Here is a 56,728-nt window from a genome sequence, read left to right as displayed (position 1 = left end):
CAGCCGGGCCGCGTCCACGTCCACCGAGATGTCGCTGATCAGCTCCTGCACCAGCTGGTAGTGCGCGATGGACCGGCCGAACTGCTCGCGCTCCCCCGCGTACCCGACGGCCGCCTCCAGCGCGGCCCGGGCGATGCCCACGCAGCCGGCGGCCACCGACATCCGCCCCTTGGCCAGCGCGGACATGGCGATCGAGAAGCCCTTGCCCTCGGGGCCGAGCAGCGCGGACGCCGGGATCCGCACGTCCTGGAGGACCAGCTCGGCGGTGGCCTGGCCGCGCAGGCCGAGCTTGCCGTGGATGGCCCGGCGGGTCAGGCCCGGGGTGTCGGCGGGCACCAGGAAGGCGGATATGCCCCGGTGGCCCGGGGTGTCGTCGGTGCGGGCGAAGAGCAGCACCACGTCCGCCCAGGTGCCGTTGGTGATGAACATCTTGGAGCCGTTGACGACGTAGTCGCCGCCGTCGCGGACGGCCCGGGTGGCGAGGTTTGCCGCGTCGGAGCCGGTGCCGGGCTCGGTCAGCCCGAAGCAGCCGAGCGCGTCGCCGGAGGTCAGGCGCGGCAGCCAGGTCCGCTTCTGCTCCTCGTCGCCCCAGTGCGCCACGGTCTTGGCGACCAGCCCGAGCGAGACGGAGACGATCCCGCGCACCGCCGAGTCGCCGCGCCCGAGCTCCTCGGTGACCAGGCAGTACGTCAGGTGGTCACCGCCGGAGCCGCCGTACTCCTCGGGGACGGTGAGCCCGAGGAACCCCAGCGCGCCGAGCTTCTTCACGATCGAGCGGTCGACGTTCTCGGCGCGGTCCCAGGCGGTGGCGTACGGGATCACCTCGCGGGCCACGAACTCCCCGGCGAGCCGCCGCACGGCCTCCTGCTCCTCGCTCAGCTCCAGGTTCATCTCGCTCGCACCCCAGGTGGTCCGGTCGGGCGGCCGGGCCCCGGCCACTTAATTACCACTGCTAGTTTTTCTTGCGCAGGCCCTACTATGTGCCGCATGGCCCGACCGCGCAAGCCCCTCCTGAGCACCGACCGCATCGTCGAGGCGGCGAGCGCGCTCGTGGACGCCGAGGGGCTCGCCGCCGTCTCGACCCGCCGCCTGGCCGCCGAGCTCGGGGTCAGCGGCCCCTCCCTCTACAACCACTTCCGCACCAAGGACGAGATCCTGGAGGCGGTCGCCGACGCCACCTCCGCCCAGGTCGACCTGTCGATGTTCGAGCCGGGCGACCCGCGCGGCTGGCGCACCGCGCTGCACGACTGGGCCCTCGCCTACCGGGCCGTCCTCACCCGCCACCCCCACATCGTCCCGGTCCTCGCCCAGGGCCCGGGGCGCCGCCCGGCGGGCCTGCGGCTGGCGGACGCGGTGTTCGGCGCCATGACCGAGGCGGGTTGGCCGCCCGCGCAGGCCACCCGGATCGGCGCGCTGATGCGGTACTTCGTCATGGGCTCGGCCCTCGGCTCCTTCGCCCGGGGCTTCGTGGACGACGAGGCGGCGTACGACCCCGCCGACTACCCCCACCTCGGCCAGGCCCACCTGCTGGCCGAGCGCCGGCAGGAGATCGACGAGGGCGCCTTCCAGACCGGTCTGCGCGCCCTGCTCGACGGGCTGGCCGCGCAGTACGAGGCGCTGCCCGCGCGGGCGCGCACCGGCGCCGCCCACGGTTCGGCCGCCGCCGAAGGGTGACGGCGGCATCCTGGAGGCATGACCACCACACCGGGATCCGGCAGCTCGGGATCGGGCACCTCGGGATCGGGCACCTCGGGATCGGGCACCTCGGGATCGGGGCTCGCCGCCTTCGCCGCGCTGCTCGCCGACGAGACCCGGGCGACGTTCTGCCTGGCGCTGCTCGACGGGCGGGCGTGGACGGCGGGCGAACTGGCGCGGCACGCCAAGGTCGCGCCCTCCACCGCCAGTGAGCACCTGGGCCGCCTGGTCGCGGGCGGCCTGCTGACCGAGGCGCGCCAGGGCCGCCACCGTTACGTACGGCTCGCCGACCCGGGCGTCGCCCATCTCGTGGAGGAGCTGGCGGCACGCACCGCACCGGCCGCGCCGCGCACCCTGCGGGCCGCGTCGGCGGGCAGCGCGATGGCGCGCGGGCGCACCTGCTACGACCATCTCGCGGGCCGCCTCGGCATCGCGATCACCGACGCGATGACCGTGCGCGGCCTGCTTATCCAGGACGCCGGGTTCGCGCTGACCCGCGAAGGGGTGCGCTGGTACGGGGAGGTGGGGATCGCGCTGGAGCGCTCGGGCCGTCGCCCGCTGGTGCGCTCCTGCCTCGACTGGACCGAGCGCCGCCCCCATCTGGCCGGGGCGGCGGGCGCCGCGCTCTGCGCGCACGCGCTGGAGGCGGGCTGGTGCGTACGGATCGGCTCCGAGCGGGCGGTACGGGTGACGCCGTCGGGCGAGCGGGCACTGGGCGAGCTGCTCGGCATCGCCGGGGCGAGCCTGCGCTGAGCGGGTGCGCGCGGCGGCGGGCCGGCGAGCCGACCGACCGGCGGGCTGCGGGTCGGCGGGCCGACGGCTCGGCGGGCTGCGGGCTCAGTGACAAGCCGCGGGCTCAGTGGCAAACCGGTGGCCCGGCAATAATGCGGTGAGCACCGAACGGTTTCGGCCGTACCGTCGGGCCCATGACGAACTCCTCACGCTCCCCGCGCGGTTCGGAAGGTCTGGCGCTCGCCGCCGCGGCGGTCTCCGTGGTCCTGTGGGCCTCGGCCTTCGTGTCCATCCGCAGCGCGGGCGCCGCCTACGCACCCGGAGCGCTGGCACTGGGCCGGCTGGCCGCCGGAACCGTCGTGCTCGGCGTGCTGTTCGCGGTCCGGCGCGAGGGGCTTCCCCCGCGCGGGGCCTGGCCGGGCATAGCCGCCTCGGGCCTGCTGTGGTTCGGGGTCTACATGGTGGTGCTCAACTGGGGCGAGCGGGAGGTCGACGCGGGCACGGCCGCGATGATCGTGAACATCGGCCCGATCCTCATCGCCCTGCTCGGCGCCCGCTTCCTGGGCGAGCGGCTGCCGCCGCGGCTGGCGGCCGGCATGGGCGTCTCGTTCGCGGGCGCGGTGGCGGTCGGCCTGTCGATGTCCGGGGACGGCGGCGCCTCGGTGCTCGGGGTGGTCCTCTGTCTGCTGGCGGCGATGACCTACGCGGGCGGCGTGGTGGCGCAGAAGCCCGCGCTCGGCCGGGCCAGCGCGCTCCAAGTGACCTTCTTCGGCTGCCTGGTGGGGACGGTGGCCTGTCTGCCGTTCGCCGGTCGGCTGGTCTCCGACGCCGCCGACGCACCGGTCGGCGCGACCCTGAACATGGTCTACCTGGGCGTGTTCCCGACCGCGCTCGCCTTCACCACCTGGGCGTACGCGCTGGCCCGCACGACGGCCGGGAAGATGGGCGCGACCACCTATGTGGTGCCCGCGCTGGTGGTGCTGATGTCCTGGGCGGTGCTGGACGAGGTGCCGGACTGGCTGACGCTGGCCGGGGGCGCCCTGTGCCTGGCGGGCGTGGCCGTCTCCCGCTCGCGGCCCCGGCGGAGCGCGGAGGTTCCTGCCCCTCCGGCCGCCGCCCCCGTCCCCGCGCCGCAGCCGGAGGCGGAGGCCCGGCACTGAGCACCGCGGGGCGGGGCCGCCCGGCCGCCCCCGGCCGGGACGCGGGGTAACCGGCGCGCCCGCCTCCGCGCCGGCCCCTAGAACACCACCAGCGCCCGCCCGCCCTTGCCCGCCTCCATGTCGGCGAAGGCGGCCGGGATGCCGTCGAGCCCGGTCCGCCCGGACACCATCGCCGCCAGGTCCAGGCGGCCCGCGCGGACGTGCTCGGCCAGGACCGGCAGATCGCGCGCCGGGTCGCTGTTGCCGTACACGCAGCCCGAGAACGTACGGCCCCAGTGGAAGATCTCCAGGGCGTTGAAGGAGACCTCCTGGTCCTTGCCGCCGATGCCGACGACCGTGGTGCGGCCACCGCGCCGGGTGGACTCCCAGGCCGTGCGGATGGTGACCGCGCGCCCCACGCACTCCACCGCCACGTCGGTGCCGTGGCCGCCGGTCAGCTTCCGGATGTCCTTGGCCGTGGTGTCGGAGGCCACCACGAAGTCGGTGGCGCCCGCCCGGCGCGCCAGCTCCTCCTTCGCCGGGGAGACGTCGACCGCCACGATCTGCCCGGCGCCCGCGATCCGGGCGGCCTGGAGGGTGGCCAGGCCCACGCCGCCCGCCCCGAACACGGCGACCGTCTCGCCCTCGCGGACCTTCGCCGAGTGGTGGACGGCGCCGTACCCCGTCAGCACCGCGCAGCCCAGCAGCGCCGCCTCGACCAGCGGGACGCCCTCGGGCAGGGGCAGCAGACAGTTCTCGGCGACGACCGTCTCCTCGGCGAAGGCCGCCACGTTGAGCCCCGGGTGCAGCTCCCGGCCGTCGGCCGTGTGCGCGTACACCGCGCCCGCGCCGGTCAGCGCGTTGAGGCAGAGCCAGACCTCGCCCAGCGAGCAGGGGTGGCAACTGCCGCAGGAGGGCGCCCAGTTGAGGACCACGCCGTCGCCGGGCGCGACCGAGGTGACGCCCTCGCCGACCGCGACGACGGTGCCCGCGCCCTCGTGGCCGAGGACGGCCGGTACGGGGACGCGCATGGTGCCGTTGGCCAGCGAGAGGTCGGAGTGGCAGACCCCGGCGGCGGCGAGGCGGACCCGCACCTGGCCGGGGCCGGGCTCGGGGAGTGCTATCTCGGTGACCTCCAGCGGGGAGCCGACGGAGGGTAGGACTGCGGCGCGGACCACGATGCTGCTCCCGGAGTGAGAAAGGGTGGTGCTCGGTGACGGGTCGTCAGAACTGCAGTGACTTGGTCTGGAGGTACTCGCTCAGGCCGTGCGGGCCGAGCTCGCGGCCCACCCCCGACTGCTTGTAGCCGCCGAAGGGGGCGAGCGGGTTGAACCGGCCGCCGTTGATGTCCACCTGCCCGGTCTCCATCCGCCGCGCGAAGGCCACCGCCTCGGCGTCGTCGCCCGCCCAGACCGCGCCCGCCAGCCCGTACACCGTGCCGTTGGCGATCCGCAGCGCGTCCTCCTCGTCGCGGTACGGGATGAGCGCGACGACCGGGCCGAAGATCTCCTCCTGGGCGATCGTCATCTCCGGGGTGACATCGGCGAAGACGGTCGGCGCCACGTAGTAGCCGCGCTCCAGCGGGGCCCCGGCGCCGCCCGCCACCAGCCGGGCGCCCTCCTCGACGCCCTTCTCGATGTAGCCGCGCACCCGGTCCCGCTGCCGGGCGCTGACCAGCGGCCCGACCCGCTCGCCCACCGGGTACTTGGCGACGGCGGCGCGGGCGAGACCGACGGCCTCCTCGTACCGGTCGGCGTGGACCAGCATCCGGGTCCAGGCGCTGCACGTCTGGCCGGAGTTGCCCATCACGTTGGCGATGCCGACGGCGACGGCCCTCGCCAGGTCCGCGCTCGGCAGGATGACGTTGGCGGACTTGCCGCCGAGCTCCAGGGCGACCCGCTTGACGGCGCCGCCCGCCAGGGCGCCGATGCGGCGGCCGACGGCGGTGGAGCCGGTGAAGGAGAGCAGATCGACGCCCTCGTGCTCGGCGAGCGCCTGGCCCGCGACCGGCCCGAGCCCGGTGACCAGGTTGAACACCCCGGCGGGCACCCCGGCCTCGTGGACCGCCCGCGCGAACAGCCGGGCGGTGAGCGGGGTGTCCTCGGCGGGCTTGAGGACGACCGTGCAGCCCGCCGCGAGCGCGGGTGCCACCTTGGCGACGATCTGGTGGAGCGGATAGTTCCAGGGGGTGATCGCGCCGACCACGCCGACCGGCTCGTGGAAGACGGTGGAGTTGCCGATCCGCTCCTCGAAGGCGTGCGCGGCGGCGAGTTCGGCGTAGGAGCCGGCGACCGCGATCGGCAGGCCCACGTGCACCTGCTGGGCGAACTGCGCGGGCGCGCCGAGTTCGGCGGTGACCGTGGCCGCGATCTCGTCCTTGCGCTCGGCCAGCCGGTCCCGCAGGGCCGCGATCAGTGCGGCGCGCGCGGCGGGCGGGGTCGCGGCCCAGCCCGGCAGGGCCGCGCGGGCCGCGCGCACCGCCGCGTCCACGTCCTCGGCGGTCCCGGCCGGTACGTGGGCGATGACCTGCTCGTCCGCCGGGTTCACCACGGCGGTCGTGTCGCCGCCCGCGGCCGGGGTCCAGCGACCGCCTATGTACATCCCGTCGTGGGCGTTCATCGCGCTCCTCCTGAGCCTGGGTGTCGGGGACCCAAACTAGCGCCGGTAGTTTTCCAGCACCAGGGGCCGCCCGGCCGACCCGGGCGCCAGGAGGAGGCTATGCGGTCCGGCCCGGCCCCCGTACGGCGGTGAGGTGGGCGAAGACGACGACGTTGCTCTCGTACCCCTTCTTCCGGTCGAACCTGCCGCCGCAGGTGATCAGCCGCAGCTCGGGGCGGGCCCGCGCCCCGTACACCTCCTCGTCGGGAAAGTGCGCCTTGTCGAACTTGCGGACCGCGTCCACCGTGTACACCGCGACGCGGCCGTCCGCCCGGCGGGCCTCGACCAGCCGGCCGGGCCGCAGCATGGCGATGTTGGCGAAGACCGCGGCGCCGGTGCGGGTGTCGCGGTGGCCGACCGCGACGGCGGTGCCCGCCTCGCCCGGCGAGGGCCCGTTCGCGTACCAGCCGACCAGCTTCGGGTTGTCGACCGGCGGGGTCGCGAGGTGGTGCGCCGGATCGAGCCCGAGACCGACGACCGGCGCCGTCAGGCTCAGGTACGGGATGGCCAGGCCGGTCGCCGGGGAGCGCGGCAGCGGGCGGGCCGCGGGCGGGGGCGCGCCCGCCCGGCCCCGCCCGCCCGGCGCGGCCTTGCCGCCGGGGCCCGCCGGACGGGCGGGGTCCGCGGCCTGTTTGTCCCCGTCGGCCCCGGTGGTGGCCGCGGGCGCCGCCGTGCCCGGGGCCCCCGCCGCGCCCATGGCGACCGGTGCGACCGACCCGTCGTCCTGGGCCCACCAGACGCCGCCGACGACCAGGGTCGCGGCCAGCGCGGCCGTGCGCGTCAGCCGGTAGGCGCGCGTCCGGTGGAAGGGCCTGGGGGACGCGCTACGCGGCGCCATGGGGGCGGCGGCGCAGCCGCCGGACGAAGAGCACCCCGGAGACGCCGACGAGGCCGAGGGCCGCGATGCCCGCGGCCGGGGAGACGCCGTCGGTGAGGGAGTCGGTCCCGGCCAGACCGCCGCCGCCCGCGTTCGGCCCGCCGTTGGGGCCGCCGCTGCCGCCGGTGGCACCGCCGGTCGCACCGGCCGAGCCGCCGCCGGTGGTGGTGCCCGGCGGACTGGTGATGGGCAGGCAGTCGACCTTGAAGACCTTCATCTTGCCCGCGCCGTTGCCGCCGGTGATCTTCCAGGTGAGCTTGTACTGCCCGTTGGGAAGGGTGAGCGGCAGGGTGTGGCCCGTGCCGGCGGGCAGGGCGATGGCGCCGTTGAGGGTGGCGCCGCCCGCCCGCAGCGGCTGGGTCTGGATGGACCAGGTGACGTTCTGGTTGGCGTCGAAGTTGAAGCCGTCGAGGTAGAACCCGCAGACCTTGGGCTCGTCGCGCTGGTCGGTGAACGGGGTGCCCAGGTTGTGGATCTTCACATCGCCGTTGTCGCCGGGTGCGGCGTGGGCGGCCGGGGCGCCGGCGAGGACGGCTCCCGCGAGCCCGAGGGCGAGGGCGGTGGCGGCCGGACGGCGGACGGCGGGGCGCGGGGGTGAGGAGGCAGACATGCGCGTTCCTTTGAGTCAGATTGTCATATAAATCGACCTTTCATCTGACTCTCTTTCACATCGCCGCCGCGAAACGGCGGAGCAGCGCCGGGCGGGCCCCGGCAAGTCGCCCGCCCGGCGCAACCCCGCCGCCGCTCAGACCGTGCCGAAGAGGATGCCCGCGCCGAGCACCACCAGCGAGGTCAGCGCCGCCCACTTCACCGTGAACCGGGTGTGGTCGCCGAACTCGACCTTGGCCATGCCCACCAGCACGTACACCGCGGGAACCAGCGGGCTCGACATGTGCAGGGCCTGCCCGGCCAGCGAGGCGCGGGCGATCTCCACCGGGGAGACGCCGTGGGCGGCGCCGGCCTCGGCGAGGACCGGCAGGACGCCGAAGTAGAAGCCGTCGTTGGACATGAAGTACGTGAGCGGCAGGCTCAGCACACCGGTGACCAGCGCCATGTGCGGGCCCATGCCCTCCGGGACGGCGCCCACCAGCCAGTCCGCCATGTGCTTGACCATGCCGGTGCCGTTGAGGACGCCGGTGAAGACGGCGGCGGCGAAGACCATGCCCGCCACGTTGACGACGTTCTCGGAGTGCGCGGCGATCCGGGCCTTCTGGTCCGGCATGTGCGGGTAGTTGACGGTGAGCGCCAGGGCCGCGCCGAGCAGGAACAGCACCGGGATCGGCAGCCACTCCATGATCATGGCGGTCAGCAGCGCCACGGTGAGGCCCGCGTTGAACCAGTACAGCCGGGGCCGCAGGGTCGCCCGCCGCGGGTCGAGGCCCGGGAACTCGCCCGTCCCGGGCAGGTCCGTGCCGCCGCCCGCGCCGGTGCGGGGCGGCTCGGCGCCGCCCGCCGCCACCAGCACCGTCTCGCTCTCCGGCTCCAGGACCTCGTCGAGGGTGAGGTGGCCGAGGCGCTCGCGCTCGCGGCGGCCCAGGGCGTACGCGAGGACGAACACCGCGACCAGGCCCACCGCGAGGGCCGGGATCATCGGCACGAAGATGTCGGTGGCGTCCAGCTTCAGGGCGGTGGCGGCGCGGGCGGTCGGGCCGCCCCAGGGCAGGGTGTTCATCACGCCGTTGGCGGTGGCGGCCACTCCGGTCATCACCACGAGGCTCATGCCGAGCCGCTTGTAGAGCGGGTACATCGCGGAGACCGTGATCATGAAGGTGGTCGAGCCGTCGCCGTCGAGCGAGACGATCGCGGCGAGCACCGCCGTACCGACGACCACCCGCACCGGATCCGCCTTGCAGAACCGCAGGATGCCCCGCACGACCGGGTCGAAGAGGCCGACGTCGATCATCACCCCGAAGTAGATGATCGCGAACATCAGCATCGCGGCGGTCGGCGCGAGCTTGCCGACGCCGTCGACCACGTAGTCGCCGAGATGGGCGCCCTTGCCCACGAAGACGCAGAACAGGGCGGGGATCAGAACCAGCGCCGCGATGGGCGACAGCTTCTTCAGCATGATCAGGACCAGAAAGGTCGCGATCATGGTGAAGCCGAGGACGGTCAGCATGGAGGACACCTAACGTTCACCCTTGAACTCCAGCGGGGGGCTGGCGGTGCGGATGACGTTAGGTCGGCCGTTCCGGCGTTAACAAGATGTTGACGTGTGAGCAATACGAGCAAAACCCCAGGTCAACGAAGTGCGATCAGCTCGACCGGAAAGCCGTTGAGCACCGCGGTGCCGGAGAGCGGGTCGAGCCGGGAGCCGTCGAGCAGCTGGTTGACGTTGACCCCGGGCCGCCCGGCGGCGACCCCGAGCCGGGTGCCCGGCCGGTCGTGGCCCCAGCCGTGCGGCAGGCTCACCACACCGGTGCGGACCGCCTCGGTGATCTCCACGGGCGCCGCCACCTCGCCGCCGTCGGCCTTGACCCGTACGGGGTCGCCGTCGCGCAGCCCGAGCCGCGCCGCGTCCTCGGGGTGGACGTGCAGGGTGCAGCGGTTGGAACCGCCGGTCAGGGACGGGATGTTGTGCAGCCAGCTGTTGTTGGAGCGCAGATGGCGCCGGCCGACCAGGACCAGCCCGTCGGGCCGCGCGCCGAGGGCCGCGCGCAGCCGGGGCAGGTCCTCGGCGATCGGCGCGGGCAGCAGCTCGACCAGTCCGCTGCGGGTCTTCAGCACCTGCGCCAGCCGGGGCCGCAGCGGGCCGAGGTCGATGCCGTGCGGACGGGCCAGCAGCCGCTCCAGGGTCAGGCCCTCGGGGTCGGCCCCGAAGCCGTCGCCGTACGGGCCGAGCCGCAGCATCAGGTCGAGCCGCCGCTCGGGGCCGCTCTCCCCGGTCAGCAGGGCGGCGAGCGCCCCGGGGTCGCGTCCGTGCACGGGTGAGTGCGGGTCGGCCACCGCCTTGCCCAGGGTGCGCTCGACGACCGCCGCGTCCACGGCGTCCGCCGGGGCGCCGTGCAGCCCGGTCGCGGCGAGCACCAGCCGGGCGTGGATCTCGCACTCGTCGAGCCCGCCCCCGGCGAGCGGGACGGCGGGCCGGGTGTAGCGGACCTGGTTGCGCACGGCGAGCGCGTTGAACGCGAAGTCGAAGTGGGCGCTCTGCGACGGCGGCGGCGGGGGCAGCACGACATCGGCGTGGCGCGAGGTCTCGTTGAGGTACGGGTCGACGCTGACCATGAAGTCGAGCCCGGTCAGCGCCCGGTCGAGCCGGTCGCCGTCGGGGGCGGAGAGCACCGGGTTGGCGGCGCAGACGACCAGCGCCCGGATCCGGCCCTCGCCGGGGGTCTCGATCTCCTCGGCCAGTGCGGCCAGCGGCAGTTCGGACTTGGTCTCGGGGTGGCCGCCGACCCGGCTGCGCCAGCGGCCCAGCGCGAAGCCCTTGCCGGGGCCCGGCGGGCGGGGGGCGCGGTCGGTGGCGGAGAGCGGGAAGAGCACGCCGCCGGGCCGGTCCAGATTTCCGGTGAGGACGTTGAGCACGTCGACCAGCCAGCTGGCGAGGGTGCCGTGGGCCACCGTGCAGCTGCCGATGCGGCCGTACACGGCGGCGGCCGGGGCGGCGGCGAGCTCCCGGGCGAGGGTGCGGATCTCGTCCGGGTCCAGGTCGCAGGCCGCCCCGACCGCCTCGGGGGTGAACTCCCGCACCTCTTCGCGCACTTCCTCCAGCCCCGCCACCCGGTCCGTGAGCGCGCCGGGCGCGACGAGCCCCTCCTCGAAGAGGACCTGGGCGAGCGCGGCGAGCAGCAGGGCGTCCGTGCCGGGCCGGGGGGCGAGGTGGCGGTCGGCCAGGCGGGCGGTACGGGTGCGGCGCGGATCCACCACGGTCAGGGTGCCGCCCCGGGCCCGCAGCGCCTTGAGGCGGCCGGGGAAGTCCGGCGCGGTGCACAGGCTGCCGTTGGACTCCAGGGGGTTGGCGCCGAGCAGCAGCAGATGGCCGGTGCGGTCCAGGTCGGGCACCGGGATGGCGAACGGATCCCCGAAGAGCAGCCCGCTGGAGACGTGCTTGGGCATCTGGTCGAGGGTGCTGGCGGTGAACAGGGCGCGCGTGCGCAGCCCGCCGACCAGCAGCGGCGGATAGAGCGCCCCGGCCATGGTGTGGACGTTGGGGTTGCCGAGCACGACCCCGACGGCGTCCGGCCCGTGCTCCTCGACGACCGGCCGCAGCCGGGCCGCGACGAGGTCGAACGCCTCGTCCCAGCTCGCCGGTTCCAGCCGTCCGCCGCGCCGGACCAGGGGCCCGGTCAGCCGGTCGGGGTCGGCGTCGACCTCACCGAAGGAGGCGCCCTTTGGGCAGATGAACCCCTGGCTGAACACGTCGTCCCGGTCGCCCCGGGCGCCGGTGACCCGGGAGCCCTCGACGGTGAGCGTCAGCCCGCAGGTGGCTTCGCACAGGGGGCAGATGCGCAGTGCGGACATAGGGGGTCCTCCCCGGGGCGACGGGCGGCTGGGGGCCTCCCCGCACGGACGGACCGGATGGCGCCGAGGGCTCGGGGAGGCGCCGACGACGCGAGCATACCGACCGGTAGGCATGGTGGCGAGGGGGCTGCGCGGCCGGGTGCGCGCGGGCGGCGCCGCGCACCACTCGCCGCCGCCCGCCCCGATCGCGCGACGGGGTCAGCCCAGGGTGCGCGCGAGGTAGGAGTGGAGCAGCTCCCGGGTCTCCGCGACGATCCCGGGGTCCCCCGCCGGGTCCGTACGGAAGGCGAGCCGCAGCAGCGCGTCCGCCGCCTCCACCGCGACCAGGATCGTCAGCCGCAGCTCGGCGTCCGGGGCGCGGCCGAACTGGGCCGGGAGCAGCTGGGCCAGGCGCTCGGCGAGCAGGTGGTTGGCGTCGGCGGCGGGGTCGGCGACCGGCTGGGGCCCGCCGAAGTCCACCAGGTTGAAGCCGGGCACGGTCTTCTTCAGGACCAGGTACTCGTCGAGCACCGCGTCGATCGCGCCGCGCCAGTCCGCCGCCTCGATCGAGACCAGCCGGGCGGAGACGATCTCGGCGAACCGGTCCAGGTTGCGGGCGGCGAGGGCCTCCGCCAGGGCCCGCTTGTTGCTGAAGAAGCGGTACACCGAGCCGATGGGCACCCCGGCCCGCTGGGCCACGGCCCGGGTGGAGAGCTCCTCGTAGCCGGTCTCGTCCAGGAGTTCGGCGCAGGCGTCCAGGATCCGGGTCAGGCGCTCTGCGCTGCGCTGCTGGACCGGGGCACGGCGGAGGTTCGGATGGGACACGGGCCCATCATGCCGCGCCCGGCCGGTTTTGCCGTTGACGTGGTCGAATCGGAATCCTACGGTGTCCCATAGGATTGAAGGATTCCTTCGGCGGCGGGAGCGGCAGATGACCACCAGCAGCGAGCGGGCGAGGAAGACGGCGGAGGCGCTGGCGTACTCCCCCGGCTTCGGCAACGAGCACAGCTCGGAGGCGGTTCCCGGCGCCCTGCCGCACGGCCGGAACTCGCCGCAGCGCGCCCCCCTCGGGCTCTACGCGGAGCAGCTGAGCGGCTCCGCCTTCACCGAACCGAGGGCGCACAACCGCCGCTCCTGGCTGTACCGGATCACGCCGTCGGCCGCGCACCCGGCGTTCACCCGCACCGACAACGGGCGGCTGCGCACCGCCCCCTTCACCGAGACCGTCCCCGACCCGAACCGGCTGCGCTGGAACCCGCTGCCGGAGCCCGCGCCGGGCACCGACTGGCTGGCCGGCCTGTGGACCCTGGGCGGCAACGGCGACGCCGCCCAGCGCGCCGGCATGGCCGTCCACCTCTACCACGCCAACGCCTCCATGGACCGGGTGTTCAGCGACGCCGACGGCGAGCTCCTGATCGTCCCCGAGCGCGGCGGGCTGCTGCTGCGCACCGAGTTCGGCCTGCTCGCGGCCCGCCCCGGCGAGATCGCCCTGATCCCGCGCGGGGTCCGCTTCCGCGTGGAGCTCCTCGACGCCACCGCCCGGGGCTACGTCTGCGAGAACTACGGCAGCCCGTTCCAGCTCCCCGACCTCGGCCCGATCGGTGCCAACGGCCTGGCCAACGCCCGCGACTTCCTGGCGCCGGTGGCCGCGTACGAGGAGACCGGCGGCCCCGTCGAGGTGGTCAACAAGTTCTGCGGCAACCTGTGGACCGCCGAGTACGACCACTCGCCGCTGGACGTGGTGGCCTGGCACGGCAACCACGTGCCCTACGTCTACGACCTGCACCGCTTCAACGTCATCGGCACGATCTCCTACGACCACCCGGACCCGTCGATCTTCACGGTCCTCACCTCCCCCTCGGACACCCCGGGGCTGGCGGGCGTGGACTTCGTGGTGTTCGCGCCGCGCTGGCTGGTGGGCGAGGACACCTTCCGCCCGCCGTACTTCCACCGCAACGTGATGAGCGAGTACATGGGCCTGATCGAGGGCGCCTACGACGCGAAGGCCGAAGGCTTCGTGCCCGGCGGCGGCTCGCTGCACAACATGATGTCGGCGCACGGCCCCGACCGCGAGACGTTCGACCGGGCGAGCGCGGCCGAGCTGAAGCCGCAGAAGATCGACGACGGCCTCGCCTTCATGTTCGAGACGCGCTGGCCGGTGACGGCCACCCAGCAGGCCGCGTCGGCGGACCACCTGCAGCGCGGCTACGACGAGGTGTGGCGCGGCCTGCAGCGGCACTTCCGCGCCTGACGGCGGGCGGCGGGGACCCGGAGGGGCCGCACGGCCCCGGAGGTGGGACGCTGGGACCACCCCGTCCCCGGATCCCGAACACCGCCTTCCGCCCCTCCCCAGAGCCTGATACGGAATCTCCGTGACCTCCTCCTTCGCTCCCGACTCGCTGGTCCTGAACCGCAAGCTGCCGCTCTGGTACCAGGTCTCGCAGTCCCTGCGCGCCTCGATACTGGGCCGCACGCCGGACGCCTCGCTCCGGCTGCCCACCGAGGAGCAGCTGGCCGCGCACTACGGGGTGAGCGTGCTGACCATGCGGCAGGCGCTCAAGGAGCTGGAGGAGGAGGGGCTGATCACCCGGCACCGGCGGCGCGGCACGTTCATCGAGCCGACCGCGCGGCGCGGCACCCCGGTCCGGCTGCTCGGCTCGATCGACGCGATCGTGGCGCAGCAGTCCGGCGAGCCCACGACGGTGCTGGGCCACGGCCCGGAGCCGGTGCCGGGGGAGCTCGCGGAGCACTTCCCCGACTGCGACTCGGTCGTCACCTACCGCCGGCTGCGCCGCGACGGCGGCAGCGGCGAACCCACCAACTGGGCGGAGAACGCGGTACGGCCCGAACTCGCCGCCGCCATCGACGTGTCCGACCTCGAACGGTGGCCGATGACCAAGGTCCTGCGGGACGCGGTCGGCGTGCGGATCAGCCGCATCACCGACACCGTGGAGGCCCGGCTGGCCGACCCGCTGACGGCCGAACTCCTCGAAGTCCCGCTGCTCTCCCCGATCCTGCACTACACGGGCGTCACGTACGACGCGGACGGCCGCGTGGCCGACGTGGCCCGCATCCGCTACCGGGGCGACCGCTTCTCGTTCTCGGTGACGGTGGAGGCGCGGTAGGCGGTAGGGGGCCCGGCGCCCGGGGAGGGGGACAGCGATCGAGGACGGCCACCACCCCGCCCCGCCGCCCCGTGGGCGAATGACCAACCCGCCCGTGGAGCGCCTAGCATGGCCCCCCGTGAGTGCCGAAGCGTCGCTCGATGACCTCATGCCGTGGTCCGTGGCCCCCCTGCGCCCCGGCCGCCCCTGGGTGATGGCCCCGGACGCCCGTACGCTCAGAGCCCGCTGGGACGTGCTCGTCCGGGCGTCCGGCGCCGAGCGCGACCGCCTCTTCCGCCCCAGCCGCGCCCGTACCCCGCGCACCTCGGTCACCGCGCTCCCGCTCGACGGGGAGCCGGGCCGCACCACGCCGCTGGCCCAGGAGTCGGGCCCCTGCCCCGCTCCCGTACGCATCGCCCACGGCCCCTACGACCAGCAGTGGCTGATACCGGACCACCGCCTGCTCGACGCGGCCCGCCCGGAGTTGTGGCGGGTGGCGGACGAGCGGCAGCTGTTCGCGCTGGAGCAGGGGTACGTGCCGGACGCCCGCGGCCCCGCCGTGACGGTCTGCGCCCTGCTCCCCGACGGCCGCTCCCCCGCCGGACGCCCGGGCCGGGTCCGCCCGCTTTACCGGCGCCCCGGCGGCGGGGAACCGAACGTCGCCCCCGGCCTGCTCCCCTTCCTCGCGAAGGCGTACGGGCGGCCCGAGGTCGCCCCCGAGGACCTGCTGGCCTGGGTGGCGGCCACCGCCCGCGCCACCCCGGCGGGCTGCGCGGTCCCGCTGACCGCCGACGCCCGCCTCTGGGACACCGGGGTGGCGCTGGGGCACCGCGTCGTCGCGCTCACGCTGCGCGGGGCGCGCGGCGGCGAGAAGCCCCGGCTGCCGGGCGGGCGGCGGCCCTACGTCCGGGCCGCGATCCCGGCCCGCCCGGACACGCTGCGCTACGACCCGGAGGAGGAGGCGCTGCATCTGGGCGAGGGCCGGATCTCGCCCGTGCCGCCCGGCGCCTGGGAGTTCGCGGTCGGCGGGGTGCGGGTGCTGGAGCCGTGGTTCGAGCGCCGCACCGAGCGCGGCGAGGCCGGGACGCTGGAGGCGCTGGGACCGGCCGCCTGGCCGCAGGAGTGGACGTCGGAGCTGCTGGAGCTGATCACGGCCCTCGCCCTGCTGGACGAACTCCGGCCCCGGCTGGCCGAGTTGGCCGAGGAGGCGGCCCGTGCGCCGCTGGACCGGGAGCGGCTGGCCGGGGCGGGGGTGCTGCCGGTCCCGTCGGCCGCCCGCCGCCCCGCGTCCGTACTGGACCATCACGAGGAGGGGCCGGGAGGCCAGTTCGCCCTGCTCTAGCCGCGGCTGCGGACGTCGCTCCGGGCGTTGCTCTTGTCGTTCGATCCCGTCATCGGATCCGCAGCCGATCGGGATGGTGTGCGGGGCGCGCCACCGGCGTGCGCCGAAGAGTGCGCGCCGTCGGTGTCCGGGCACACCGAAGCGCCGCTGTCGGCCCTGGGGATGACGGAGGGGCCGGCAGCAGCGCTGCGCGGGTACGACGTGCGGGCCCGAGTGAGTTTCAGGAAGTCACCGGTCGTGCCGTGCGGTCACTTGTCGTGAACTGTGGTGGACTTCAGCCGCGGCTGCCGAAGAGCGAGCGGCGCAGGCGCCGCAGCGGGGCGAAGAGCGAGACGCGGGCGCTCTTGCTCCTCCGGCGGTGCGCGGCGTCACGCGAGGTCAGCTCACGCATCAGCAAGGTCGCCTCGGCCGTCTCCCGCAGCGGGACGGCGGGGCCGCCGAGCACCGAGAGATGGCGGTCGAGCCGCGAACTGGTCGCACTGCTCCCGCAGGTGATGGCAGGCACTCTCGCCCTGCTGTGCATTGTTATCTGTTCCATGTCACTCCCCACCCAAACGAGGGCACCCGGCCCTGGGCAGGGTAACCCTATCGCCCTCGCATCACACTCGTGTATCCCGGTGGTGGGATTCACCTCTCCCGGGGAGGGGTTGACACCGCACCCCCGATTACTCTCCGAATATGCATGATTCCAGGCCGAGTTGGACAAGTCGTTGGACAAGTCGGAGGAGGCACGCGCATGAGTGAGGTACCCGGCGGCGAGCAGCGCGTGGTGGCCGGACGCTACCGGCTGCTGTCCCCGCTCGGCCGCGGCGGGATGGGCGAGGTGTGGCGGGCGCGCGACGAGGTGCTGGGGCGCGAGGTCGCCGTCAAGGAGGTGCGGGCACCGGCCGGTCTGGACGCCTCGGACGAACAGAGGCTCTACGCCCGCCTGGAGCGCGAGGCGTGGGCCGCGGCCCGCGTCTCGCACCGCAACGTGGTCACCGTCTACGACGTGGCGGTGCAGGACGGCCGCCCGTGGATCGTGATGGAGCTGGTCCGCGGCCTCACCCTGGCGGACGTCCTGGACGCGGACGGCCCGCTGCCCCCGCAGCGCGCGGGCCACATCGGCGCCGAGGTCGTCGCGGCGCTGCGCGCGGCCCACGACGCGGGCGTGCTGCACCGTGACGTGAAGCCCGCCAACGTCCTGCTGGCCAACGACGGCCGGGTGGTGCTGACCGACTTCGGCATCGCGTCGGTGGCGGGCACCTCCACCCTCACGATGACCGGCGAGGTGGTCGGCTCGCCCGAATTCCTGGCCCCCGAGAGAGCGTTGGGCCGCACCCCCGGCCCCGCCTCGGACCTGTGGTCGCTGGGCGTACTGCTGTACGCGGCGGTCGAGGGCCACTCGCCGTTCCGCCAGGACACCCCGCTGTCGACGCTGCGGGCCGTGGTCGACGAGGAGATGCCGCCGCCGCGCCGGGCGGGGGCGCTCGCCCCGGTGATCGAGGGGCTGCTGCGCAAGGACCCGGCCGAGCGGCTGTCGGCCGAGCGGGCCGAGCACCAGCTGCGCGTGGTGGGCGCGGGCGGCTCGGTGCCGCTCGCACCGCCGTACGCGGGTCCGCGCGACAGGGCGACGACCACGGTCCTCGCGCCCGAACCCGGCCGGACGGCCCCGTCGGCGCCGGGCCCGTACGGATCGGGCGGCACGACCGCGGTGCGGCCGGAGGAGCCCGGGGAACGGCGGAGCCGGGCGGGGGCCGTGCTCCTGGCGGGAGTGGTGGTGCTGCTGCTCGCCCTCGGCGGACTCGCCTGGGCCCTGGCGCACAGCGGGAACGGGGGCGGCGACGACCGCGGCTCCACGACCGCGCCCACCACGGCCCCGTCGGCCCCGCGGGCGACGACCCACGCCGCGACGCACCCCACCGCGAGCCGGAGCACCCCGTCACCGGCGACCAGCAGCGCCTCCGCGCCCGCCAGTGGCGGCCCGAGCTCCTCCGCGCCGCCGCCGCAGTCGGTCCAGGTCGTGCTCCAGGCCGTACGGGACAGTTACGAGGGCGCCTGCCCGCCGCCGGACGGGGCCGCTCCGGCCGTCGTCGCGGTCCTCACCGTGGAGCGGACCCCGGCGCAGGTGCGGTACCGCTGGCTGACGGCCACCGGGCAGTCCTCGGACCCGGGCTGGAAGACGCTGGACTTCGGGGCGGACGGGCCGAGGTCTCAGCAGGTCCGGCACGTCGAATCCGGGTACGGGCCGGGCCGGACGGTCCGCAACGCGGTGCGGCTGGAGGTGAGCTCACCGGCGACGGCCACCTCCGACCCCGTCGCGTACACGGTCACGTGCACGGAGAAGACCCCGACCGGCGGGGCCTCCTCCCCTTCTGCTTCCTCGGTGCCGGCGGGCGGCGGCTCCGCCACGCCCGCCGGCGGTTGAGGGTGGTGTCCGGGCGGCTCAGGCCGCGTTGGTGAAGGTGGGCAGGTAGGCGCCGGACTGACCGGCGGCGGTCGGGTGGTAGGACTCGCCGATGTTGGTCCAGACGAGGCTGTTCAGCCACGAGTTGCTGGAGCAGATCTCGTGGTTGGTGAAGGCGGGGACGACAGAGGCGAAGGTGTATCCGTGGTCGGCGGCACGCTTGGCGGTCACGCTGTTGAGCTCGTCCGCCGCGCCGTTGATCGCCGCGCGCGAGGTGTCGCTCAGACCGAGGAAGCAGCTGCCGCCGATCTTGTAGAAGTGCGGGTAGCCGATGACGACGACGCGGGCGTTGGGCGCCTTGGCTCTGATGGCGTCGTAGACCGAGTCGAGCTTGCCGGGCAGAACGGTGTCGGCGTAGGTGCGCGCCTGGTTGATGCGGTTGAGGCAGGTGGACTGCGAATTCAGCACACAGGTGGTCATGACGTCGGAGAAGCCGGCGTCATTGCCGCCGATGGTGACGGAGACGAGGTCGGTCGAGGAGTTGAGCGGGCCGAGCTGACTGGCCTTCACATCGTCGGTGGTCGCACCCGAACAGGCGGTGAAGGCGAACGAGGCGGGCGCGTGGGACGCCGCCCACAGGGACGGGTACGCCTTGGGTGAGCGCTTGCAGGAGCCGCTGGAGCTGTCGTACGTGCCGGTTCCCACTCCGGAGGAGTAGGAGTCGCCGAGCGCCACGTAGTCGGTGCCGGCGGCCTGGGGAGCGGCGCTGGCCACGCTCGCCCCGGTGAGGGCGAAGCCGGCGGCCAGGAAAATCGACGACACACAGGCCGTCATACGGGAGAGCTTCATGTGGGGGCCTCCTAGTGCGGGGATATCCGCCACAGATGTCGTACCAGCGAGTAGGGATCACCGGAAGTGGACATGCCAAGAACTTTCAGAAATCCGTTCCGGGCGGGCAGCGTCTGACGCCGAGGTCCCGTCAATTGACCTTGGCCGCACGGAAGTTCACCTGCACGCCCCTTGCCTTGACGGCCCTTCACAGGTGCGCCACATTGAACCGCCGCCCCCGGGAGGCCGGACGGGCGGCACGCATCGGCACACAGAGGTTCGGATGACCCCCACGCCACCGGCCCCCCGGGGCACCGGGCCCGACGGGGCACCGGCGCGCGCCGATCTGGCGGCCCCCCTCGGCGGCGCCTCGCTCGCGGCGTCCGCGTCCGGCGCCGCGCTCGCCCTCCTTCCGCTGGACTCCCCGCTGCGCGCCCCGCTCGCGCTGTACTTCCTTTTCGCCGCCCCCGCCCAGGCGCTGCATTCCGCCTTGCGCCGGCTGCAACCGCTGCCGCGCGCGGTCGCGTCATTGTCAGGGGCGGTACTCATCAACCTCTTGATCGCCGAAATCATGGCGAGCAGCAACACCCGGTCCATACCTGGCGAGATCATGGCAGTCGCCGTGATCAGCTTTCTCCTTTTCCTTGCGGGAACGGGAGTAAATCACTCCATAAACGATCGGTCAGGAGCGGTCAAAATCCCAAAAACGTGAGGCCGTGTTCCAGGTCTTGCCATATGGTGCCCATCGTCAATACCGTCTTACATCCACCCGCACCGGCCCATCACGCAAGCGATTCCGGGGGAGGGCTCAGGCGTCGCGACGGCCGCCGGGGCGGGGCGCGCTAGGGGGGTGTCGTGCTCGGTCTTCGTGCGTCGTCGACCGTCCATGGGCCGCGCGGCCAGCACAGTCGGCTCACCCGATCAGCAAGGCGTGCCAGATCGTCATGACCGGGGTGAGGACCCCCCTTTCGTCACCGGAAACTCATCCGGACCGCCCGGGGGGCGGGCGGTCCACCGGACGAGAGGGACAAAGACTCATGAGTTCTTTCGTTCACCCGGCGAGCCGGGAAGAAGATCCACCCACGGCGTCACTCCAGCACGACGCCGACCACGATTCCGAAAGCATCGCAGCCGACTCCGGAGCCGCTCGAATAACGGCCAATTCCGCGCGCTATCGCGCGGTCTCGCCGAATCTCGCGATCGCCCCACCGGTCAGCGTCGTGATCCCCGCCATGAACGAGGCGGAAAACCTTCCGTATGTCTTCAAGACCCTTCCGCAATGGATCCACGAAGTGGTCCTGGTCGACGGGAACTCCACGGACGACACCGTGCGGGTCGCCCGTGCGCTGCGCCCGGACGTCAAGGTCGTCAAGCAGGTCGGCAAGGGCAAGGGCGACGCGCTCATCAGCGGCTTCGCCGCCTGCACCGGCGACATCATCGTCATGGTCGACGCGGACGGCTCGGCCGACGGCGAGGAGATCGTCAGCTATGTCTCCGCCCTGGTCGGCGGCGCCGACTTCGCCAAGGGCTCCCGCTTCGCCAACGGCGGCGGCACGGACGACATGACCCCCGTGCGCAAGCTCGGCAACTGGGCGCTGTGCACCATCGTCAACCGCAAGTTCGGCGCCCGCTACACCGACCTGTGCTACGGCTACAACGCCTTCTGGAAGTACTGCCTCGACGACATCGTCCTGGACTGCAGCGGTTTCGAGATAGAGACCCTGATCAACATCCGGATCGTCAAGGCGGGCCTGCGCGTCCAGGAGGTCCCCAGCCATGAGTACCACCGCATCCACGGGGTCTCCAACCTCAGCGCCGTGCGCGACGGGATCCGGGTGCTCAGAGTGATCCTCCACGAGAAGGCCGTGCCGCTCCGCCACCGGCGCGCCCCGCTCACCGGCCTCGACGACCGCCGGGGAGAGAGCTCTTGACGCACCGCACGGCCACCGGGGACGCGGCTCGGTTCTCCGTGGTGATCTGCGTGTACACCGAGGACCGCTGGGAGGACATCCTCGCGGCGGTCTCCTCGGTGCGCCACCAGTCCCGGCCGCCCCGGGAAACCCTGCTGATCGTGGACCACAACCGCGCGCTGCTGGAACGCCTGGAGAGGGAGTACGGCGAGGACCGGGACGAGGTGTACGGGGAGTACGGCGGGCGGGGGTGCGGCCCGGGCCACGGGGCAGCGGCGGCTTCCGGAGCGGTGCGGGTGCTCGCCAACGCGGGTCCCCGCGGCCTGTCGGCCGGCCGCAACACCGGGATCGCCGCGGCCCGGGGCGAGTTCGTGGCCTTCCTCGACGACGACGCCGTGGCCGAACGCGACTGGCTGCGCCACCTCGCCGAGGGGTACGCCGACCCGCGGGTGATGGCGGTCGGCGGGCGCACCGTGCCCGCCTGGGCCTCCGGGCGCCGCCCGGCCTGGTTCCCCGAGGAGTTCGACTGGGTCGTCGGGTGTACGTACCGGGGGCTGCCGCCCGGCCGGGTGCCGGTACGCAATGTGCTCGGCGGCAACGCCTCCTTCCGCCGTACCGCCTTCGACGCGGCGGGCGGCTTCGCTACCGGCATCGGCCGCGACGGCGACAAACGGCCGCTGGGCTGCGAGGAGACCGAACTCTGCATCCGGCTCTCCCGCGCCCTGCCCGGGACGGTGCTCCTCATCGACGACCGGGCGGTGATCCACCACCGGGTCCCTCCCGCCCGCGAACGCTTCGGCTACTTCCGCACCCGCACCTACGCCGAGGGCCTCTCCAAGGCGCTGGTCTCCCGCAGCATGGGCGCGGGCAAGGGCCTCGAATCGGAGCGCCGCTACACGACCAGGGTGCTTCCGGCCGGTGTGCTGCGCGGTCTGCGCGACGCGCTGCTCGGCCGCCCGGGCGGCGCGGGCCGCGCCGCCGCGATCATCACGGGCGTGGCCACGGCAACGGCGGGCTACGCCCTGGCCACCCTGCGCACCCGCCACGGCGCCCCCCACTTCGAGGTCACCCCGATCACGCCACCGGAGCCACAGACTCCGCCCGCACCGCCGCCCCCGAACGACTCGACACCCCCGAACGCGCCACGGCCTCCGGCCGCAGAGGAACACGCCGGCCAGCCGGCCGCCCCGTCCCACTCACCACAGGACGAACACCGACCGGCAGTCGCCGCCGAGCCCGCGCGGGTTGCGGGCACTGCGGGCGCTCCCGGGGCCGCGCGGGCTGCGGAGGCTCTCGGGGATGCGGGAGCCACGGGGGTCGGGCAGACCGCGGAGGCTCCCGGGGTTGCAGGGGCTCCCGGAGCTGCGGCGCCAGCCGCTCCCGCCGGGTCGGGCGGTTCGCGCGAGTGGGGCGAACCGAGCAGGTCGCGCGAGCCGGGCGACGAGGAGGCCGTCGTATGAATGCTCCCGTGCCGATCCTGATGTACCACGCGGTCGGCCACCGACCGGCCCGTGCCGTCCACGGTCTCTCCGTCTCTCCCGGCGCCTTCGCCGAGCAGATGCGGGTGCTCGACGACCGCGGCTTCACCCCGCTGACCACGGCCCAACTGGCCGACGCGTGGCGCTCGGCGGGCGTCCTGCCGCGTCGGCCCGTCCTGATCACCTTCGACGACGGATACGAGGGCGTGCACCGCCACGCCCTGCCCGTCCTCGCCCAACACGGCTTCGCCGCCACCCTCTTCGTCTCCACCGGCTGGCTGCGCGGGGCCCATGAGCGCGGCGGCGCGCTCGACACCATGCTCGACTGGAACCAGGTGCGGGAGCTCGCCGGTGCCGGTCTGGAGATCGGCGGCCACAGCCACACCCATCCGCAGCTCGACCAGATCGACGACGAACGCCTCCGGTTCGAGACCCTGCGCTGCAAGGAGATCGTCGCGGAGGAGCTGGGCACGGCCCCCGTCTCGTTCGCCTACCCCTACGGATACTCCAGCCGCCGCGTGCGGCGTGCCGTACGGTCAGCCGGATTCGCCCAGGCGCTCGCCGTCGGCAACGCCCTCGCCCGACGCCGCCAGGGCCCGTACGCCCTGGAGCGCGTGACCGTCCGGCGCACCACGGGCATCGAGGAGTTCGCCCGCCTCGTCGAGGGCCGGTCCCTCGCCCGCGCGTTCGCCCTCGACCGCGTCCTCACCAAGGGGTACGCCGTAGTCCGCCGGGCCCGCCGGGCCGGTCGCGCGCTGACCGGAGGGTGACCGATGCCGGCGAGCGGAACGACGGCCGGGCGCCGCCGCGCGCGCAACACCAGGCCAGCCTCGCCGTAATCGCCACGATCGCTTCGGAGAAGCTGTACGGGGTGCTGCGGACGGGGGATCCGGCCGACGCCGAACCTTCCACGCAGCAGCCCCTCGCGGACTAGGGCCGCGCCCTCCTTCGCGCCCGGAGACCGGAGACCGACGGCGGGTCACCCGCAGAATGGTGCGGCGGCGGGCGGTCCGCGGGCCGGTGCGGCGACCCGTCAGCGGTCGAGCCAGCGCACCTCGTACGCGGTCATCGAGAGCGACCGGCCGTCGACCCGCGCCCGGATGTCACGGTCCAGGGTGTTGACGACCAGGACCACCCGGTCGCTCGCCAGCACCCGGACCTCGGGTATGTCCTCGGCGGCCGTCTCCACCCTCGCGTACGCCGTGCCCGGCGGGAACTCCTTGCCGAACCGCGACACCAGCGCGAACATCGGCAGCGCCGCTCCCCCGTCGGCGCTCTGTGTCGCCGTCCACAGACAGCCGGGACAGTCGGCCGTGGTCCGCTGCGGGCTCCAGTAGAAGCCGGTGGTGGCCCCGCCCCGGGCCATGGCGATCATCGCGGCTGCCTGGGCGGCGACCCGCCGCCCCTCGCTCCAGTGGGAGCCGTCGGGCTCCACGTAGTACTCGGTCCACCACAACGGCAGCCCCTCCGCGTGCTGTCGCAGCCAGCGGCCGACGTCGGTGAACTTGTCGAGCGCGGTGAAGGCGTCGGGCAGCGCCCGGTCGTCCCGGGTGAACCCGGCGCCGTCGACCGCCACGAAGTCGGCGCCCTTCTTGTGCCGGTTCCAGTACGTGAAGGCGTCCAGCACCCGCTGGTCCACCGACCCCCACGGACCCTTCAGCTCGGACGCGAACTGCTCCTCCCCCGGTGCGTAACTGTCCATCGCCAGATAGGGGCCGCCCACCCTGTTTTCCTCGTTCACCTTCTTCAGCTGGTCGTAGACGAGGTTGTAGAGCCGGGTGTACCCCTCGTAGTTCCAGCGCTGGCTGCTCTCGTCGAAGAAGCCCTTGAACTCGTTCCAGACGATGAAGTGCCGCACGTCCGGATACCGCTCGGCGACCTTCGCGGCGAGCTTGGCGAAGTCCGCGTAGTGGGTCGGCAGGGGTGCGGACTCGAACGACTTCAGGCTCCAGTCCGTGTGGTCCTCGCCCGCCCGGCCGCCCTTCATCCAGTCCGGCGCGCAGCAGAGCGTGATCACGGGGGTGGAGCCGGTGGAGCGGATGAAGGCGATGCGCCGGTCCAGGTCCGAGAAGTCGTAATCCCCGGGCGAGGGCTCCGGGTTGCCCGCGCCCCAGCCCATGATCGCCTGGTCCTGCGGCATCGGCTGTGGGGCGATGAGCCCGCGCACCCGGGCGACGGCGTCGGGGGAGCCGCTGTCCGCGCTGTACTGGGTGTGGGTGAAGCCCCAGCCCAGCTCCGGCTTCCCGTTCGCCTTGCCGGTGGGGCCGCCCCTGGCCCCTGATCCGCCGTCGGCCGGGTGCGTCGACGAGCCGCTCATGGCGAGGACCAGCGCGAGCACGGCCGCGACCAGGCCGAGCAGTGCGGCCGGAGCCCAAACATGACGACGGATCATAAATCAGCCTATCGACGAGGTGCTGCCTTTCGGACGGTTTCCACCGGACGAAGAGGGAACGCCCCACACCCCGCGCCGGGTTCCCGGCCCGGTGCAACGGGACAAAACACCGTGCACGGCGGGGCGTGTTGCCGGATCATGGAAGGCATGTCCGCGAACCCTGAAGCGACGCTGCCGATCCGGCTGAATGTAGATGACAGCGACTCCCCGTCCGACGTCGTCGACGCGCTGTTCCTCGGCCGGTTCGCCACGGGCGAGCAGCCGTTCTCGCACAGCTCCTCCATCGACCGGGTGAAGAAGGGCGTCAGCCTGCTGCCGCCCGGCGCGACCGTGCTGCGTTCGGCGCGGGACGACGACCGCAGCGCCACGCTCGCCGAGGGCGAGGGCTGGACGCTGCTCGTCTCGCGCTGGAACCGGGGCGCGGACGTCACGGTCACCGCCACCAGCGAGGCCCTCGCCGAGCGCGTCCTGAAGCAGGCCACCGAGGGCGCGGAGGACGAGCCGGCCCCGATGCCGGAGAACGTGACGATGGGCTTCTGGTACATGTCGCCGCGCCGCGGCCCGCACCGCACCACCCGCCAGATCGCCGCCGGCACCTGGGACGAGGTGCGGCCCAACTACACGGCGCCGGTGGCCGAGGCGATGGACCGCCTGATGAAGGTGACGCCGGACGACATCGCGGGCCGCCTGCTGCTGCTCCACGGCCCGCCGGGCACCGGCAAGACGTCCGCGCTGCGCACCCTGGCCCGCTCCTGGCGCGACTGGTGCCAGGTGGACTGCGTGCTGGACCCGGAGCGCCTCTTCAACGACGTCGGCTATCTGATGGACATCGCGATCGGCGAGGACGACGGCTCGGCCAAGGGCCGCTGGCGGCTGCTGTTGCTGGAGGACTGCGACGAGCTGATCCGGGGCGAGGCCAAGCACACGGCGGGCCAGGCCCTTTCCCGGCTGCTGAACCTGACGGACGGACTGCTCGGCCAGGGGCGCAACGTGCTGGTCGGCGTCACGACCAACGAGGACCTGGAGCGGCTCCACCCCGCGGTGGTCCGCCCCGGCCGCTGTCTGGCCCGTATCGAGGTGGGCCCCATGACCCGCCGCGAGGCGGTGACGTGGCTGGGCACGGAGGAAGGCATCGGCCGCGAGGGCGCCACCCTGGCCGAACTCTTCGCCCTGCGCCGGGGCACCGCGGCCCCCGGCGTCCCGGACCAGCGGGACAGCACGGACTCCGGGCTGTACTTGTGAGGAGGCGGGGTGGGCCGTGGCGCGGCCCGCCCCGGCTCATTCCCCGTACACCGCCCGCACCGCCTGGGCCGCCGCGGCCAGGGCCGCCTCACGGTCCAGCCCCAGTCGGCGGACGTCCTCCGCGTAGGTGCGTGCGGCGGCGGCTGCCCGCCGGTCCGCCGCGTCGCCCGCCGCCGCGACGAACGTGCCGTTGCGTCCGCGCGTCTCGATCACCCCGTCCGCTTCCAGGGCGCGGTACGCCTTGGCCACGGTGTTGGCGGCCAGGCCGAGCTCCTCGGCGAGGCCGCGCACCGTGGGCAGCTTGTACCCCACGGGCAGCACCCCCGCCCGCGCCCGCTCGGCGATCTGTGCCCGCAGCTGCTCGTACGGCGCGCTCGCGGCTTCCTGGTCAATGACGATCTTCAGGGTCACAGCCCGATTCTCCCCCTCCGCCGCACCCGGCGAAAATGGGAGGCACCCGCCCGCGCCCCGCACGTAACGTGCGACTCCTTGACCGGTGGTTCCCCCAGGAAAACTGCGCAACGGAGATACGTCATGCCCGCGACCTCGTCCGCATCCGGCTCCCTCCTCTCGATCAATCTGGTCAAGTCGGGACGTACGAAGATCAGTTACCCGGCGTCCCTGGTGGCCGACGACGGTGTCCGCCTCAGCGTGCGCGCCGCCTGGGCCTCGGACGGCGTCCGTGACTTCGGCTTCGTCCGGTTCGAGCCGGGCGACGTCTTCACCGAGCACTACTGGCGGGACCGCTGGTACTCGGTGAAGGAGGTCCGGACGGCCGACGCGACGCTGAAGGGCTGGTACTGCGACATCACCCGGCCCGCCGTGGTGGACGGCACGGAGGTGGTCGTCGAGGACCTCGACCTCGATCTGTGGGTCTCCGCCGACGGTGCCACCGTGCTGCGACTGGACGAGGACGAGTTCGAGGAGAGCGGCCTGGCCGAGCGCGACCCGGACGCGGCGGCCCGCGCCGTACAGGCCCTGGACGAGCTGGAACTGCTGGCCAAGAGGGGCAAGTTGACGGAGCTGATCGACTAGCCGGCCGGGCCGGGCGCCCGGTCGACCGCCACCACCACGTACCGCTCGTCGTCCACTTCGCGCCCCCACAGCGTGGCGTCACCGGACAGCCGCTCGTACCGTACGGCCGCCGCGCCGAGTGGTATGAGCACGTCGGTGAGGCGCTCGGCGGGTATGCCGGTGCTGCCCCAGACCCCCTCGACCAGGACCAGTCGTCCGCCGGGCCGCAGCATGGACCACCAGTGCCGCAGCGCCCCGGCGGGATCGGCCAGCGCCCACACCACGTGCCGGGCCAGCACCACGTCGAACTCCCGCCCCTCCACCGGCGGCCGGGCCGCGTCGCCGGTCAGCACGCGTGCGCCCGTGCCCGCCAGCTTGGCGCGGGCCAGCTCGGTCATCCTGGGCGAGAGGTCCACGGCCGTCACCCGGTGCCCGCGCCCGGCCGCGAGCAGCGAGAGGCTTCCCGTACCGCACCCCAGATCGACCAGGTCCCCCGGAACTTCCGGCAGCCACTGGCCCATCCGCCGGTCCCACGCCGCCCGCACGGCCGGATCGCGCAGCCCGTGGTCGGCCTCGTCGTCGAACGTGGCGGCGGCCACGTCCCAGTCGCCGGGGTCCGCGACGGGCGAGCGGCGTTCCGCGACGGACCCGGTGAGGTCCGCGAAGGACCCGGTGAGGTCCACGGCAGGCTGCTGGAGGTCCGTTCGGACGCGGTCGATGTTCATGCACCGATCGTGACACCCGCCACTGACAACGGCCCCCGCCGAGCTCATCCGGCCGTCGGATCCACCGGTGCGGCCAGGACCTTGCGGTAGTGGAACCGGTCGTACGGCCCGTCCACGCGCCGCTCCACGAACTCGTACCCGAGTCGGGGGTACATCTGCCGGTTCTCCCACATCATGGCGTTGGTGTAGAGGCGCACTTCGGGCAGGCCGAGCCGTCGGGCGTGCTCCTCGACGTAGTGGAGCAGCCGCCCGCCGAGGCCCGAGCCCCTGACGTCGGGGTGCACCGCGATCGAGTCCAGGAAGAGGTGGTCCGCCTCCGGGACCAGCACCAGCACCCCGGCGACCGGCTCGCCCAGGACGAACACCAGCCCCTCGGCCACGTTCGCCGCGTGGTCGGCCTCCATGGGTGCGGGGACCACCCCGATGCGCTCCACGTAGTGGCCGTACGCCGCATCGGTGACCTCCTTCACCCGGGCCACGTCACCGGCCGTGGCGGGCCTGACCTCGGCGCTCCCCCGGCCGTCCGGGCGGATCCCCGGCCGGTCTCCCCGGCGGTCGTCCGAGCTGCCGTGGGGGTGGGCTGTCGAGCCGTCGTTCGTATGGATCATGCCCCCACCGTACGGCCGGAGGCGCCCGTTCTTAACCGTCGCTGAGTCACCCCTTAACGGCGCCATAAGGATCGTCATCACCCCCTCCCAGCAGCCGATTTCGCGGTTTTCGGCGGCTAGCGTGCTCCACGCCCACCCCGTGCAGCACCGAAGGAGAACCGCCACGATGACCGCTCGTCGCAAGGCCGCCACCGCCGCTTCCCTGACCCTCGTGCCGCTGGTGCTGGCCGGGCTGGCGGCCGGTCCGGCGCTCGCCCACGGTTCGATGACGGACCCGGTCAGCCGGGTCTCCGCCTGCTATGCCGAGGGTCCGGAGCACCCGCGTTCCGCCGCGTGCAAGGCGGCCGTCGCCACCGGCGGTACGCAGGCCCTCTACGACTGGAACGCCGTCAACATCGCCAACGCGGCGGGCAAGTCGAAGCAGATCATCCCCGACGGCAAGCTGTGCAGCGCGGGCAACGACAAGTACAAGGGGCTCGACCTCGCGCGCGCGGACTGGCCGTCGACGAAGCTGACCGCCGGGCGGCACACCTTCCACTACAAGGGCACCGCTCCCCACCGGGGCACGTTCGAGCTGTACATCACCAAGGACGGCTACGACCCCACCAAGCCGCTGAAGTGGTCCGACCTGGAGGCCAAGCCGTTCGCCAGGGTGACGGACCCGGGGATGCGCGGCGGCGACTACGTCTTCGACGCCACCCTGCCCGCCAAGTCCGGCCGCCACCTGGTCTATTCGATCTGGCAGCGCTCGGACAGCCCGGAGGCGTTCTACACCTGCTCGGACGTGGTGTTCGGCAAGGACACGGGCGGGGACGGCGGGAACGGCGGGACCGCTCCGGCACCGACCGCGTCCGCCCCCACCGAGCGGCAGATCGAGGACGGCGCCGCCAAGTCCACCGTGGAGCACCACGGCCACGGTGACGACGACGCGAACACCGGCGCCGGGGCACCGGCCGGGCCCGCCTCCGAGAAGCACGGGGCGAGCGGCGCGCAGGGCACGGCCAAGGAGGCGCACGGCAACGCGCCGCAGGCCGACGGCGTGGCCGCGGCCACGGTCGCGGACACCTCCGACGCCTCGACCACCGGTGGGAACCTCGCCGAGACGGGCGGCGACAGCTCCACCCCGTACTTCGCGATCGGCGGCGCCGGAGCCCTGACGGCGGGTGCCGCGGTGCTCTTCCTGACGGTCCGCCGCAGGACCGCCCCGGCCGGACGCCGCGGCGACTGACGGACGCGGTTCCCGGCACCCCGCCCGGCGCGCGCGGGACGCGGCCCCCTTCGTACCTGCTACGTAGGTACGACTGCGTAGGCGTGAAGGGGGCCGCTCTCGTCGGAGAGGACGCCTGGACTCAGCCGATGACGGAGGCGCAGGTGGTGGGCGTGGCGTGCGCGGGGTCCAGCGCGTTGACCACCTCGTGGTAGGCGATGCGGTCGGTCAGACCGATGGCCACGTGCTCGGAGAGGTCGAGGAGGCACTTGTCCTGGATGAGGACGTTGTGGACGTCGGGACCACTGAGGAACTGCGAGCGGTAGGGGGTGACCACCTCGTCGTACTGGCTGGAGATGACGGTGTAGTGGACCCCGGGGACGGTGTCGCCGTCCGCGTTGAGCTTGGTCAGGAACGGTGAGCCGGCCACCTGGTCGGTGAGGCCGGGGGTGGCGCGCTTGAGCAGGTCGGCGGCGCCGGGGAAGTAGGGGAGCAGCGCCGTGAGGCCGTCAAGGGTGGTGCCGTGGTTGTCGGGCGCGATGCCGACCAGGGCGTTCACCTTGGCGGCGCCGCCCAGGAACTTCAGGTACCAGCGGGGCATCATTCCGCCCTGCGAGTGGCCCACCAGATCGGCCTTGGGGGCGCCGGTCGCGGCGAGCACTTCGTCTACGAAACGGTCGAGCTGTTCGGCCGATTTGTCGATGGGGCCGAGGCCGTTGAAGAGCGGCACTCCGGGGAGCTGGCCGTAGTCGAGGGAGAAGACGCAGTAGCCCCGGTTGACCAGGTAGGGGGCGAGAGCCAGCCAGTTGTCGACGGAGTTCCCGAACGTCCCGTGGACCAGGACGACGGGGCGGGGGTGGGCGGCGGAGGGTCTGCACGTGTAGTCGTTCCAGCCGCTGCTGGGCGCGGACTGCGTCTGCGCGGCGGCGGGACCGGCCGTGACCACGGCGGCGAGCAGCGCCGCCGCCAGCGGTCCGAGCACGCGTTTCCAGGAAGAACGGGGGTTCCGGGGCAGCATCGGGCCATCTCCTTGCGGCTCAAGGGGAGTTGCGAGGGCGCCCTGTGATCCGGACCACAAGTGCGGTACTCACGCCAAATTACGCACGAGTAGCTCCGGAGTGAAGTTACGCGTCAGTAAAAACTGGCGTGTCGCCGTTCGGCGTCGCTTTCCCGGCCGCGAGCAGATGGGGCAGCGCCGCGGCGATCTCGGCGGCGAGGGCGTCGTCGACCGGTGCGTGGAGGAAAGGGAAGGGGCGAGGAGGGGAGGGGAGGGGAAAGGGAGGAGTCAGGCCGCGTCGGCCAGTGTGCCCGGGACGACGGCCGTCGGGCCGAAGCGGGCGCGGGCGCGGTCGGCCGCGGCCTCGATGCGGCGGGACCGGCCGTCCGCCGGGTCGAACGTGAGCTGGCGGGAGGCGAGTTCGGCGGGTGTCAGCCCCTCGGCCCGCAGGGAGACGCCCCGCACCCGGGCCCGTTGGAGGCCGAGCGACTCATGGATCGCGTAGGCCAGCGCGGTGAGCGCCGGGGAGTGCGCCGTGGACTCGCGCAGGGCGCGGCTCCGCGTGGTGGTGGACCGGTCGGCGTACCGGACGGTGAGCGTCAGCGAGCCGCACACCTGGCCGGTACCGCGCAGCCGGGCGCCCAGCTCCTCGGTGAGGGAGAGCAGCGCGCGGCGCAGGCGATCGGGGTCCAGCTCGTCGCGGGGGAAGGAGCGTTCGCCGCCGAGGGAGCGGGCGGCGGCGTTCGGCACCACGGCCGTGCGGTCGGTTCCCCGCGCCCGTTCGTGGAGTTCGCGGCCGGCCCGGGCGCCCACGATCCGCTGCAGGGTGGCGAGAGGCGCGGCGGCGAGCCGGTCGACCGAGTCGAGTCCGTACGAGCAGAGGGTGCGGGCGGTCGCCGGGCCGACCCCGTCCAGCGCGACGACGGGCTTCCCCGTCAGGAACTCCGTCACCTCGTCCGGGGACAGCACCAGGGTCGTGCCCGGCCGGGCGGTCCGGGCGGCCATCCTGGCCAGCATGGGGTTGGGCCCGGCCCCGATGGTGCAGTCCACCCCCCGGTGGGCGAGGGTCCGGACACGGATGACGGAGGCGAGCCGGGCCGCGTTCCACCCGAAGTACCGTTCGGCGCCGCGCACATCGACGAGTGCGGCGTCCGGGGGCAGCGCCTGGACGGCCGGGGTGAGGCCGCCGAGCACCGAGAGCAGCGCGGGGAGGGCCGCCTCCGGCCCGGCGTCCGCGACGGAGGGAACAGGAGGAGCGGAGGCACCGGCGGAAGCGGAGGGAGCCGTCGGCGCGGGAGGCAGATGGAACCGTACGTAGAGGATCATCCGGCGCTCCCGGGGCTCTGGTGCCACAACTTCCGCCCGGTGGCGGCGCGTTCACCGGCGGGCTGGAGGTCGGCCCAGGGGTTCATCCGGTACCCCGTGGGCAGCTCGATGCGGCGCCCGTCGCCGGCGGAGGCGGGACGGTCCCCATCGGCGGCCGGGACAGCGCGGCCGGTTCCGTCGGCGGCGGGGGCAGTGCGGCCGGTCCCACCGTCGGCCGAGGCGGCGCGGCGGGCGGCGGTTCCGTCGCTGGCCGGGCCCAGCCCCTCACTCCCGGTCGGCCCCTTGCTCCCCGCCAACCCCTCGTTCCCCTTCAATCCTTCGTTCCCCGTCAGCCCGTCATTCCCCTTCGGCCCATCACTCCCCTTCGATCCGTCGTCCCCGCCCGCCCCCTCGCCACTCCTCGACCCGTCGGCCTCCCCCGCCCCGCCGGTCGCCGGGGCCGACAGGTGGGCGGAGACCGCGTCCAGGCCGCCCTCGCGGCGGAGTTCGACCAGCTCGGCCAGGTTCCAGGCCGCGGCGCCCACCACGCTCAGGCTGCGCGGGCCGCGCCGCTGCACCACCCCTCGTACCAGAAGGAGCCAGGAATGGAAGACGGTGTGCGCGCAGGCGGCGTGGCTGTCGCCGAAGAAGGCCAGGTCGACCAGGCCCGTTCCGTCGTCCAGCGTGGTGAAGATGACCCGCTGGCCGGAGCGGACGGGCGGGGTCTGGGTGGCCGCCTTGGCGCCCGCGACCAGGACGGTCTCGCCGTGCCCGGCGTCCCGGAGCCGCTTGGCCGAGACCACGCCCAGCTCCTTCAGGAAGGTCTCGTGATCCACCATCAGATGGCGGGAGGTGTCCATGCCGAGGACGCCGAGCTCGGCGCTGAGCCGTTCGGCGTCGTCGAGGTCGGGCAGTCCGGCGCGGGCCGTCCGCCGCCCGTCGCCGAGCGGGAGCTGGCCGCCGCCGGACCCGGCCGCGCGCTGGGCGCGGTGGAGTTCGGCCAGGTGCAGCAGCAGGTCGCGCCGGTTGCCGCCGAACGCGTCGAGCGCGCCGACCTGGGCGAGCCGTTCGGCGACGGGGCGGCTGGGCCGGGCCCGGCGCCAGAAGTCGAGCAGCGAGGAGTAGGGCTGCTCCTGTTCGATCCGGGCCGTCTCGGCCTCGCTGATGCCCTGGACGTCGGCGAGTGCGAGCCGGAGCCCCCAGACCCGAGAATTGTACACCAGTTCGATTCTATGGACCGCTGAGGACCGGTTGACGTCCACCGGCAGGATGGGCACCCCGCGCCGCCGGGCGTCCGCGAGGAGCAGCCGCTTGGGGTACATCCCGGGGTCGTGGGTGAGCAGCCCGGCGTAGAAGGCGGCCGGGTGGTGGGCCTTGAGCCAGGCGGACTGGTAGGTCGGCACGGCGAACGCGACGGCGTGCGCCTTGCAGAAGCCGTACGAGCCGAACGCCTTGATGATCTCCCAGGTGCGGTCGATCACTTCGGCCGAGTAGTTCCGCCCCGCCGCGTGCCCGGCGAACCAGACGCGCGCCTTCTCCTGCGACTCGGGGTCGGAGAGTCCGCGCCGCACCCGGTCGGCCTCGCCCCGGCCGCAGCCCGTCATGATGTCGATCATCGCGATGATCTGCTCGTGGAAGACCACCACCCCGTAGGTCTCCCCCAGGACGTCCGCCAGGTCCTCGTGCGGATGGCGCACCGGGACCCGCCCGTGGCGGGCTTCGATGAACGGCCGGACCATGTCGGCGGCGACCGGCCCCGGACGGAAGAGCGAGATGTCCACGACCAGGTCGTGGAAGGTGGAGGGCTGGAGCCGTCCGATCAGATCGCGCTGGCCGGGCGATTCGATCTGGAAGCAGCCGAGCGTCTCGGTGGACCTGATGAGCCGGTAGGTCGGCAGGTCTCCCGGGGGGACCTCGCGCGGGTCGTCGAGGTCGGGCGTGCGGCCGGTGGTGCGGCCGATCTCGGCGACCGCGTGCGCCATCGCCGACTGCATCCGCACACCGAGGACGTCCAGCTTGAGCAGCCCGAGATCCTCCACGTCCTCCTTGTCGAACTGGGACATGGGAAACCCCTCGCCGCTGGTCGCCACGACCGGGGTGCGGCGCAGCAGCGAGGCGTTCGAGAGCAGCACACCGCAGGGGTGCATGGCGGTTCCGCGCGGCAGCGCGTCCAGCGCCTCGACCAGCTCCCACAGCCGTCCGTGCCGCCCCTGCTCGGCCGCGACCTCGCGCAGCTCCGGCAGTTCGGCCATGGCGGCGCGGGCGTCCCGGGCCCGGATGTGCGGGAAGGACTTGGCGATCCGGTCGATCTCGGCCGGGTCCATGGACAGGGCGGCGCCCACGTCCCGTACCGCGTGGCGGACCCGGTAGGTCTCGGGCATGGCCACGGTGGCGACCCGGTCGGTGCCGAAGCGGTCGATGATCGCGCGGTAGACGTCGAGGCGGCGGGCGGACTCGACGTCGATGTCGATGTCGGGCAGCACCCGGCGCCGGGTGGAGAGGAAGCGCTCCATCAGCAGGCCGTGCTCGACGGGGTCGGCGTGGGCGATGCCGAGGAGGTGGTTGACGAGCGAGCCCGCGCTGGAGCCGCGCGCGGCCACCCTGATCCCCATCTTCCGTATGTCGTCCACGACTTGGGCGACGGTGAGGAAGTACGAGGCGAAGCCGTGGAACGCGATGATGTCCAGCTCGTGGTGCATCCGCTCCCAGTACGCGCGCTCGCCCGCGTGGCCGCGCAGCACCATTGCGGCGGCGGCGCGGGAGGCGAGGACCCGCTGCGGGGTGCGGTCCGCGGCGCCGACGAGGTGGGGCTCCGGGAAGTAGCTGTACGTCTGGAGGCCCAGCTCCTCGGCGGGGTCGACCAGACACGCGGCGGCGGTCTCCTCGGTCACGGCGAGCAGCCGGTGCGCGGTGTCCCGGCGCAGCCCGGCGGCCTCGGCGACGCGTTCGGCGGCGCGGGCCATGGCGGCCGGGTCCTTCAGCCAGCGCTCGCCGCTGTCCAGCCCCTTGCGCGGGTCGACGGGGACCAGCCGGCGGGCCGCGTCCAGGACGTCGGCGACCGGGCCGAGCCCGGCGTCCGCGTACCGCACGGCGTTGGTCAGCACGGCGGGTACGCCCTGTTCGGCGGCGAAGCCGACGGTGCGGGCGGCGAGCCGCAGCGAGCCGGGCCCGGTGCCCGCGCGCCCGTGGTGCACCGCCTCCAGGCGCAGGGCGTCGCCGTAGAGCTCGCGCCAGGGGGCGAGGAGGCGGGCGGCCCGGTCGGGGCGGCCCGCGGCGAGGGCCCGGCCCACCTCGGACTCCGGCCCGAGCAGCACGGTGAGCCCGCTCGCGGGCAGGGCGGACCAGGACAGCAGCGGCTGCCCGGTCGCCGTGTGGGCGGCGGTGATCAGCCGGCAGAGCTCCGCCCAGCCGGTGGCGCCGTCGCGGGCGAGGAAGGCCGCGCGGGGCGCCGACTCGTCGATGAAGGCGCCGCCGCGGACGGGGGTGCGGGGGCGCTGGGAACCGGCGGGACCCTTCGGCTGTTCGAGGGGGTGTTCGGGGACGGCGAGGTCGACCCCGAAGAGTGGGCGCACCCCCGCCGCCGCGCATGCCTTGGCGAAGCGCACGGCGCCGGCGAGGGTGTCCCGGTCGGTGAGGGCGAGTGCGTCCATCCCCCGTTCGGCGGCGCGCTCGGCCAGCCGCTCCGGGTGGGAAGCCCCGTATCGCAGGGAGTAACCCGAAACGGTGCGCAGATGCGTGAAACCGGGCACCCACACCTCCTGGACCAATCGTTCTCACCGTCCCCCTCCTTCACCATAGACCAATTTTCGAACATGCGTACGACACATGTGCGAGCGACTCATACGGCCGGGGGACGGTCCGGACGTCAGCCATTCGGCCCGCCTCCGACTGCGCCGCCCGGCCGGGGCCCGGAGCGTAAGGGGCATGACGTTCGTCGACGAGGTGAAGAGCGCCGTCACCGTGCGGGCCGCGCTGCTGGTCATCGGGGTGCTCGGGCTGATGGTCGCGTTCATCACGTCCTACGCGGGGGCCTTCCACAGCCCCAAGCCGAAGGACATCGCGTTCGCGGTGGTGGCGCCCGAGCAGATCAGCACCGGGACGGTCCAGCGGCTGAACGCGCTGCCGGGCGGTGCGCTGGACGCCCGGGCGGTCAAGGACCGGGCCACCGCCACCCGCCAGCTGCGCGACCGCGACATCGACGGCGCGCTGCTGGTCGACCCGGCCGGCACGACCGACACCCTGCTCGTCGCCAGCGGTGGCGGAGCCTCCCTCTCCGGGGCCGTCGAGCTGGTCGTCTCCGCGGTCGAGAAGGCCGAGCGGCGCACGGTGCGGGTGGTGGACGTGGCCCCGGCGGACCAGGGCGACGCCCGTGGGCTGTCCTCGTTCTACCTGGTCGTCGGCTGGTGCGTGGGCGGCTATCTCTGCGCCGCGATCCTGGCCATCAGCCATGGCGCCCGGCCCGCCAACGTCCAGCGGGCGCTGATCCGGCTCGCCGCGCTCGCGGTGTACTCGATCGCCGCCGGGCTGCTCGGCGCGCTGATCATCGGGCCGGTGCTGAGCGCCCTGCCCGGCAACTACCTGGCCCTGTCGGGTCTGGGCGCGCTGGTGGTGTTCGCGGTGGGCGCCACGACCCTGGCCTTCCAGGGGCTCGCCGGGATCATCGGCATCGGACTGGCGATCCTGGTCGTCGTGGTGCTGGGCAACCCGAGCGCGGGCGGCGCCTATCCCTATCCGCTGCTGCCACCGTTCTGGAAGGCGATCGGGCCCGCACTGCCGCCGGGCGCGGGCACCTGGACGGCCCGCTCCATCGCCTACTTCCGGGGCAACGCGGTCACCGGCCCGCTGCTGGTGCTCTCCGCCTGGGCGGTGGCCGGCGCGGCGGTCACCATGGTCATGGCCGGGGTGCGCAAGAAGGAAACCGGGGAGGACCCCCTGGAGACCGGCCCCCCGTCACCGGCCTCCCCGGGGCACCTCTGAAGGACCCGGGCCGACAGCCCCCGGAGCCCCTCGCCGGTTTTCCCCTCCCCGGTCCCCTTCTCGCGCACCCCGGACACGCCCTAGCAGGCCGCCGCGAGCAGCTCCCGGGTGTACGCGGTGGCCGGGGATCCGAACACGGCGTCCCGCTCGCCCTCCTCCACGATCGCGCCGTCGCGCATCACCGCGACCCGGTCGCAGAAGTGCCGCACCACCGCCAGGTCGTGCGAGACGAACAGCAGTGAGAGGCCCAGTTCGTCGCGGAGGTCGAGGAGCAGGTTCAGCACCTGCGCCTGGACGGAGACGTCGAGCGCGGACACCGGCTCGTCCGCGACGATCAGCCGGGGGCGTACGGCCAGGGCGCGCGCGATGCCGATGCGCTGGCGCTGGCCCCCGCTGAACTCGTGCGGGTAGCTGTCGAGCCGGTCCTCCGCGAGTCCCACCTGCTTGAGCAGCCCGGCGGCCCTCTCCCGCCGCTCGTCCCGGTCCATCCGGGTGTGCGCCCGCAGCGGTGTGGTGACGATCTCCTCGACCGTGCGGCGCGGATTGAGCGAGGCGTAGGGGTCCTGGAAGACGAGCTGGACGTCCCGGCTGAGCTCGCGGCGCAGCGCGGTGTTCCCGGCGGCGCCGGACACGTCCCGGCCGTCGAACCGCACGGTGCCGGCGGTCGGCCGCTGGAGTCCGGCGAGCACCCGGGCGGTGGTGGACTTGCCGGAGCCGGACTCGCCGACCAGGCCGAGGGTCTCACCGGCCGCGATGCGCAGACTCACGTCCCGTACGGCGACGACGGGCTCGGCCCGGCGGCCCAGGAGGGGCCGCCGCCCGGGGAACGCGACCCGCAGACCGCTGATCTCGGCGAGGGCGGGCGGCGAGGCGCCGTCCGGATGCCCGGCCCCCGAGGACACAGCACCGTCGCGATGCCCGGCCCCGGGCAGTGCGACGCCGTCCGGGTGCCCGGCTTCGCCGTGCGACGCCAAGCGGGGGCGCGCGGGGCGGGGCGGGGTCACCGGGGCCGGTTCGTCCACGGTCGCGAGCCTGCTGCCCGGGACCGTGGCCATGGTGGGCGCGGCCCCGATCAGGGCCCGGGTGTAGGGATGGGCGGCGGCGGTGAGGAGCCGGGCCGTCGTCCCCTCCTCGACGACCCGGCCGTCCCTCATCACCGCCGTCCGGTCGGCGATCTCCCCGATCACGCCCATGTCGTGGCTGACGAAGAGCACGGCGGTGCCGTTCTCGCGCCCGAGCTCCGCGAGCAGGTCCAGGACCTGGCGCTGCACCCGGGCGTCGAGCGCGGTGGTCGGCTCGTCGGCGACCACCACGTCGGGCGCGTTCACCAGGGCGCCCGCGATCATCACGCGCTGGCGCATCCCGCCGGAGAACTGGTGCGGGAAGTCACCGGCCCGCCCGGCCGCGATCCCGACCCGCTCCAGCATCGCCGCCGCCCGCTCCCGCGCCTCGGCGCGCGAGGCGTCCCGGTGGTGGACGCGATACGCCTCGGCGAGCTGCGCCCCCACGGTGTGGAACGGCGAGAGCGCGGCGAGAGCGTCCTGGAACACCATCGCGATCCTCGACCCGCGCAGCCCCCGCAGCACGGACTCGGGGGCGCCCACGACCTCGGTCCCGGCCACCTCCACACTGCCGGTGATCCGGGTGCGTACGGGATCGTGCAGCCCCAGGGCCGCGAGCCCCACGGTGGACTTGCCGGACCCCGACTCCCCCACCAGGCCCAGGACTTCACCGGGTCCGACCGTCAGGGACACGCCCCGGACGGCCGGGGCCGGGACGCCCCCGCGCCCGGTGAAGGAGACGGACAGGTCGCGCACCCGCAGGACGGCGCTCCCCGCGCGCTCCGCACTCGCGGCGCGCTCGGCGTTCAGGGCGCTCATACGAGCCTCACTCTCGGATCGAGCCGGGCCACCAGCAGGTCGGCGAGCGCGACGAACACCACCACGAAGAAGGCGGCGAGCAGGACGGTCCCGACGACGGTGGGCAGATCGTTCTGGACGACGGAGTCGACGGCCAGCTTGCCGATGCCGTCGATGCCGAAGACGGTCTCGGTGATGAACGCCCCGCCGAACAGGGCGCCCGCCTCCAGACCGAGCAGCTGCACCAGCGGGGCCCCGGCGCCGCGCGCGGTGTACTTCAGATGGGTGCGCAGGGTGGACAGGCCCCGGGCCCGGGCGGTGCGGACGTACCCCTCGTGCATCGACTCCAGCAGCTGGGCCCGCGAAAGCCGGGCGAACACGGCCGCGTTGACGAATCCGAGCACCAGCCAGGGCAGGGCGAGCCCGGCCGCCCAGGCCCCGGGCGACGAGCCGAAGGGGGTGTAGCCGGGCACGGGCAGCGCACCCGTCGCGTACACCAGGAGGTACTGGAGGGCGTAGCCGAGGAAGTAGATCTGCACACTGGCGCCGACCAGGGTGAAGGTGGAGAGCAGCCGGTCGGTGCGGGTGCCGCGGCGCAGGGCGGCGGTGAAGCCCACCCCGATGCCGAGCACCGCGATCACCACCAGGGCGCCCGCCGCCAGTGACAGGGTCGCCGGGAAGCGGTCGCCGATCGCGTCCAGGACCGGCTGGTGCAGGGCGTAGGAGTAGCCCAGGCAGGGCGCCGGGCAGTCGATGGGGCTGCCGTCGACATCGTCGATGGTGCGGCCCGCGACCAGCCCGCCGAGGTAGTCGGCGTACTGGGCGGCGACGGGCCGGTCCAGGCCCATGCTGTGGCGTACGGCCTCGACCTGCCCGGTGTCGCACTTGGGTCCGCAGGCGATGAGCGCGGGGTCGGAGGGGGCCGCGAAGAACAGCCCGAAGGCGGTGGCGGTGATCGCGAGGAGCACCGCCACGGCCTGCAGGGCGCGTCGGACGACGTAACCGGTCATGGCGGGGTCAGGACTTCTTCAGGTAGAGGTCGGCCGCCGCGATGGAGCCGTAGATGGGGTGGATGGCGGCGCCGCCGATGTTGCGGCCGCGGAACTGGGTGACGGCGGTGTAGAGGAACGGCACGACCGGCACGTCCGCCATGACCACCTGCTCCAGATCGATCAGCGCGGCGGCCTTCTGCTGCGCGTCCCCGATCCCCTTGATTCGGTCGAGTTCCTTGTCGACCTTGGGGTTGTTGTAGCGGATGCCGTTGGAGAGGGCGTCCAGGCGGCTGTCGTAGCCGTCGGGCAGCAGGGTCGCCGGGGTGGGCCAGTCGACGGAGTTGGTGGACATCCACAGGTCGTAGGGGGCCGGGCCGCGGAAGACCTCGTTGGTGAACGCGGCCTTGTCCAGGGGCTTCACGACCAGCTTGATCCCGGCCTTGGCGAAGGCGTCGACCAGGACCTGGGCGAGCCGGTCCTTCTCCGGCGCGTCGGCCTCGTACGCGTAGGTGAGCGTGTCCACCTTCGTCTTCGCCCTGGCCAGGTGCTCCTTGGCCTTCTCGATGTCACCGCCGGGCGCGACCGGGTAGAGGTCGTACTTCTTCCAGCCGACGACGGCGGGCGAGGAGAGCGTGGTGGCGAACTCGCCCAGGCGCGGGCCGCCGAGCACCTGGCGGGCCTGCTCGCGCGGGAAGAGGTAGTGGATGGCCTTGCGGACCTCGGGGTCGGTGACCCGGCTGTTCTTGATGTACAGGTCGTTGGTGTAGGCGCCCCTGCTCCCCGCGACGAGCAGCGCCTTCTTCTCCGGGTCGCGCCCGGCCTGGGCGTACAGCTCCGGCGGGACCTCGCTCTTGGTGGTGACGGTGTCCGGCCCGTCGCCGCGCCCGTTGAGGACCTCCTGGGCGGTGTTGAGGATCTTCTTGCCGAAGGTGAACTCGAAGCGGTCGGCGTACTGGTGGCGGATCGGGTCGGTCTCCGCCTTCCAGTGCGGGTTGCGCTCCAGGGTGAGCGACTGGTTCTGCTTGTGCTCGACGATCCGGTACGGGCCGGTGGCGAAGGGGTGGGTGTCGTAGGCGGTGCCGGTGTCCTTGTCCTCGCGCACCGGTGAGGAGGAGGACTGGGCGGCCATGTACGGCACGTCGGACTGCGGCTGGGGGAAGTGGAGGACGACGGTCTTGGCGTCCGGCGTCTCGATGGCGTCGAGGGAGCCCTGCTTGGGCCCGGCGTACTTCTTGACGGCGGCGCTGCGGTCCTCGGAGCCGGTGAGCCACTCGGGCCAGTAGCTGGGCCCGAGCTCGAAGCCGGGGGCGAAGGTGCGCTCGATGCCGTACTTGATGTGCGCGGAGGTGATCGGCTGCCCGTCCTCCCAGGCGATGCCGTCCTTGAGGGTGTACGTCCAGGTGCGCCCGCCGTCCGAGGAGCGGCCCGTGTCGGTGGCCAGGTCGCCCACCAGGACGGGCTTGCCGTCCACCACCTGATACTGGGTCAGCTGGCGGCCCCAGAGCAGCGAGGTGCTGTAGCCCTCGCCCGCGTAGATCTTCTGCGGGTCGAGGTGGCTGTAGTCGTTGAGGTTGGCGACCTTGACCGTGCCGCCGGACCGGGCGTCCGCGATCGCGGGGGCCGGGCCCCTGCTGTCCTTGGCGGTGCCCAGCGTCGCGGTGAGCCGCTGCCCGCTCTTGACCTCGGCGGACTTGGTCCCGCCGCCCCCGTCGCCGGTGCCCGCGCCCGCCGAGCAGGAGCAGAGCAGCAGGGCGGCGGCGGTGGCGAGAGCCGGGACGGCTGCGGTGCGCGGGCTGATTCTGGGCATGGCGGAACTCCGGTCGTACGAAGTGACGTGAACGAGGTGAACGAGGTGACGTGGATGAAGTGGTGCGGATGGCGCGGTGCGGCTGAAGTGGTGTGCGGGGGCGGCGCGTTGGATCAGCGGGCGGTCCGGGGGTCCAGCGCGTCCCGTACGGCGTCGCCGAGCAGGTTGAAGGCGAGGACGAAGACGAGGATCGTCACGCCGGGGAAGACCATGTAGGTGGGGTCGTCGTAGAAGACCTCCGCGCCCCGGGAGATCATCCGGCCCCAGTCCGGGACCGGCTCGTCGATGCCGACGCCCAGATAGGAGAGCGCGGCTTCGGCGGTGACGATGCCGGGCAGGGTGAGGGTGACGTTGACCAGGATCGGCGCCCAGATGTTGGGCAGCAGCTCCCGCACCAGGATGTGGCGCCGGCTCGCCCCCGAGGCGCGGGCCGCCTCGATGAACTCCCGCTCCCGCAGCGACTTCACGGTGGTGCGCAGCACCATGGCGAGCGGCACCCAGCCGAACGCGGCGAACACCGCGATCAGCACCGTGAACTGCATCCACACCGGCTCGTTCTCCCCGGGGTCGACGAACCGGGTCTTGACGACCGGGCTCAGCGCCAGCAGGAGGAGCAGGGTGGGGAAGGCGAGCAGGACGTTGCAGACGAAGGTGAAGGCGCGGTCGGCCAGGCCGCCGAGATAGCCGACGAGCAGTCCGAGCACGGTGCCGAGGAGGGCGATGAGGGCGGTGGCGGCCACGGCGACGATCAGCGACGTCCGCATCCCGTACAGGAGTTGGGCGAAGACGTCCCGGCCGAGACCGGGTTCGAGGCCGAACCAGAACTCCCCGGAGATCCCGCCGTTGGGCAGCACGGGGAGCCCTTCGGGGCTGAGCAGTCCGGGGGTGTTCTGCCCGTAGTGCTCGGTGGGGTTCTTGCCGTAGAGGGCGGTGATCAGGGGGGCGGTGAGGGCGAGCACGACGAACAGGAGCACCGCGCAGAGCGCCGCCAGGCCGGTGCGGTCTGCGCGCAGGGCGCGGATCGTTGACATCTGGGGCGTGCTCCTGGAGGTGCGTCCGACGGGATCGGCAGCCATTAGAGGCGGCGCCCCGGACGCCCGGCAAGTCGGATTCGGCCGGGGAAGCGGCATTGCGAAATGCTTGTGTCGTACGCCCCGTTCGTTTCACACGGCCGCAACATCGCCGCCATGATCATTCGCCATGATCCGGACGAATCACCCCCGTGCGACCCATTTGGGGTTCACAGGTGAGACTCCGCTCACAATCTTTAGATTGAAGGTCCTTTTAGCTGTTGACCTTCGTTTTCCGGACCATCGACCTCGATGGGGGCAGGTGCCGTCGGCGCCTCGACGGGGGCGGGCGCAGTCTGGTCCTCCGCCGGGGCCGCCGCCGTCTGCGGCGCCGCCGGGGCCGCTCGCTCCAGGAAGCGCAGCAGCTCCACCGGGAACGGCAGCACCAGCGTCGAGTTCTTCTCCGCCGCCACCGCCACCACCGTCTGCAGCAGCCGCAGTTGCAGCGCGGCCGGCTGCTCCGACATCACCCCGGCCGCCTCGGCCAGCTTCTTCGACGCCTGGAGCTCCGCGTCCGCGTTGATCACCCGGGCCCGGCGCTCGCGGTCGGCCTCCGCCTGGCGGGCCATCGAGCGCTTCATCGTCTCCGGCAGCGAGACGTCCTTGATCTCCACCCGGTCGATCTGCACGCCCCAGCCCATGGCCGGGCTGTCGATCATCAGCTCCAGTCCCTGGTTGAGCTTCTCCCGGTTGGAGAGCAGATCGTCGAGTTCGCTCTTGCCGATGATCGAGCGCAGCGAGGTCTGGGCCATCTGGGAGACCGCGAAGCGGTAGTCCTCGACCTGGACGACCGCGTCCGCCGGGTCGACCACCTTGAAGTAGATGACCGCGTCCACCCGGACCGTGACGTTGTCCCGGGTGATGCCGTCCTGGGCCGGGACCGGCATCGTCACAATCTGCATGTTCACCTTGTGGAGCCGGTCGGCGAACGGAAGGATCAGGGTGAAACCCGGGCCCCGGACCGAACCCCTGAGCTTGCCCAGCCGGAACACCACCCCGCGTTCGTACTGCTTGACCACCCGGGCAGCCGCCAGTACGTACACGATGCCGGCGGATCCGACAGCCACAGCCGCCGCCACCAATGCCTCGACCATCACGGCCCCCAAGGGTCCGAATCGGACGTGTACTTCGACGGTAACTCCGCTTCCGTCGCGGGGGGAGTCCCGGTCACACTCACTGAATGGGTTAATCGCAGGCGGGAGGGGAATGCCGCAACAGTCGATGCCTGTATACGACAACCGATACGGCGGTACACGACCGGAGGGGGGACGGGTGCGCGGTCGGGTGCGCGCGGCGGACGGACGGCATCTGATGGTGGAGCGCTTCGGCGATCCCCGGGGCAGTCCGGTCTTCCTGCTGCACGGAACCCCGGGCAGCCGCCTGGGCCCGGCCCCCCGGGGCATGGTCCTCTACCAGCGCCGGATGCAGCTCATCGCCTATGACCGGCCCGGCTACGGCGGCTCCGACCGGCTGGCCGGCCGCAGCGTCGCCGACGTGGTCCAGGACGTCAAGGCGATCGCGGACAGTTACGGACTGGAACGCTTCGCCGTCGTCGGCCGCTCCGGCGGCGCCCCGCACGCGCTGGCCTGCGCCGCGCTGCTGCCCGAGCGGGTCACCCGGACCGCCGCCCTGGTCACCCTGGCGCCCCGGGACGCGGCGGGGCTCGACTGGTTCGAGGGGATGACCGCCTACAACGTCCAGGAGTACACCACCGCCTCGGTCGACCCCGAGGAGTTCGCCGCCCGGCTCATCCCGCGCTCGGACGAGATCCGCAAGAACCCCATCCAGCTCCTCGACGAACTGCGCCGCGACCTCACCCACGCCGACCGCATGGTGGTCAAGGACGCCGGGGTGCGCTCCATGCTGCTGCGCAACTACCAGGAGGCGCTGCGCACTTCCGCGTACGGCTGGATCGACGACGCGCTGGCCTTCTGCGGCCCCTGGGGGTTCGACCCGGCCGACATCACCGGGCAGGTGCTGCTCTGGCACGGGGTGAAGGACGTGTTCTCCCCGGTCGGCCACTCGCGCTGGCTCGCCGAGCGGATCCCGGGCGCCACGGCCGTGCTGGAGCCGACGGCCGCGCACTTCGACGCCCTGCACGCCCTGCCCTCCATCCTGACCTGGCTCATCGAGCAGGACTGAGCGAAGGGGCGGGCCGCCGTCCGGGAGGGCGGCGGCCCGGCCGGTGCGATCACTGCGGTCGCACCGGCCCCCGCCTCACACCGCCAGCGGCTCCAGGTCGCGCTGCACCCGGCGCTCGTCCCGGGCGATCCGGACGAACGCGTGGTCCTCGCCGAGCAGCCGTTGCAGCTCCTCCACGGCCTCCGCCCGCAGATGCGTGGCCTCCTCCTTGCGGCCCAGGCCGTCGAGCGTGACCGCCATGTTCGCGCTGCACGCCAGCGTCTCCGGGTGGTGCGCTCCCAGCACCTCCCGCAGCCGTGCCACGGCGGCGCGCTCGATCTCCAGGGCGCCCTCCAGATCGCCCATGTCGGCCTTCACGTTGGCCAGGTTGACGGCGGCGAACAGGGCGTGCGGATGGTTCTCCCCGAGTATGTCGCTCATGGTCCGTATGGTGTTCTGCAAGAGCGTCTCGGCGATGTCCAGCGCACCGCAGGCCCACTGGTAGATGCCCAGGTTGTTGACGGCCGCCAGGGTGTAGGGATGCCGCTCCCCCGGCACCTTGACGTACTCGTCGACGACCTCCTGGGCCGCGTCCCGCGCCGCCGTCGCGTCCCCGGCGGCGAACAGGTCGGCGGCCATGTTCAGGTCGCAGGCCAGCCAGTCCGGGTTGGCGGAGGTGTACTTGGCGCGGTAGCGGTTGCGGGTGGCCGCCGTCAGCCGCCGCGCGTCGTCGAGCCGGCCCGCCCGGCGCAGCGACACGGCGAGGCTCTTGGCCGCGGCCAGGGTGCCCGGGAAGGTCCGGCCCAGCTGCTCCTTGTACAGGTCGTAGGTGCGGCTGAGCAGGGTCACCGAGTCCTCGTACCGCCCGACCTCGCGCAGGTCGCGGGCCAGGTTCATGGCGGAGGAGAGGGTGTAGGGGTGGTCCGGGCCGAGCACCTCGGTGCGGCGGTCGTAGACCTCCTGGTCGAGCTCGCGGGCCCGGGCGTACTGGCCGAGCATGCGCATGTTCAGGGCGAGGTTGTTGGCGGCGGCGAGGGTGCGCGGATGCGACTCGTCGAAGATCTGCCGGAACCCCTCGTGCGCCTCGGTCGCCAGCTCCATCGCCTTGCTGTACTGGCCGAGCGCGCCCAGGTCCATCGCCAGGGCGCTGGTGGTCATGTACGTGTGCGGGTGCGAGGCGCCCAGCACCTCCGTCTGGCGCGCCAGGGTCTCCTCGTCCAGCTCCATCGCCTCCACGTAACGTCCGCGCGAGCGCAGGATGTTGGAGAGGTGGAAGCGCAGGTAGAGGTATTGGAGGTCGTTGGGGCCGAGCTTCTCGCGCCACTCCTCGCGCAGGTCCTCGGCGGTGTTGGCGGCGGCGTTGAAGTCACCGCGCTTCCAGAGGTAGCGCACCCGGTCGATGAGCAGCCGGCGGGTCTCCGAGTCGTTGCAGAGCCGCGCCTCGGACGGGGTGAGGTGCGGCCAGATGGTGTTGAACTGCGGCCAGGTCTCCGGGTTGTCGATCGGCTCGTCGGCGTCCGGCCGGGCGCCCGCCAGGATGCGGTGGACGGCGTGCTGCGCGTCCATCTGCTCCGATTCGCTCAACTGCGCCCGGATCACGGCCTGGACCAGCCGGTGCACCTGGATGGAGCTGCCGACCTGGTCGACCTTGGCGAGGGCGAACCGGCCGATCTCCCGGATGACCCGGCCCAGCACCAGCTTCTCCTGGAGCGTGGCGTCGTACGGCTTGAGGGCGTCGATCATCTCCTTGCTGTAGAGGAGGTTGGCGGAGATCGGCTCCGGGGCGAAGAACGCGCAGAGCTGGAGCAGCCGGACCGCCGCGGGCGAGCGCTGCTTGAGCCGCTCGATGGAGACGTTCCAGGTGGCCGCGACCGGCTCCGGGTAGCCCGCGGGCTGGTTGAGCGCGAGGACGCTGGGGGCCTGCTGGGCCAGCTGCTCCAGATAGGCGGCGACCGGCGTCGCCGTCTCCGCGATCCACGCCGCCGCCTGTTCGACGGCGAGCGGCAGGTCACCGACCGCGACCGCGACCTGGTCGGCGTCCTCCGCCGAGAGGCCGGGGGCGCGCCGCTGGAGGTGCTCCACGGACTCCTCGCGCAGGAACACGTCGACCGGCAGCGCGTCGCCGTACTGCGACCAGGTCTGGTTGCGGGAGGTCACCAGGACGTGGCCCGGCCCGCCCGGCGGGAAGAACCGCTTGAGCTGCTCGGGGTCGTCGGCGTTGTCGAAGACCAGCAGCCAGCGCGAGGTGGGCACCCCGCGCCGCAGCAGGTCGATGGCCTCGCGGGAGGCCGAACTCATGTCGTCGCCGCCCTGGACGCCCAGCCGCGAGCCGAGTTCGGCGAGCCCGGCCACCACGTCGTCGGGCTGTTCCGCGGATATCCACCAGACCAGGTCGTAGTCGGCCATGAACCGGTGGACGTACTCCATCGCCACCTGGGTCTTGCCGACGCCGCCGAGTCCGTAGAGCGTCTGGGGCTGCGGCAGGACCACGGCGAGGCCGCCGCCGAGCTGGTCCCGCATCCGCTCCAGGACCAGCGAGCGGCCGGTGAAGCCGGGGTTGCGCGGCGGCGCGTTCCAGATCTTGGGGACGGTGCCGGGGAACCGCGGGCCGGGCGCCACCCCGTCGCTGATCTGCACCGGGCGCTCCAGCGCGCGCAGCAGCGCGGTGGTGGCGTGCACCTCGTCGAGGCGGAACAGGTCGACAGGGTTGCGGTCGATGTAGGGCGCGGTGAGCCGGACGTCGCCGACCCGCAGCGGCAGCAGCTGGCGGCGGGCGCCCGAGGGGTCTTCGGCGGCGGCCCGGGACCAGATCTCCACGGCGCGGGCCGACTTGAGGTAGGCGCTGGACAGCAGCACCACGGTTCGTGCGGCGTTCTCAGCGGCGACCGCCTCCCCGTCGGCGCCGCTGGGCTCGGCCGATACGTCACGGGGCACCACCCGGAACCCGGCGCGGGTGAGGACCGACTCGATCCAGTCGGCCCACATCCGGTTCTCGGCGACGTAGCTGAGGAACAGGTCGGCCGGGAGCGCGGGCCTGCGGCGGGTGAACGCGTCCCGGATCCGCAGCCGGATCTCCTCGTTGACGGTCGGCATCGAGGTGATGCGGCCCTCGGTGACGACGGAGGCGAGGCGCTCGAAGGCGGAGAGCAGCGAGTTGGAGAGCCCGGCCTCGTCACCGAAGGTGGCCAGCGTCTCCTCGTAGGCGTAGTAGGGGCGGTACGGGATCTCCACCGCGCCCCAGTAGGCGGTGAGTTCGTCGCCGGAGAGCCCGGCCGGGAAGCGGTCGAACTTGAGGCGGGCGAGCGCCCGGCCGGCGTCCGCCTTCTCCTTCTCGCCCTCGTCGATGCGCATCGGGACGGGCAGGATGCGGATGTTCTGGCCGCTGTAGCGCTCGTCGATCTGGCGGGCCACGGAGGCGGCGCCGTCGATGGACTGGTCGCTGAGGGTGAAGCAGTCCACCAGCACGTCGGGCAGGTGGACGGTGCAGATGTCGGCGATGTCGCTGAGGCCGGTGCGGCTGTCGATCAGGACGTAGTCGTAGTTCTCCTTCATGTCCTCGCGCAGGGCGTCGAAGAAGTGGCCGCCGCCCAGGCGGTCGTAGAAGTTGTCCCAGTCGAAGGTGGAGACGGTCGCGGAGTACTCGCGGTTCTGCCGGCCGGCGGAGACGAAGTCCAGGGTGCCGCCGTCGGGGAACTGCCAGCCGAGCGCCTCCGGGGTGAGCGAGACCGCGTGCGGCTGGATGCGCGCGTAGTCGCGGTGCCAGTCGTCGGAGCGCGGCACGGGGCTGGTGGCGGCCCAGGCGTACTCGGTGATCAGGTCGATGACCCCGGTGGTGGCGCCGAGGGTCGAGGGGTCGAGGAACGGGTGGAAGAAGCGGTGCAGCCCCGGGGCCTCCAGGTCCCAGTCCACCGCGAGGACGCGCTTGCCGTTGGCGGCAAGGATCCAGGCCGTGTTGGCGAGGGCCATGGTGCGGCCCGTACCACCCTTGTACGAGTAGAACGTGACGATGCGTCCGTCACGACTGGCTGTCATCCGTCTCCTCCGCATCGGGCGCGTGATCGAGCCTGTCGGGGATGTACTGCGTGGTGCCGAAATCGGTGCCCATCGGCCCGACCAGGCGCGGCCGTTCGGTGTGCCCTCCCCCTGCGGGCGGATAGACCGTCGCGTGTCTCAGATACTGCTGTGCCGCCGCCTCCACGACCTGGGGCAGTATCTGCCCGAACGCCTCCATGCTGGGCACGCCCTTGGCGGCGGCCCGGCACGCGGCCCGGCCCTGGCGCATCTTGGAGGGCATGGTCTCCTCCAGCCGGTGGGTCAGCTCGACCTCGGACGCCCGGCTCTGCTGGTCCTCCCGGTTCCACGGGACGACCACGCTCACCCACGGGCGGTGCTCGGCGTCGAAGGCGGCGAGCCGGGCCCGCCGGTCGTCGTCCTCCAGCGCCCAGCGGTCCACGAGCAGCACCTCGGGGCGGGACGGCGGCTGCTTCCCGTCGAGGTGGAGCACCTCCTCGTCGAAGGACGAGACGGTGGTCTGGTAGTTCAGCGAGCGCACCATGTCCTCGGCGACCAGCGCCAGCGGCCGGGCGGAGACGGGATGGTACGGGTTCCACTCCAGCGGGCTGTCGCCGTAGTACGCGCCGTCGCGGCCCTCGGGCAGCTCGTGCCGGGTGGGGGCGGCCACGGTGACGTGCATGGGGCGCGGGCCCTCGCTCGCGGCGGCGCCGAAGGCGCTGGGCGCCAGCCGGTAGTCGACGTGCCGGCCGGGCCTTATGGCCGTGGCGTCGGCGACGCTCACGATCCGTTTCGCCAGCTCGTAGACGGCCCGCTCGTACTCCTCGGCGAATATCCGCAGTTTGATCAGCCCGTAGAGGCCGTCGGTGACATAGCGGTCGCCGAAGGCCCGGTGGTTGAACTGCAACCGCTCTGCCGGGCCGGGCAGTTGTTCGGGCGGGACCGGTACCCACAGCGCCGGCACGATCGCCTCGGCCGGGCGGTTGGTGTACGCCTGGTGCTGGATGGTGCGCTGCTCGAACGCGTACCACTCCCGGCCGCACATCTCGCTCGCGAAGTAGCGCGGCGAGAACAGCGGCACGAACACCCGGCAGGAGGCCAGGACTTCGCCCAGACGCTCCGACCAGCCCTCGCCCGACCGTATCTCGCGGTCCATGAAGCCGGCGGGCGCGCCGGCGGGCAGGTCGGTCATGGCCATCACATGGCCGCAGAGATCACGGAAGAGCCGCTCCACCCACATGTCGGGGTCCGGGCCGCCCGCCCCGTACCTCGGCGTGTGCGCGTAACTCAGAAAGAAGTAGGGCCGATGTTGGTCGGCCGGACGCGGCTGCGCTGATGCGTGCACACGACCCCCGTCCTGCAGTATTGAAGAACATCATTCCGGAGCGCACGACGCTCCATCCCCTCAGCGTTCGGTCAAACAAGGCCGCTTTTCGGTCATCCACTCCACCGCATGGTCCACCGCCCCCTTGATCGAAAACAACCGGGCCGTTCTCCGTCCCAGCTGCCACTTGATGCGCATTTCCTCCGGAAGGTCCGCCCCGATCGTCTCGAAGTCGCTGTCGTCGAGATCCACGTCGGGATAGTGGAACCATCCCCTGCGTCCACTTTCGTCGCGCACCACACAGCTGTACAGCTTCTTCGGCGGGTTGCGGCAATAACGGTATTCCGCGAGGTGAAAGGCGCTGCACACGGCGAATGGGACATTGATCATGAGAACCTTGGCATCGCTGCGGCAGAGCGCCGCGAGCGGCGACCTCTCCCCCAGGTGGCAATCCGGTTCGTGTTCCGCCATCAGTTCCAGGGAACGGCTGCCCCAGGCGGCGAAGGAGGTCTGCGGATGGCCGCTGCGGACCGCCCCCTCCGAGGTGCGCACCCACTCCGCCAGCCGGCCCATTCCCTGGCTGGGGGTGTGCTCCGGGTCGAAGGCCGGCATCCTGCGGCGGAACTCCCGGTACGCGGCCGGGTCCCGCGCCTGCCGGGCGCGGCGGTGGTGGGCGGACGAGGTCAGCGAGTTCTCCGGGGTGAACGCGGGAACCACCAGGGTGCCCTTGAGCCGCCCCCCGACCGCCGCGCACAGCGCCTGCCCCAGGACGCGCGGGCCGTGCCCCAGACCACTCAACGAGGCGTGCACGAGCAGCGTGTCCCCCTCCCTCACCCCCATGGCGACCAGGTCGTCCAGTAAGGCGCTCTCCAGCGATGCTGCGGCTCGTTCATCCACGGGCTGCCTCTTCCCACTCCAGCACGACGGCGGCGAGCAGGGCCTTCCCGCTGACGGTGAGTTCGGCCGCCTCCTCAAGAGCTTCCAGCGAGCGCCGGGTCTCCGCCAGGGTGCGCGCACTCCTGTCGTAGGCGGCGACCGCCACCCGCTCATGCGTTTCGGCCAGCGCGACGGAGATCTCCACCGGCTCCGCGCGCCAGTCGACGGCATGCTGCCAGGCGCCGTCCAAGGCGTACAGATCCGCGACGTCGAGGAGTGCGCGGAAGGCGGCCCGGCGCGAACCGCGCAGCAGCCCCAGCGCCAACGCCTCCCCCGTGAGCCCCACCGGCACCCCGAGCGCCCCGTAGGCGTGCCGCCCCACGGCCGGTTCGCCGCCGTCTGCCAGCGGGGTGAGCGTGGTCAGCGCGGTGGCCGCGGCAGCGGCGTGAGCGGGCGCGGCGGCCGAGAGCAGCCCCCAGGCCGCGCCGAGCCGCCCGCTCCACTCGTCGGCCGCGGCGAGCCCCAGCCGCGCGCTGACCGGCCGCCCGAAGCAGTCGCGGTACGGGTCCAGGTCGTCCAGGGCCGGATCGGGCGCCCCGTCCCGGCCGAGTCCGCGCACCGGGAGCCAGTCGCCGCACGGCTCGCGCGGGCACTCCACCTCAACCTCGAACCCCTCACGTCCGGCGCGAAACCCCTTCTCGGCCGCGATCACCTCGATCCGGCCGGACTCCCCCGGGGCCCCGACGCGCAGTTCGCCGAGGGTGGGCAGCCACAGCCGGCCGTCGGTGTACGGAACGGTGACCGGCAGGTCGAGCCGGCCGCGCACGGCGGCGGCGGCCGTGTAGGCCGCCAGCCGGTGGGCGTGGGCCAGGGCGTCGGGCCGCCCCTCGCGCAGCGCCTCCAGCGTGGTGAGCAGCCAGCTCCGGGCGTACGGCTGGGCCAGCACCTCGTCCAGGGCCGGACCGTCGGCCAGCGCGGTGAGCCGCCAGGTGGTCTCCCACTCGGGGCCGCCGCGCCCGGCCAGATCGGCGTGCAGCCGGGCGAGCAGGGTGCGGGTCAGCTCGTGCTGGGCCGCCACGAGTTCGCCGGGGTCGGTGACGGCCTCCGGGACGCTCCGGGCGGCCGTGCGGGCCTCGACGCCCCGCACCAGGGCGGCCAGGTCGTCGCAGTAGACCGAGGGGCCCTCGAAGGCGTCCCGGCCCTCGGCCTCGCGGGACGAGCGGTAGCGGTGGGTGTAGAGCCCGCCGCCGCAGGAGCGGACCACCGGGCAGGAGCGGCACTCGGGGCCCACGCCCGCGAGCCCCAGCTGGCGCACCCGGACGCCGGGGTGGGCGGCGACGTCGTCGAAGGAGTGCCGGAAGACGTCGAAGCCGGTGGCTGCGGCGCCGTCGTAGGCGCTCTTGAGGGAGTCGACCTGCTCCAGCGTGCCGTCGGTCTCCACCACCACCAGGTCGGTGGGGGCCAGGCCCAGGGACTCGGTGAGGCTGGGGCCGCCGTTCAACGTCGACAGTACGGACTCGAACAGCCGGACCGGAACGGGGCGCCCCTGTTCCTCCCACCGGTCGAAGGCCGCCAGGATCCACTCGGCGTACTCCGTCCGGGAGCCGCGCGGGCGGGGCGGGGGCGCGTCCCAGGTGGCGTGCGGCAGCAGGTAGTCGATGCGCGGCGGGTCCAGGGCGATCAGCGCGTCGTGCACGGCGACCGGGTCGTTGGCGACGTCGATGGTGCAGAGCAGGCCGAGGAAGAGGTGGCGGTAACGGTCCTGCTGGAGCAGGTCGATCGCGCGCAGGACCAGCGGATGGCTGGTGCGGCCGTCGGCGAAGCGGCGGTGGCGGTCGTTGGCCGCGCGGTCTCCGTCGAGGGAGATGCCGACCTTGAGCCCGAACTCGTCGAAGAGGTCGAGGTAGCGGGGGCTGAGCTGGATCCCATTGGTGTGTACACGGAGATCGAGTTCCGCGACGCCGTCGAGGGCGGCGGTCAGCTCCTCGCACACCCGGCGCAGCCGGGCGGGGCCCGCCAGCAGCGGCTCCCCTCCGTGCAGGATCACTGACACGGAGGGCAGTACGTGTCTCCCGGCGTGCTCGGCCAGTCGCCGCGCCGTCCGGGAAATCGCCTCGTCAGAGATTGCCTTGGGGCGGGTGCGCCAACTCTGATCAGGGGCTTCGTAGATATAACAGTGATCACAGGCAAGATCGCATCTGCTGTGAACCTTGAGAACGATCTCGCGGAATGGGACCACGGGTCCAGTCATTCCGCCAGTCTAGAGCTCTCCGACAGGGTTAGAGAGCGGAGTTGAAGGTCGACGCCTGCGCGGGGCGGCCGATTGACGAGGGCAGCACGCGGCCGAGCTTCTGGGCGGCGTCGGCGCCGCGGACGTCGATCTCGGCCAGGGGCACACGGCTCTTCTTCGCAGGGGCGAAGGAGAGAGAATTCACAGAGGTCTTCACGGCCGTCCTTGATGGGTAATTCCTGCATGTGGACAGTGGTGCCGACGACATGCACCGTTGCAGTGTCGGCGGGACGACTTTACTCTCTTGGCCACTGTTGGCAACTGAGCACGACCAGTTGCCGTGAACAGGTGGCCCAGCAATGGCGGAAGGTGTACGGAACGAGACGTTCCATCGAAAGAGTGATGACTAAAACCGCAGACAGGGGTGGATGTGACGGCGATTCCCGGTCCTCTGCAAAGCATGGTCTTCCGCAACGCCGACCTGCCGGGTCTCTTCCATCACGCGGACTCACTCGCGATAGGGCGCCAGCGGGCCGCGGTGAACGTCACCCGCTGGCAGTTGTGCCTGCTCGTGGTGGGGGCGGCGCTGGCGGCCCTGCCGTGGAAGATGACGCTCGGTGGTGACTTCCAGCTGACGAGCGCGCTCAGCGCACTGGCGTACGCGGGGGTGCTCGCGGTGAGCTTCCGCGCCGCCCGCGGGCACGCGAAATCGCATTGGCAACTGAACCGTTCGGCCGCGGAGTTCATCAAATCCATGTGCTGGCGGTACGCGGTCCACGGTGCTCCGTTTGACGCCCACTCACCGGATCCCGAAGAATTGTTCACCCTCCGTCTGGAGGAAGGGCTGCGGGAGCTGCGCAAGGTCGGCTGGCAGGACCCGCGCGAAGGGGGCACGTCACCGCTGTCGGGGGCGCCCCTCATCACCGCGCCGATGCGCGAGTTACGGGCCAAGGCGTTCACCGTACGCAAGGAGACGTACGTGCGGGACCGTCTTATCGAGCAGCGCAACTGGTACCGGCGCCGCCAGGAGGCGTCCCGGCGGGCGACCGCGCTGTGGACCTCGGCGATCACCCTGCTCACCGTTCTCGCGTTGCTCTTCGCGACGCTGCACATGTTCGGGGCGGCGCAGGGGGTCAAAGTGGCGGGGCTGCTCTCGGCGGCCGCCGCGGCCTGTCTGGCGTGGAGCGAGATCCGCCGCCACCAGCCGCTGATCTCGGCCCACTCGCTGGTGGAGCAGGACCTGATGGAGATGCACGTGGCGATGGAGAGCTCGGTCAGCGAGCGCGAGTGGGCCGGCGCGGTCTACGAGACCGAACGGGTGGTGTCGCCCCAGCACACCGACTGGCTGGCCCGGCTCCGCAGTTGACCGCCGTCACCGGCGGCGCACCCCGTCCCGCCACACCACGGTGACCGTCTTCCCCAGGCTGCGGGCGTACGCGACGATGTCGCCGGTGCCGCCGAGACCCCGCGCGGGCTGGCCGTCCCAGACGGCCACCAGCCGGTCGCAGTTGTCCGCGATGTAGGCGCCGGCCGCGTAGTACGCCTCGTCCGTGGAGTGCGGGAAGTCCATCCGCACCTCCTGGCTGGCCCGCCGCTTCAGGCCCTGGTAGCGGGCCAGTTCGGCGGGGTCGGCGAAGCCCTTCTCGTAGTCCCCGCTGGGGATGACCACGGTCAGCGAGGCGCCGCACTCCAGGGCGATCGCGGCGAACAGCTGGTCGGCGCCGGCCGCCAGGCTGGAGAGCGCCTCCAGTGAGCCGTCGTGGCCGCACAGCAGGGCCCGCAGCCCGGAGCGGATGTCGTCCAACGCCTCGGAGGGGATGTCTCGGTGACCGGTCACTCCGATGCGTTTCACTGACTCACCCCGTGTGTCCGCTCGCCCTCTCCGCCTTGGACATCCTCCCAAAAAGGCGTATCACGTCCAGTCGGCCCCGCCGGGGCCGCGGGGACGGGCCCCCGCCCGGTGAACGGGCGGGGGCCCGCCGACACGGACCGTCCGTCAGTAGACGCTCACGCCATAGGCGTTGAGGGCCTCGACGACGGGCTGGAAGAACGTGGTGCCGCCCGAGGAGCAGTTGCCGCTGCCGCCGGAGGTGAGGCCGAGGGCGGTGGAGCCGGCGTAGAGCGGGCCGCCGGAGTCGCCGGGCTCGGCGCAGACCGTGGTCTGGATGAGCCCGTACACGACGTCGCCGCCGCCGTAGTTGACGGTGGCGTTGAGCGCGGTGACCCGGCCGCTGTGGATGCCGGTGGTGGAGCCGCGCCGGGTGACGGTCTGGCCGACCGTGGGGTTGGCGGCCGAGGTGATGTCCTGGCTGCCGACCGTGCCGGGGTGGGCGAGCGAGGTGTTGGTGTACTGCACCAGGCCGTAGTCGTTGCCCGGGAAGCTGGTGCCGACCGTGGGGCCGATGGAGGTCGAGTGCGAGGAGCTCGTGTAGTAGTTCGGGTAGCCCTCGGTGCAGTGGCCGGCGGTCAGGAAGTAGTAGGTGCTGCCCTTGCGGACGTTGAAGCCCAGGGAGCAGCGCCAGCTCGGCGCGTAGATGGCGTCTCCGCCCGCGAGCAGCTTGCTGATCTTCCCGGTGGTCCGTTCGACGCGTATCGCGGACGCGTTGGCGCCCGCCTGCCGCTTGATCCTGGCGATGTCCGACTGGGTGACGCCGGAGTCGGCGGTCACGACCAGCGTGTGGTCGGCGGGGTCGACGTGCCAGGCGGTGCCCGCGACGTCGGCGCCGAGCACGGCGTCGCCCGCGGCGGAGAGCTGGTGGGCGCTGAACACCTGGTGCGGGCTGGCGGTGGCGGTGGGGACCGCGAGGGCGGCGGCGGCCAGGAAGCCGGTGGTGACGGCGACTGCCTTGGTGCGTCTCGCGAGACCGCCGCGGCGGGTGGGGGTGGTGCGCTCGATCCTCACTTCTTTTCCTCCCGAGGGGAATCGAGGGGCCCGGGTGGCGTGGGGGGACCCCGTGAGGCGCGGCCAGGGATGGCGGCAGCACAATGCAGCGCCGCCGTGCTCCTGACAAGCGCTGGTTAGGGAGTATTCGGCGGCCCGGCCACCGGGCGCAAGGGCGCCTTTCGGCCGGGCCGCGGGGAGTTGGGGACGGGTGGGTCAGTTGGTGAGGACGGTCCGCTCACCGGCCGCGACCGCCGTGTCCAGGGTGTTCCCCGGGGGCGGGAAGGGGCAGATGAAGTGCGCGGCGAAGGCGCACGGGGGCAGCAGCGCGCGGTTGAAGTCCACCGTCACGCGTCCGTGCGCGTCGGGTGCGCCGGGGCGCAGGAAACGGAACCGGAAGCTGGAGTCCCCGCTGGTCGCGTCCGCGAACACCGCCCAGAGCGCGCCGTCCTCCTCGACCGCCACCTGAAGGGTGTGGTTCCGGCCGTCGAGCGCGAAGGC

45 protein-coding genes and 2 pseudogenes (2 of these 47 running past the window's edge) are annotated in these 56,728 nt (G+C 73.0%); 17 read left to right on the top strand and 30 right to left on the bottom strand.

The features are described 5' to 3' along the window. A protein-coding gene (locus tag AB5J87_RS27750; protein WP_369380328.1) for an acyl-CoA dehydrogenase family protein crosses the window boundary here: on the bottom strand, positions 1–891 show its 5' portion. 261 nt of this gene lie to the left of the window's left edge; only the first 891 of its 1,152 coding nucleotides appear in the window; it begins with the start codon at positions 889–891; its stop codon lies beyond the left edge, outside the window. Positions 892–987: 96 nt separating this feature from the next. On the opposite strand from AB5J87_RS27750, the gene AB5J87_RS27745 reads away from it, so the two are divergent. From AB5J87_RS27745 to AB5J87_RS27735, 3 genes are all read left to right on the top strand, one after another. Then, positions 988–1,674 carry a TetR/AcrR family transcriptional regulator gene (locus AB5J87_RS27745; RefSeq protein WP_369380326.1) on the top strand — a complete coding sequence of 229 codons (687 nt, stop codon included), beginning with the start codon at positions 988–990 and terminating at the stop codon, positions 1,672–1,674. 18 nt (positions 1,675–1,692) lie between these two features. Then, positions 1,693–2,448 carry an ArsR/SmtB family transcription factor gene (locus tag AB5J87_RS27740; RefSeq protein ID WP_369380323.1) on the top strand — a complete coding sequence of 252 codons (756 nt, stop codon included), beginning with the start codon at positions 1,693–1,695 and terminating at the stop codon, positions 2,446–2,448. A gap of 173 nt (positions 2,449–2,621) precedes the next feature. Continuing rightward, entirely contained in the window at positions 2,622–3,587 is a 966-nt protein-coding gene (locus AB5J87_RS27735; protein WP_369380322.1) for a DMT family transporter, read from the top strand. Positions 3,588–3,664: 77 nt separating this feature from the next. Here AB5J87_RS27735 and AB5J87_RS27730 read toward each other — a convergent pair whose 3' ends face one another. From AB5J87_RS27730 to AB5J87_RS27700, 7 genes are all read right to left on the bottom strand, one after another. Continuing rightward, positions 3,665–4,744, bottom strand: coding sequence for a Zn-dependent alcohol dehydrogenase (locus AB5J87_RS27730; RefSeq protein ID WP_369380320.1), 1,080 nt, complete (start codon positions 4,742–4,744; stop codon positions 3,665–3,667). Positions 4,745–4,790: 46 nt separating this feature from the next. Further along, positions 4,791–6,185 (bottom strand): aldehyde dehydrogenase family protein, encoded by a 1,395-nt coding sequence (locus AB5J87_RS27725; RefSeq protein WP_369380318.1) that lies wholly within the window; start codon positions 6,183–6,185, stop codon positions 4,791–4,793. Between the two features lie 97 nt (positions 6,186–6,282). Next, positions 6,283–7,062 carry a class F sortase gene (locus AB5J87_RS27720; protein WP_369380317.1) on the bottom strand — a complete coding sequence of 260 codons (780 nt, stop codon included), beginning with the start codon at positions 7,060–7,062 and terminating at the stop codon, positions 6,283–6,285. Beyond that, complete coding sequence (locus tag AB5J87_RS27715; RefSeq protein ID WP_369380314.1) at positions 7,049–7,711, bottom strand: hypothetical protein; 663 nt, start codon at positions 7,709–7,711, stop codon at positions 7,049–7,051. Before AB5J87_RS27715 ends, AB5J87_RS27720 begins: the two co-directional genes overlap by 14 nt. 135 nt (positions 7,712–7,846) lie before the next feature. Further along, positions 7,847–9,220 (bottom strand): CitMHS family transporter, encoded by a 1,374-nt coding sequence (locus AB5J87_RS27710; RefSeq protein ID WP_369383692.1) that lies wholly within the window; start codon positions 9,218–9,220, stop codon positions 7,847–7,849. A gap of 122 nt (positions 9,221–9,342) precedes the next feature. Continuing rightward, entirely contained in the window at positions 9,343–11,562 is a 2,220-nt protein-coding gene (locus tag AB5J87_RS27705; RefSeq protein WP_369380311.1) for a molybdopterin oxidoreductase family protein, read from the bottom strand. A gap of 198 nt (positions 11,563–11,760) precedes the next feature. After that, entirely contained in the window at positions 11,761–12,366 is a 606-nt protein-coding gene (locus tag AB5J87_RS27700; protein ID WP_369380309.1) for a TetR family transcriptional regulator, read from the bottom strand. A 106-nt stretch (positions 12,367–12,472) separates the two neighbouring features. Here AB5J87_RS27700 and hmgA point away from each other — a divergent pair, with 106 nt between their 5' ends. From hmgA to AB5J87_RS27685, 3 genes are all read left to right on the top strand, one after another. Beyond that, entirely contained in the window at positions 12,473–13,792 is a 1,320-nt protein-coding gene (hmgA, locus tag AB5J87_RS27695) for a homogentisate 1,2-dioxygenase (protein WP_369380306.1), read from the top strand. Between the two features lie 121 nt (positions 13,793–13,913). Then, on the top strand, positions 13,914–14,666 hold the full coding sequence (locus tag AB5J87_RS27690) for a GntR family transcriptional regulator (RefSeq protein WP_369380303.1): 753 nt from the start codon (positions 13,914–13,916) through the stop codon (positions 14,664–14,666). A gap of 79 nt (positions 14,667–14,745) precedes the next feature. After that, positions 14,746–15,987 (top strand): type ISP restriction/modification enzyme, encoded by a 1,242-nt coding sequence (locus AB5J87_RS27685; protein WP_369380302.1) that lies wholly within the window; start codon positions 14,746–14,748, stop codon positions 15,985–15,987. Positions 15,988–16,261: 274 nt separating this feature from the next. Here the strand turns inward: AB5J87_RS27685 and AB5J87_RS27680 are convergent, their stop codons facing one another. Next, positions 16,262–16,525 carry a hypothetical protein gene (locus tag AB5J87_RS27680; protein ID WP_369380300.1) on the bottom strand — a complete coding sequence of 88 codons (264 nt, stop codon included), beginning with the start codon at positions 16,523–16,525 and terminating at the stop codon, positions 16,262–16,264. 198 nt (positions 16,526–16,723) lie between these two features. Between AB5J87_RS27680 and AB5J87_RS27675 the strand changes: the two genes are divergently transcribed. Beyond that, entirely contained in the window at positions 16,724–18,394 is a 1,671-nt protein-coding gene (locus AB5J87_RS27675) for a serine/threonine-protein kinase (RefSeq protein ID WP_369380298.1), read from the top strand. A gap of 18 nt (positions 18,395–18,412) precedes the next feature. Here AB5J87_RS27675 and AB5J87_RS27670 read toward each other — a convergent pair whose 3' ends face one another. Then, positions 18,413–19,222 carry an SGNH/GDSL hydrolase family protein gene (locus AB5J87_RS27670; protein ID WP_369380297.1) on the bottom strand — a complete coding sequence of 270 codons (810 nt, stop codon included), beginning with the start codon at positions 19,220–19,222 and terminating at the stop codon, positions 18,413–18,415. Between the two features lie 262 nt (positions 19,223–19,484). Between AB5J87_RS27670 and AB5J87_RS27665 the strand changes: the two genes are divergently transcribed. The 4 genes and pseudogenes from AB5J87_RS27665 to AB5J87_RS27650 all read left to right on the top strand — a co-directional run bounded on the left by AB5J87_RS27665 (position 19,485) and on the right by AB5J87_RS27650 (position 23,359). Further along, positions 19,485–19,913 carry a hypothetical protein gene (locus AB5J87_RS27665; RefSeq protein WP_369380295.1) on the top strand — a complete coding sequence of 143 codons (429 nt, stop codon included), beginning with the start codon at positions 19,485–19,487 and terminating at the stop codon, positions 19,911–19,913. 325 nt (positions 19,914–20,238) lie between these two features. Further along, positions 20,239–21,132, top strand: coding sequence for a glycosyltransferase family 2 protein (locus AB5J87_RS27660; RefSeq protein ID WP_369380294.1), 894 nt, complete (start codon positions 20,239–20,241; stop codon positions 21,130–21,132). 38 nt (positions 21,133–21,170) lie between these two features. Then, a pseudogene (locus AB5J87_RS27655) lies at positions 21,171–22,160 on the top strand (glycosyltransferase family 2 protein); the annotation flags it as partial. 407 nt (positions 22,161–22,567) lie between these two features. Further along, a complete protein-coding gene (locus AB5J87_RS27650; protein WP_369380292.1) occupies positions 22,568–23,359 on the top strand; it encodes a polysaccharide deacetylase family protein in 792 nt (263 codons plus the stop codon). A gap of 263 nt (positions 23,360–23,622) precedes the next feature. Here the strand turns inward: AB5J87_RS27650 and AB5J87_RS27645 are convergent, their stop codons facing one another. Next, positions 23,623–24,981: a xylan 1,4-beta-xylosidase gene (locus tag AB5J87_RS27645; RefSeq protein WP_369380290.1), complete on the bottom strand. Its 1,359-nt coding sequence runs from the start codon at positions 24,979–24,981 to the stop codon at positions 23,623–23,625. A gap of 138 nt (positions 24,982–25,119) precedes the next feature. Between AB5J87_RS27645 and AB5J87_RS27640 the strand changes: the two genes are divergently transcribed. Beyond that, positions 25,120–26,223 carry a DUF5925 domain-containing protein gene (locus tag AB5J87_RS27640; RefSeq protein WP_369380289.1) on the top strand — a complete coding sequence of 368 codons (1,104 nt, stop codon included), beginning with the start codon at positions 25,120–25,122 and terminating at the stop codon, positions 26,221–26,223. A gap of 36 nt (positions 26,224–26,259) precedes the next feature. Here the strand turns inward: AB5J87_RS27640 and AB5J87_RS27635 are convergent, their stop codons facing one another. Next, positions 26,260–26,634, bottom strand: a complete 375-nt coding sequence (locus AB5J87_RS27635) for a GntR family transcriptional regulator (RefSeq protein WP_369380287.1) — start codon at positions 26,632–26,634, stop codon at positions 26,260–26,262. A 123-nt stretch (positions 26,635–26,757) separates the two neighbouring features. On the opposite strand from AB5J87_RS27635, the gene AB5J87_RS27630 reads away from it, so the two are divergent. Next, on the top strand, positions 26,758–27,258 hold the full coding sequence (locus AB5J87_RS27630; RefSeq protein WP_369380286.1) for a DUF402 domain-containing protein: 501 nt from the start codon (positions 26,758–26,760) through the stop codon (positions 27,256–27,258). 26 nt (positions 27,259–27,284) lie between these two features. Here AB5J87_RS27630 and AB5J87_RS27625 read toward each other — a convergent pair. Next, positions 27,285–27,836: pseudogene (locus AB5J87_RS27625) on the bottom strand (class I SAM-dependent methyltransferase); the annotation flags it as partial. Positions 27,837–28,006: 170 nt separating this feature from the next. Beyond that, positions 28,007–28,570 carry a GNAT family N-acetyltransferase gene (locus AB5J87_RS27620; protein WP_369380284.1) on the bottom strand — a complete coding sequence of 188 codons (564 nt, stop codon included), beginning with the start codon at positions 28,568–28,570 and terminating at the stop codon, positions 28,007–28,009. Positions 28,571–28,736: 166 nt separating this feature from the next. On the opposite strand from AB5J87_RS27620, the gene AB5J87_RS27615 reads away from it, so the two are divergent. Continuing rightward, positions 28,737–29,798, top strand: coding sequence for a lytic polysaccharide monooxygenase (locus tag AB5J87_RS27615; protein ID WP_369380282.1), 1,062 nt, complete (start codon positions 28,737–28,739; stop codon positions 29,796–29,798). A 121-nt stretch (positions 29,799–29,919) separates the two neighbouring features. Here AB5J87_RS27615 and AB5J87_RS27610 read toward each other — a convergent pair whose 3' ends face one another. From AB5J87_RS27610 to dnaE, 3 genes are all read right to left on the bottom strand, one after another. After that, positions 29,920–30,795, bottom strand: a complete 876-nt coding sequence (locus AB5J87_RS27610; protein WP_369380280.1) for an esterase/lipase family protein — start codon at positions 30,793–30,795, stop codon at positions 29,920–29,922. 267 nt (positions 30,796–31,062) lie between these two features. Continuing rightward, on the bottom strand, positions 31,063–32,100 hold the full coding sequence (locus AB5J87_RS27605) for a helix-hairpin-helix domain-containing protein (RefSeq protein WP_369380279.1): 1,038 nt from the start codon (positions 32,098–32,100) through the stop codon (positions 31,063–31,065). Further along, a complete protein-coding gene (gene dnaE, locus AB5J87_RS27600) occupies positions 32,097–35,828 on the bottom strand; it encodes a DNA polymerase III subunit alpha (protein ID WP_369380276.1) in 3,732 nt (1,243 codons plus the stop codon). The genes AB5J87_RS27605 and dnaE overlap by 4 nt, the downstream gene beginning before the upstream one ends. A 175-nt stretch (positions 35,829–36,003) precedes the next feature. On the opposite strand from dnaE, the gene AB5J87_RS27595 reads away from it, so the two are divergent. Continuing rightward, complete coding sequence (locus tag AB5J87_RS27595; RefSeq protein ID WP_369380274.1) at positions 36,004–37,056, top strand: DUF3533 domain-containing protein; 1,053 nt, start codon at positions 36,004–36,006, stop codon at positions 37,054–37,056. Positions 37,057–37,136: 80 nt separating this feature from the next. Here AB5J87_RS27595 and AB5J87_RS27590 read toward each other — a convergent pair whose 3' ends face one another. From AB5J87_RS27590 to AB5J87_RS27570, 5 genes are all read right to left on the bottom strand, one after another. Beyond that, the gene (locus tag AB5J87_RS27590; protein ID WP_369380272.1) at positions 37,137–38,936 is read right to left on the bottom strand and encodes a dipeptide ABC transporter ATP-binding protein; all 1,800 of its coding nucleotides are present in this window, start codon (positions 38,934–38,936) and stop codon (positions 37,137–37,139) included. After that, the gene (locus AB5J87_RS27585; RefSeq protein WP_369380271.1) at positions 38,933–39,925 is read right to left on the bottom strand and encodes an ABC transporter permease; all 993 of its coding nucleotides are present in this window, start codon (positions 39,923–39,925) and stop codon (positions 38,933–38,935) included. The genes AB5J87_RS27590 and AB5J87_RS27585 overlap by 4 nt, the downstream gene beginning before the upstream one ends. 7 nt (positions 39,926–39,932) lie before the next feature. Beyond that, positions 39,933–41,714 (bottom strand): ABC transporter substrate-binding protein, encoded by a 1,782-nt coding sequence (locus tag AB5J87_RS27580; protein WP_369380270.1) that lies wholly within the window; start codon positions 41,712–41,714, stop codon positions 39,933–39,935. Between the two features lie 113 nt (positions 41,715–41,827). Continuing rightward, positions 41,828–42,745: an ABC transporter permease gene (locus AB5J87_RS27575; protein WP_369380269.1), complete on the bottom strand. Its 918-nt coding sequence runs from the start codon at positions 42,743–42,745 to the stop codon at positions 41,828–41,830. Between the two features lie 236 nt (positions 42,746–42,981). Beyond that, positions 42,982–43,878, bottom strand: coding sequence for a slipin family protein (locus AB5J87_RS27570; RefSeq protein WP_369383691.1), 897 nt, complete (start codon positions 43,876–43,878; stop codon positions 42,982–42,984). Positions 43,879–44,056: 178 nt separating this feature from the next. Here AB5J87_RS27570 and AB5J87_RS27565 point away from each other — a divergent pair, with 178 nt between their 5' ends. Next, complete coding sequence (locus tag AB5J87_RS27565; RefSeq protein WP_369380267.1) at positions 44,057–44,926, top strand: alpha/beta fold hydrolase; 870 nt, start codon at positions 44,057–44,059, stop codon at positions 44,924–44,926. 75 nt (positions 44,927–45,001) lie between these two features. On the opposite strand, the gene fxsT is transcribed toward AB5J87_RS27565, so the two are convergent. The 5 genes from fxsT to fxsA are packed head-to-tail and all read right to left on the bottom strand — an operon-like array spanning position 45,002 to position 53,563. Next, positions 45,002–48,937 (bottom strand): FxSxx-COOH system tetratricopeptide repeat protein, encoded by a 3,936-nt coding sequence (gene fxsT, locus AB5J87_RS27560; RefSeq protein WP_369380266.1) that lies wholly within the window; start codon positions 48,935–48,937, stop codon positions 45,002–45,004. Beyond that, complete coding sequence (locus AB5J87_RS27555) at positions 48,921–50,261, bottom strand: TIR-like protein FxsC (protein WP_369380264.1); 1,341 nt, start codon at positions 50,259–50,261, stop codon at positions 48,921–48,923. Before AB5J87_RS27555 ends, fxsT begins: the two co-directional genes overlap by 17 nt. Positions 50,262–50,321: 60 nt before the next feature. Beyond that, positions 50,322–51,137 carry an aminoglycoside N(3)-acetyltransferase gene (locus tag AB5J87_RS27550; RefSeq protein ID WP_369380263.1) on the bottom strand — a complete coding sequence of 272 codons (816 nt, stop codon included), beginning with the start codon at positions 51,135–51,137 and terminating at the stop codon, positions 50,322–50,324. Continuing rightward, positions 51,130–53,367: a radical SAM/SPASM protein FxsB, inactivated metallohydrolase extension form gene (fxsB, locus tag AB5J87_RS27545; RefSeq protein WP_369380260.1), complete on the bottom strand. Its 2,238-nt coding sequence runs from the start codon at positions 53,365–53,367 to the stop codon at positions 51,130–51,132. Before fxsB ends, AB5J87_RS27550 begins: the two co-directional genes overlap by 8 nt. A 28-nt stretch (positions 53,368–53,395) precedes the next feature. Further along, positions 53,396–53,563: an FxSxx-COOH cyclophane-containing RiPP peptide gene (fxsA, locus tag AB5J87_RS27540; RefSeq protein ID WP_369380258.1), complete on the bottom strand. Its 168-nt coding sequence runs from the start codon at positions 53,561–53,563 to the stop codon at positions 53,396–53,398. Positions 53,564–53,806: 243 nt separating this feature from the next. On the opposite strand from fxsA, the gene AB5J87_RS27535 reads away from it, so the two are divergent. Beyond that, a complete protein-coding gene (locus AB5J87_RS27535) occupies positions 53,807–54,712 on the top strand; it encodes a DUF4231 domain-containing protein (RefSeq protein ID WP_369380257.1) in 906 nt (301 codons plus the stop codon). Between the two features lie 6 nt (positions 54,713–54,718). Here the strand turns inward: AB5J87_RS27535 and AB5J87_RS27530 are convergent, their stop codons facing one another. The 3 genes from AB5J87_RS27530 to AB5J87_RS27520 all read right to left on the bottom strand — a co-directional run. Then, positions 54,719–55,198 carry a hypothetical protein gene (locus AB5J87_RS27530; protein WP_369380255.1) on the bottom strand — a complete coding sequence of 160 codons (480 nt, stop codon included), beginning with the start codon at positions 55,196–55,198 and terminating at the stop codon, positions 54,719–54,721. A 144-nt stretch (positions 55,199–55,342) separates the two neighbouring features. Continuing rightward, on the bottom strand, positions 55,343–56,248 hold the full coding sequence (locus tag AB5J87_RS27525) for a S1 family peptidase (RefSeq protein WP_369380253.1): 906 nt from the start codon (positions 56,246–56,248) through the stop codon (positions 55,343–55,345). A gap of 195 nt (positions 56,249–56,443) precedes the next feature. After that, positions 56,444–56,728 carry the final stretch of a DUF1684 domain-containing protein gene (locus AB5J87_RS27520; RefSeq protein WP_369380251.1) on the bottom strand. The gene runs 525 nt beyond the window's last position, so only the last 285 of its 810 coding nucleotides appear in the window; its start codon lies off the right edge, out of view; the stop codon is at positions 56,444–56,446.

It is taken from the genome of Streptomyces sp. cg36 (assembly GCF_041080675.1).
Classification (GTDB): domain Bacteria; phylum Actinomycetota; class Actinomycetes; order Streptomycetales; family Streptomycetaceae; genus Streptomyces.
This window is presented reverse-complemented; position numbering and strand designations above follow the sequence as displayed.

Excerpts from the sequence above, each read along its gene's own strand:
- AB5J87_RS27705 (WP_369380311.1), bottom strand. The coding sequence starts at position 11,562 with ATGTCCGCACTGCGCATCTGCCCCCTGTGCGAAGCCACCTGCGGGCTG.
- AB5J87_RS27580 (WP_369380270.1), bottom strand. The coding sequence starts at position 41,714 with ATGCCCAGAATCAGCCCGCGCACCGCAGCCGTCCCGGCTCTCGCCACC.
- AB5J87_RS27570 (WP_369383691.1), bottom strand. The coding sequence starts at position 43,878 with ATGGTCGAGGCATTGGTGGCGGCGGCTGTGGCTGTCGGATCCGCCGGC.
- AB5J87_RS27740 (WP_369380323.1), top strand. The coding sequence starts at position 1,693 with ATGACCACCACACCGGGATCCGGCAGCTCGGGATCGGGCACCTCGGGA.
- fxsB (WP_369380260.1), bottom strand. The coding sequence starts at position 53,367 with ATGACTGGACCCGTGGTCCCATTCCGCGAGATCGTTCTCAAGGTTCAC.
- AB5J87_RS27610 (WP_369380280.1), bottom strand. The coding sequence starts at position 30,795 with ATGCTGCCCCGGAACCCCCGTTCTTCCTGGAAACGCGTGCTCGGACCG.
- AB5J87_RS27615 (WP_369380282.1), top strand. The coding sequence starts at position 28,737 with ATGACCGCTCGTCGCAAGGCCGCCACCGCCGCTTCCCTGACCCTCGTG.
- AB5J87_RS27650 (WP_369380292.1), top strand. The coding sequence starts at position 22,568 with ATGAATGCTCCCGTGCCGATCCTGATGTACCACGCGGTCGGCCACCGA.
- AB5J87_RS27665 (WP_369380295.1), top strand. The coding sequence starts at position 19,485 with ATGACCCCCACGCCACCGGCCCCCCGGGGCACCGGGCCCGACGGGGCA.
- AB5J87_RS27575 (WP_369380269.1), bottom strand. The coding sequence starts at position 42,745 with ATGTCAACGATCCGCGCCCTGCGCGCAGACCGCACCGGCCTGGCGGCG.
- AB5J87_RS27660 (WP_369380294.1), top strand. The coding sequence starts at position 20,239 with ATGAGTTCTTTCGTTCACCCGGCGAGCCGGGAAGAAGATCCACCCACG.
- AB5J87_RS27585 (WP_369380271.1), bottom strand. The coding sequence starts at position 39,925 with ATGACCGGTTACGTCGTCCGACGCGCCCTGCAGGCCGTGGCGGTGCTC.
- AB5J87_RS27620 (WP_369380284.1), bottom strand. The coding sequence starts at position 28,570 with ATGATCCATACGAACGACGGCTCGACAGCCCACCCCCACGGCAGCTCG.
- AB5J87_RS27675 (WP_369380298.1), top strand. The coding sequence starts at position 16,724 with ATGAGTGAGGTACCCGGCGGCGAGCAGCGCGTGGTGGCCGGACGCTAC.
- AB5J87_RS27680 (WP_369380300.1), bottom strand. The coding sequence starts at position 16,525 with ATGGAACAGATAACAATGCACAGCAGGGCGAGAGTGCCTGCCATCACC.
- hmgA (WP_369380306.1), top strand. The coding sequence starts at position 12,473 with ATGACCACCAGCAGCGAGCGGGCGAGGAAGACGGCGGAGGCGCTGGCG.
- AB5J87_RS27735 (WP_369380322.1), top strand. The coding sequence starts at position 2,622 with ATGACGAACTCCTCACGCTCCCCGCGCGGTTCGGAAGGTCTGGCGCTC.
- AB5J87_RS27590 (WP_369380272.1), bottom strand. The coding sequence starts at position 38,936 with ATGAGCGCCCTGAACGCCGAGCGCGCCGCGAGTGCGGAGCGCGCGGGG.
- AB5J87_RS27725 (WP_369380318.1), bottom strand. The coding sequence starts at position 6,185 with ATGAACGCCCACGACGGGATGTACATAGGCGGTCGCTGGACCCCGGCC.
- AB5J87_RS27745 (WP_369380326.1), top strand. The coding sequence starts at position 988 with ATGGCCCGACCGCGCAAGCCCCTCCTGAGCACCGACCGCATCGTCGAG.
- AB5J87_RS27715 (WP_369380314.1), bottom strand. The coding sequence starts at position 7,711 with ATGTCTGCCTCCTCACCCCCGCGCCCCGCCGTCCGCCGTCCGGCCGCC.
- AB5J87_RS27535 (WP_369380257.1), top strand. The coding sequence starts at position 53,807 with ATGGTCTTCCGCAACGCCGACCTGCCGGGTCTCTTCCATCACGCGGAC.
- AB5J87_RS27710 (WP_369383692.1), bottom strand. The coding sequence starts at position 9,220 with ATGCTGACCGTCCTCGGCTTCACCATGATCGCGACCTTTCTGGTCCTG.
- AB5J87_RS27630 (WP_369380286.1), top strand. The coding sequence starts at position 26,758 with ATGCCCGCGACCTCGTCCGCATCCGGCTCCCTCCTCTCGATCAATCTG.
- AB5J87_RS27670 (WP_369380297.1), bottom strand. The coding sequence starts at position 19,222 with ATGAAGCTCTCCCGTATGACGGCCTGTGTGTCGTCGATTTTCCTGGCC.
- AB5J87_RS27595 (WP_369380274.1), top strand. The coding sequence starts at position 36,004 with ATGACGTTCGTCGACGAGGTGAAGAGCGCCGTCACCGTGCGGGCCGCG.
- AB5J87_RS27640 (WP_369380289.1), top strand. The coding sequence starts at position 25,120 with ATGGAAGGCATGTCCGCGAACCCTGAAGCGACGCTGCCGATCCGGCTG.
- AB5J87_RS27605 (WP_369380279.1), bottom strand. The coding sequence starts at position 32,100 with ATGATCCTCTACGTACGGTTCCATCTGCCTCCCGCGCCGACGGCTCCC.
- AB5J87_RS27685 (WP_369380302.1), top strand. The coding sequence starts at position 14,746 with ATGACCAACCCGCCCGTGGAGCGCCTAGCATGGCCCCCCGTGAGTGCC.
- fxsT (WP_369380266.1), bottom strand. The coding sequence starts at position 48,937 with ATGACAGCCAGTCGTGACGGACGCATCGTCACGTTCTACTCGTACAAG.
- AB5J87_RS27720 (WP_369380317.1), bottom strand. The coding sequence starts at position 7,062 with ATGGCGCCGCGTAGCGCGTCCCCCAGGCCCTTCCACCGGACGCGCGCC.
- AB5J87_RS27645 (WP_369380290.1), bottom strand. The coding sequence starts at position 24,981 with ATGATCCGTCGTCATGTTTGGGCTCCGGCCGCACTGCTCGGCCTGGTC.